At 68.8% G+C, this 49,009-nt stretch carries 43 protein-coding genes and 2 pseudogenes; 28 read left to right on the top strand and 17 right to left on the bottom strand.

Annotated elements, in window-relative coordinates; genetic code table 11:
* A partial coding sequence (locus tag JWQ81_RS13460) for a DUF222 domain-containing protein (RefSeq protein WP_297541231.1) occupies window positions 1–1,029 on the bottom strand: 1,029 nt, incomplete at its 3' end.
* 376 nt (window positions 1,030–1,405) lie between these two features.
* Between JWQ81_RS13460 and JWQ81_RS13455 the strand changes: the two genes are divergently transcribed.
* Window positions 1,406–2,161, top strand: coding sequence for an SDR family NAD(P)-dependent oxidoreductase (locus JWQ81_RS13455; RefSeq protein ID WP_297541229.1), 756 nt, complete (start codon window positions 1,406–1,408; stop codon window positions 2,159–2,161).
* Here JWQ81_RS13455 and JWQ81_RS13450 read toward each other — a convergent pair.
* Entirely contained in the window at window positions 2,158–3,357 is a 1,200-nt protein-coding gene (locus JWQ81_RS13450) for a CdaR family transcriptional regulator (RefSeq protein ID WP_297541227.1), read from the bottom strand. The genes JWQ81_RS13455 and JWQ81_RS13450 overlap by 4 nt on opposite strands.
* Before the next feature lie 146 nt (window positions 3,358–3,503).
* Between JWQ81_RS13450 and hpnC the strand changes: the two genes are divergently transcribed.
* The 7 genes and pseudogenes from hpnC (at window position 3,504) to hpnH (ending at window position 12,044) form a co-directional block, all read left to right on the top strand.
* On the top strand, window positions 3,504–4,379 hold the full coding sequence (hpnC, locus tag JWQ81_RS13445) for a squalene synthase HpnC (RefSeq protein WP_297541225.1): 876 nt from the start codon (window positions 3,504–3,506) through the stop codon (window positions 4,377–4,379).
* A pseudogene (gene hpnD, locus JWQ81_RS13440) lies at window positions 4,376–5,209 on the top strand (presqualene diphosphate synthase HpnD); the annotation flags it as partial. The gene hpnC and the pseudogene hpnD, both read left to right, overlap by 4 nt.
* Window positions 5,095–6,588, top strand: a pseudogene (gene hpnE / locus JWQ81_RS13435) (hydroxysqualene dehydroxylase HpnE); the annotation flags it as partial. The pseudogenes hpnD and hpnE, both read left to right, overlap by 115 nt.
* 110 nt (window positions 6,589–6,698) lie before the next feature.
* Entirely contained in the window at window positions 6,699–7,658 is a 960-nt protein-coding gene (locus tag JWQ81_RS13430; RefSeq protein WP_297541235.1) for a polyprenyl synthetase family protein, read from the top strand.
* Window positions 7,658–9,568, top strand: coding sequence for a squalene--hopene cyclase (gene shc / locus JWQ81_RS13425; RefSeq protein ID WP_297541223.1), 1,911 nt, complete (start codon window positions 7,658–7,660; stop codon window positions 9,566–9,568). Before JWQ81_RS13430 ends, shc begins: the two co-directional genes overlap by 1 nt.
* Window positions 9,565–11,037, top strand: a complete 1,473-nt coding sequence (gene ispH / locus JWQ81_RS13420; protein WP_297541221.1) for a 4-hydroxy-3-methylbut-2-enyl diphosphate reductase — start codon at window positions 9,565–9,567, stop codon at window positions 11,035–11,037. The genes shc and ispH overlap by 4 nt, the downstream gene beginning before the upstream one ends.
* Before the next feature lie 2 nt (window positions 11,038–11,039).
* Window positions 11,040–12,044: an adenosyl-hopene transferase HpnH gene (hpnH, locus tag JWQ81_RS13415; RefSeq protein WP_297541219.1), complete on the top strand. Its 1,005-nt coding sequence runs from the start codon at window positions 11,040–11,042 to the stop codon at window positions 12,042–12,044.
* A gap of 370 nt (window positions 12,045–12,414) precedes the next feature.
* On the opposite strand, the gene JWQ81_RS13410 is transcribed toward hpnH, so the two are convergent.
* The gene (locus JWQ81_RS13410; protein ID WP_297541217.1) at window positions 12,415–13,653 is read right to left on the bottom strand and encodes a cytochrome P450; all 1,239 of its coding nucleotides are present in this window, start codon (window positions 13,651–13,653) and stop codon (window positions 12,415–12,417) included.
* Window positions 13,650–14,288, bottom strand: coding sequence for a TetR/AcrR family transcriptional regulator (locus tag JWQ81_RS13405; protein WP_297541216.1), 639 nt, complete (start codon window positions 14,286–14,288; stop codon window positions 13,650–13,652). The genes JWQ81_RS13410 and JWQ81_RS13405 overlap by 4 nt, the downstream gene beginning before the upstream one ends.
* A gap of 79 nt (window positions 14,289–14,367) precedes the next feature.
* Here JWQ81_RS13405 and JWQ81_RS13400 point away from each other — a divergent pair, with 79 nt between their 5' ends.
* Window positions 14,368–15,120 carry a DinB family protein gene (locus tag JWQ81_RS13400; protein ID WP_297541215.1) on the top strand — a complete coding sequence of 251 codons (753 nt, stop codon included), beginning with the start codon at window positions 14,368–14,370 and terminating at the stop codon, window positions 15,118–15,120.
* 3 nt (window positions 15,121–15,123) lie between these two features.
* Here JWQ81_RS13400 and JWQ81_RS13395 read toward each other — a convergent pair whose 3' ends face one another.
* Window positions 15,124–15,303, bottom strand: a complete 180-nt coding sequence (locus JWQ81_RS13395) for a hypothetical protein (RefSeq protein WP_297541213.1) — start codon at window positions 15,301–15,303, stop codon at window positions 15,124–15,126.
* A 202-nt stretch (window positions 15,304–15,505) separates the two neighbouring features.
* Between JWQ81_RS13395 and JWQ81_RS13390 the strand changes: the two genes are divergently transcribed.
* The 3 genes from JWQ81_RS13390 (at window position 15,506) to JWQ81_RS13380 (ending at window position 17,356) form a co-directional block, all read left to right on the top strand.
* Window positions 15,506–16,168, top strand: coding sequence for a hypothetical protein (locus tag JWQ81_RS13390; RefSeq protein WP_297541211.1), 663 nt, complete (start codon window positions 15,506–15,508; stop codon window positions 16,166–16,168).
* A 102-nt stretch (window positions 16,169–16,270) separates the two neighbouring features.
* Window positions 16,271–17,086: a class I SAM-dependent methyltransferase gene (locus JWQ81_RS13385; protein ID WP_297541209.1), complete on the top strand. Its 816-nt coding sequence runs from the start codon at window positions 16,271–16,273 to the stop codon at window positions 17,084–17,086.
* A 93-nt stretch (window positions 17,087–17,179) separates the two neighbouring features.
* On the top strand, window positions 17,180–17,356 hold the full coding sequence (locus JWQ81_RS13380) for a hypothetical protein (RefSeq protein WP_297541207.1): 177 nt from the start codon (window positions 17,180–17,182) through the stop codon (window positions 17,354–17,356).
* A 185-nt stretch (window positions 17,357–17,541) separates the two neighbouring features.
* Here JWQ81_RS13380 and JWQ81_RS13375 read toward each other — a convergent pair whose 3' ends face one another.
* Window positions 17,542–17,910, bottom strand: coding sequence for a hypothetical protein (locus JWQ81_RS13375; RefSeq protein ID WP_297541238.1), 369 nt, complete (start codon window positions 17,908–17,910; stop codon window positions 17,542–17,544).
* Between JWQ81_RS13375 and JWQ81_RS13370 the strand changes: the two genes are divergently transcribed.
* A complete protein-coding gene (locus JWQ81_RS13370) occupies window positions 17,803–18,129 on the top strand; it encodes a Scr1 family TA system antitoxin-like transcriptional regulator (protein WP_297541233.1) in 327 nt (108 codons plus the stop codon). The genes JWQ81_RS13375 and JWQ81_RS13370 overlap by 108 nt on opposite strands.
* Window positions 18,130–18,132: 3 nt before the next feature.
* Window positions 18,133–18,342, top strand: coding sequence for a DUF397 domain-containing protein (locus JWQ81_RS13365; protein ID WP_297541205.1), 210 nt, complete (start codon window positions 18,133–18,135; stop codon window positions 18,340–18,342).
* A gap of 31 nt (window positions 18,343–18,373) precedes the next feature.
* Here JWQ81_RS13365 and JWQ81_RS13360 read toward each other — a convergent pair whose 3' ends face one another.
* Window positions 18,374–21,109 (bottom strand): BTAD domain-containing putative transcriptional regulator, encoded by a 2,736-nt coding sequence (locus tag JWQ81_RS13360; protein WP_297541204.1) that lies wholly within the window; start codon window positions 21,107–21,109, stop codon window positions 18,374–18,376.
* A gap of 84 nt (window positions 21,110–21,193) precedes the next feature.
* Between JWQ81_RS13360 and JWQ81_RS13355 the strand changes: the two genes are divergently transcribed.
* Window positions 21,194–21,808 carry a response regulator transcription factor gene (locus tag JWQ81_RS13355; protein WP_297541202.1) on the top strand — a complete coding sequence of 205 codons (615 nt, stop codon included), beginning with the start codon at window positions 21,194–21,196 and terminating at the stop codon, window positions 21,806–21,808.
* Between the two features lie 13 nt (window positions 21,809–21,821).
* Here the strand turns inward: JWQ81_RS13355 and JWQ81_RS13350 are convergent, their stop codons facing one another.
* Window positions 21,822–22,493 (bottom strand): alpha/beta hydrolase, encoded by a 672-nt coding sequence (locus JWQ81_RS13350; RefSeq protein WP_297541199.1) that lies wholly within the window; start codon window positions 22,491–22,493, stop codon window positions 21,822–21,824.
* A 110-nt stretch (window positions 22,494–22,603) separates the two neighbouring features.
* On the opposite strand from JWQ81_RS13350, the gene JWQ81_RS13345 reads away from it, so the two are divergent.
* Window positions 22,604–23,203: a TetR family transcriptional regulator gene (locus tag JWQ81_RS13345; protein ID WP_297541198.1), complete on the top strand. Its 600-nt coding sequence runs from the start codon at window positions 22,604–22,606 to the stop codon at window positions 23,201–23,203.
* A 24-nt stretch (window positions 23,204–23,227) separates the two neighbouring features.
* Here the strand turns inward: JWQ81_RS13345 and JWQ81_RS13340 are convergent, their stop codons facing one another.
* The 3 genes from JWQ81_RS13340 to JWQ81_RS13330 are packed head-to-tail and all read right to left on the bottom strand — an operon-like array spanning window position 23,228 to window position 26,865.
* Window positions 23,228–24,478, bottom strand: a complete 1,251-nt coding sequence (locus JWQ81_RS13340; RefSeq protein ID WP_297541196.1) for an MFS transporter — start codon at window positions 24,476–24,478, stop codon at window positions 23,228–23,230.
* Window positions 24,479–24,496: 18 nt separating this feature from the next.
* Window positions 24,497–25,306 (bottom strand): class II aldolase/adducin family protein, encoded by an 810-nt coding sequence (locus JWQ81_RS13335; protein ID WP_297541193.1) that lies wholly within the window; start codon window positions 25,304–25,306, stop codon window positions 24,497–24,499.
* Between the two features lie 23 nt (window positions 25,307–25,329).
* Entirely contained in the window at window positions 25,330–26,865 is a 1,536-nt protein-coding gene (locus tag JWQ81_RS13330) for an aldehyde dehydrogenase family protein (RefSeq protein WP_297541191.1), read from the bottom strand.
* A 138-nt stretch (window positions 26,866–27,003) separates the two neighbouring features.
* Between JWQ81_RS13330 and JWQ81_RS13325 the strand changes: the two genes are divergently transcribed.
* Genes JWQ81_RS13325 through JWQ81_RS13310 form a run of 4 tightly spaced genes read left to right on the top strand, consistent with a single transcriptional unit; the run spans window position 27,004 to window position 31,053 of the window.
* A complete protein-coding gene (locus JWQ81_RS13325; RefSeq protein WP_297541189.1) occupies window positions 27,004–27,960 on the top strand; it encodes an SMP-30/gluconolactonase/LRE family protein in 957 nt (318 codons plus the stop codon).
* Window positions 27,957–29,006, top strand: coding sequence for an SMP-30/gluconolactonase/LRE family protein (locus JWQ81_RS13320; RefSeq protein ID WP_297541187.1), 1,050 nt, complete (start codon window positions 27,957–27,959; stop codon window positions 29,004–29,006). The genes JWQ81_RS13325 and JWQ81_RS13320 overlap by 4 nt, the downstream gene beginning before the upstream one ends.
* A complete protein-coding gene (locus tag JWQ81_RS13315; protein WP_297541185.1) occupies window positions 29,003–29,827 on the top strand; it encodes an SDR family NAD(P)-dependent oxidoreductase in 825 nt (274 codons plus the stop codon). The genes JWQ81_RS13320 and JWQ81_RS13315 overlap by 4 nt, the downstream gene beginning before the upstream one ends.
* A complete protein-coding gene (locus tag JWQ81_RS13310; RefSeq protein ID WP_297541182.1) occupies window positions 29,824–31,053 on the top strand; it encodes an amino acid deaminase/aldolase in 1,230 nt (409 codons plus the stop codon). Before JWQ81_RS13315 ends, JWQ81_RS13310 begins: the two co-directional genes overlap by 4 nt.
* Window positions 31,054–31,060: 7 nt before the next feature.
* On the opposite strand, the gene JWQ81_RS13305 is transcribed toward JWQ81_RS13310, so the two are convergent.
* Window positions 31,061–31,399 carry a YciI family protein gene (locus tag JWQ81_RS13305; RefSeq protein ID WP_297541180.1) on the bottom strand — a complete coding sequence of 113 codons (339 nt, stop codon included), beginning with the start codon at window positions 31,397–31,399 and terminating at the stop codon, window positions 31,061–31,063.
* A 99-nt stretch (window positions 31,400–31,498) separates the two neighbouring features.
* On the opposite strand from JWQ81_RS13305, the gene JWQ81_RS13300 reads away from it, so the two are divergent.
* Together JWQ81_RS13300 and JWQ81_RS13295 are read left to right on the top strand one after the other, a co-directional pair.
* Window positions 31,499–32,167: a DUF899 family protein gene (locus JWQ81_RS13300; protein WP_297541178.1), complete on the top strand. Its 669-nt coding sequence runs from the start codon at window positions 31,499–31,501 to the stop codon at window positions 32,165–32,167.
* Between the two features lie 22 nt (window positions 32,168–32,189).
* Window positions 32,190–32,783 carry an amino acid transporter gene (locus JWQ81_RS13295; protein ID WP_297541176.1) on the top strand — a complete coding sequence of 198 codons (594 nt, stop codon included), beginning with the start codon at window positions 32,190–32,192 and terminating at the stop codon, window positions 32,781–32,783.
* A 46-nt stretch (window positions 32,784–32,829) separates the two neighbouring features.
* On the opposite strand, the gene JWQ81_RS13290 is transcribed toward JWQ81_RS13295, so the two are convergent.
* A complete protein-coding gene (locus JWQ81_RS13290) occupies window positions 32,830–33,162 on the bottom strand; it encodes a hypothetical protein (RefSeq protein WP_297541174.1) in 333 nt (110 codons plus the stop codon).
* 236 nt (window positions 33,163–33,398) lie between these two features.
* Here JWQ81_RS13290 and JWQ81_RS13285 point away from each other — a divergent pair, with 236 nt between their 5' ends.
* The 3 genes from JWQ81_RS13285 (at window position 33,399) to JWQ81_RS13275 (ending at window position 39,338) form a co-directional block, all read left to right on the top strand.
* Window positions 33,399–36,842 carry a TM0106 family RecB-like putative nuclease gene (locus JWQ81_RS13285; RefSeq protein ID WP_297541172.1) on the top strand — a complete coding sequence of 1,148 codons (3,444 nt, stop codon included), beginning with the start codon at window positions 33,399–33,401 and terminating at the stop codon, window positions 36,840–36,842.
* Between the two features lie 336 nt (window positions 36,843–37,178).
* A complete protein-coding gene (locus JWQ81_RS13280; RefSeq protein WP_297541169.1) occupies window positions 37,179–38,426 on the top strand; it encodes an HNH endonuclease signature motif containing protein in 1,248 nt (415 codons plus the stop codon).
* A 570-nt stretch (window positions 38,427–38,996) separates the two neighbouring features.
* Window positions 38,997–39,338 carry a hypothetical protein gene (locus JWQ81_RS13275; RefSeq protein WP_297541167.1) on the top strand — a complete coding sequence of 114 codons (342 nt, stop codon included), beginning with the start codon at window positions 38,997–38,999 and terminating at the stop codon, window positions 39,336–39,338.
* A 36-nt stretch (window positions 39,339–39,374) separates the two neighbouring features.
* Here JWQ81_RS13275 and JWQ81_RS13270 read toward each other — a convergent pair whose 3' ends face one another.
* The gene (locus JWQ81_RS13270) at window positions 39,375–39,554 is read right to left on the bottom strand and encodes a hypothetical protein (protein WP_297541165.1); all 180 of its coding nucleotides are present in this window, start codon (window positions 39,552–39,554) and stop codon (window positions 39,375–39,377) included.
* A 428-nt stretch (window positions 39,555–39,982) separates the two neighbouring features.
* Here JWQ81_RS13270 and JWQ81_RS13265 point away from each other — a divergent pair, with 428 nt between their 5' ends.
* On the top strand, window positions 39,983–40,198 hold the full coding sequence (locus JWQ81_RS13265; protein ID WP_297541163.1) for a hypothetical protein: 216 nt from the start codon (window positions 39,983–39,985) through the stop codon (window positions 40,196–40,198).
* A 43-nt stretch (window positions 40,199–40,241) separates the two neighbouring features.
* On the opposite strand, the gene JWQ81_RS13260 is transcribed toward JWQ81_RS13265, so the two are convergent.
* The 3 genes from JWQ81_RS13260 to JWQ81_RS13250 form a co-directional block, all read right to left on the bottom strand.
* Complete coding sequence (locus JWQ81_RS13260; RefSeq protein WP_297541161.1) at window positions 40,242–41,033, bottom strand: FHA domain-containing protein; 792 nt, start codon at window positions 41,031–41,033, stop codon at window positions 40,242–40,244.
* Between the two features lie 69 nt (window positions 41,034–41,102).
* On the bottom strand, window positions 41,103–42,407 hold the full coding sequence (locus JWQ81_RS13255) for a serine/threonine-protein kinase (protein WP_297541159.1): 1,305 nt from the start codon (window positions 42,405–42,407) through the stop codon (window positions 41,103–41,105).
* The gene (locus tag JWQ81_RS13250; RefSeq protein ID WP_297541157.1) at window positions 42,394–44,529 is read right to left on the bottom strand and encodes a serine/threonine-protein kinase; all 2,136 of its coding nucleotides are present in this window, start codon (window positions 44,527–44,529) and stop codon (window positions 42,394–42,396) included. The genes JWQ81_RS13255 and JWQ81_RS13250 overlap by 14 nt, the downstream gene beginning before the upstream one ends.
* Window positions 44,530–44,805: 276 nt before the next feature.
* Here JWQ81_RS13250 and JWQ81_RS13245 point away from each other — a divergent pair, with 276 nt between their 5' ends.
* On the top strand, window positions 44,806–47,142 hold the full coding sequence (locus JWQ81_RS13245; RefSeq protein WP_297541155.1) for a chitobiase/beta-hexosaminidase C-terminal domain-containing protein: 2,337 nt from the start codon (window positions 44,806–44,808) through the stop codon (window positions 47,140–47,142).
* 68 nt (window positions 47,143–47,210) lie between these two features.
* On the top strand, window positions 47,211–48,050 hold the full coding sequence (locus JWQ81_RS13240; RefSeq protein WP_297541154.1) for an SDR family oxidoreductase: 840 nt from the start codon (window positions 47,211–47,213) through the stop codon (window positions 48,048–48,050).
* The last annotated feature ends 959 nt before the right edge of the window (window positions 48,051–49,009 follow it).

Below are 49,009 nucleotides of genomic sequence, written 5' to 3'. Positions count from 1 at the left end.
GTTGCAACCGGGAAAGGCGCATCCGCGGTCTCTCATGACGAGTCTTCGCCGTTGCCCTGTGGTGATGATTCTCTTGGACCGCCCCAGATCCATCTGCTCGCTCTCGGTCCCGAGAACAGCGGGGATCACCTTGCAGTCACACGCCAACATCCGCGCTTCGGCGGCGGTGATCACGCCGCCATAGTCGAGCATCGCCGTTCCGATGCCGGACTTCAGTGTTTCGTAGTCCACGGTGACCGCCACATGCACCCGGTCACCACCGTGGGTCGGGATCTCGTCGACGGTCATGGCGAGACGGACCAGGTCGACGAGAGCGTCGGCGTGGCGTTCCCATTGGCTGCGGGTGTCGCGGCCTTCCTCTTTCGTCGAGTGCGGCTTCGCCAACGGATCCAACGCGGCCCGCAACTGGGCGTAGGCCACGTTGTCCAGCTTGCCTTTGAGTGTCGCGGAGCTGTCGCGGTGTTCCTGGAACGCCAACTCCCGCTCCGGTCTCTCCGGCGGATCCTTCGGCTCCGGCCCATCCGGATCCACCGTGTCCAGGATCCGGTCGCCGGCTTTCTTCACCTCGACCGGGGACGCAGCCCGGGCCACACCGATGAGGATTTTCTCCGCGGCCACCCGATCCTCCTCCGACACCGTCGCAGGCATCGCCGTCATCGTCTTCACGATCACGTCCACATGCGCGGGGGTGAGGACACCGGCCAGTGCGGCGAGCCCGGTCAGGGGTGCGACACCGGGGATCTCTGTCCCGTCGATGGTGTACAAGGAGTTGGTGCCGCGGGCACGGACCACGATCTGACGCGCCGCGGGCTCGGCCATCCCCGTCGTATGCATCAGCCACTGCACCGCCGAGTTGTACTGATGAGTCGCCTTGATACCGTCGGTCTCGGTCTTGGTGACCACGAGACCCAGCAGCGCGGTGTACCGGTTCATTTCCCGGGTGATCACGCGGGCGTACTCGACCAGCGTCGCCGGATCGGCACGCCGGATATCGGCGGGATCGGGGAGGGTGGTCGTTACGCTGGGCACTCCTTTATTCTACTACGGATCGAACGTTTATTCGAAACACGGTCAGGTGATAGATGTTATCGCGGAACGTAGTCGTCGGTTATTCGGAAAGCCTGCCATAGCAACAAAATGCGCCCGCTCGCCTCCTGCAACTGCTTGCCGCTTCACTCACTGATGCACCACGATGACAAGGCCGGTTGCTTAACGTGAGTGGCGAAGTGCGAACGGTGTTATCCGTGCGGTCACTGCAAGAAAAGTCCCTTTCACCGCACCCCACTCGCGAAACGGAACAGGCCTCAAGATCCGCTCCACGAACTCCAACCCGCCCCGGTCCTTGCTGCGGTAAACCGGAGCCTTGTCGCCTAAGGTTCCCAGCACACCATGTGAGGGAGTCCGAATGGTCGAGAGGCTTACCGCGCTGGTCACCGGGGCCTCCTCGGGGATCGGCGCGGACACCGCGCGCCGGCTCGCGGCTGCCGGGGCGCACGTCGTCCTGCACGGCCGTGACCAGGATCGGCTCAAGGCGTTGGCCACCGAGACGGGCGGAACGGTCCTGGTCGGCGAGCTCGCTGAGCCGGGTGCGGCGCGGGCGCTCGCCGAGCGGGCGCTGGAGGTGTCGGGGCAGGTCGACGTCCTGGTCAACAACGCCGGGCTCGGCTGGGCCGGGCCGCTGCCCGAAATGCCCGCGGCCGATCTCACGCGGCTGGTCGCGGTCAACCTCGTGGCCCCGCTCGAGCTGACTCGTGCGCTGGTGCCGGACATGCTGGCCAGGGGCAGCGGCCGGGTGGTCTTCGTGACCTCGATCGCCGGACGCACCGGCGTCGCGGGCGAGGCCGTGTACGCCGCCACCAAGGCCGGGGTCGACGCGTTCGCCGACAGCCTCCGCTTCGAACTGCACGGCACCGGGGTCGGGATAGCCGTGGTGGTGCCGGGCGTGGTCCAGACGGCGTTCTTCGAGCGGCGCGGACGTCCGTACGGCCGGAGCAGCCCTCGTCCCGTGCCCGCGGACCGGGTCGCCGCCGCCGTGGTCCGGGCGGTCACCGCCGACGGCGACTTCTACGTCCCGCGCTGGCTGCGCGTCCCGGTCGCCCTGCGCGGCGTTGCACCCGGCCTCTATCGCGCCTTGGCTACCCGCTTCGGCGCCGCCGGCTAGTCGACCTCGGGTTGCTGGCCGGCGGGACCCCAGTTGAGGGCGAGCATGAGGGTCGCGCGCGTGGACGGGTCGTCGAGCGACGGGCCGAACAGGGTGTGCAGCTGCCCCATCCGGTACCGGACGGTCTGTGGGTGGATGTGCAGCTCCTCGGCGATGGCCTTGCGGTCGCCCAGGTGCCGCAGCCAGGACGTCAACGTCGTCGACAGCCGCTCGCGGGAGGACTCGCTCAGCTCGTCGAGCGGAGCCAGGCTTCGCCGCCGCAACGCGTCGAGCAGCCTGTCGTCGCGGTGGACGATGATCGCGTCGAGGTGTTCGTCGGCGAACACCGGGTCGTCGGACAGCAGGTGGTCGCGGCGGAGTCGCGCGGTGACCTCGGCGATGCGCAGGCTGGCGGGCAGCCTGCCGACGGGGACCGACGCGCCGACCACGGCGCCGGCGCCGCGCAGCGCCCGCGCGAGCCAGGCCCGACGGCCCGGTCCCGACGGATCGGGAACGACGGTGACGAGGACGCCTGGCCGCCGCAGCCGCAGGCATGTGTCGTCCAGCCGGGCGAGCAGCGCGCGCCCGAGCTCGTTGTCCTGGTCGACGAGGACGACCGCGGCGGACCGGGGGATGGTCCACCGCGCGAGGACGGCCGCCGCGCGCACCGTGGCCATGTCCGCGCGGTCGGACAGCAGCAGCTCGGTGAGCTCGTCGCGCAGCCGCTCCTGGGTGCGGACGGCGTCGGCCTGTTCGAGCAGGTAGCCACGCAGGGACGCTTCGGAGAGCTGGTCGACGATGGCGAAGACGGTGGACGCGAGCGAGGCAAACGCCTCCGCCTGGACGTCGAGGCCGAGCGCGGTCTCCGAGACGTGCCGCCAGGCGACCCGAGCGCCCATCCTGTAGGCCGAGAGCAGGCTGGTGACGTCGCGGCCCTGCCGGTACTGGACACGCCCGATCTCCTCGAACACGACCTGTTCGACGCCGGGCTCGAGGTCGGGGAACCGTTCTTCGGGTTGTTCGGCGAGGCTGATCAGGCGGTGCACGAAACCTTGGCTGGCGGTGACGACTTCGTCGAATTCTTCGGCGAGGAAGGCGGCGTAGTCGGGATGCTGCTCGCCGAGCAGGTCCCGGACCTCTCCGAGGATGGCCGGTAGGCGGTTGACCACGATGGGTTCGAGATCGCCCAGTCGAGTGATCTCATGGTCTGGTCTCATGTCCGGGTTCGTCCTTCCGTAGCGTTCCTACGGCATGTCCAGCCCCTATCGTTGCGCGCCTTTGTCTGTTCGTGACAAGTCGAACTGCCGAAAATCTTCCTCCAGGTTGCAGAAACCGCCCATCCGGGCGGACCAGACTGACTCCGGTGAGATCCACTTCGTCTGAAAAGGACGCTCCGGACCACCAGGCTTTGCTCGAAAAACAACGTGCGGAGAACTTTCCCGTCGCCCTGCGGGTGCTGCCGAAGCGCCTGCGCAACGATCTTGTCGCCGTCTACGACGTCGCGAGGGTCATCGACGACCTCGGCGACGAAGTGCCGGGGGACCGCGTCGCCCAGCTCGAGGCGTTTTCCGTCGATCTGAAGATCGCGTGGGAAGGCGGCGCTCCCACACACCCGGCAGTACAACGGCTGGTCCCGACCGTGCGGGGCGGCCGGCTGGACCGCGAACCGTTCCAGCGGCTCGTCGACGCCAACCTGCAGGATCAGCACGTCACCCGCTACGCCACCTACGCCGACTTGCGTGCGTACTGCACGTTGTCGGCGGACCCGGTCGGCCGGATCGTGCTCGCGCTTGTCGACGTCCGCGACCCGGTCGCCGACCAGCTGTCGGACCGCGTCTGCACCGCCCTGCAACTGATCGAGCACTGGCAGGACATCGCCGAGGACCGCCGGGCGGGGCGCATCTACCTGCCGCAGGAGGACCTCGCCGAGTTCGGCGTCGCCGAGAGCGACCTTGACGAACCCACCGCGTCCCCGGCCTTACGCAACCTGATGCGGTTCGAGATCGATCGTGCCGCCGATCTGCTCGACTCCGGCGCGCCGCTGGTCCGGCTGCTGCACGGCTGGGGCCGGCTGGCGGTGTCCGGCTTCGTCGCGGGAGGCCGCGCCACCGTCGACGCCCTGCGCCGCACCGGGGGAGACGTGCTGACCGCCACCGCCCACCCACGGGGCTCCGAGGTCTTGCGCCACCTGGGGAAACTGCAATTCGGCAAGCTGAAGACGGGAGACCGGCAGCAGTGAGTGACACCATTCAAGACGCCTACGCGCAGTGTGAATCGATCACCAGGGAACAGGCCCGCAACTTCTACTACGGCATCCGGCTGCTGCCCACGGGCAAACGGAACGCACTGTGTGCGGTGTACGCGCTCGCCAGGATCGTCGACGACATCGGCGACGGCGAGCTGGACGCCGAAGCGAAGCTCGCCGGGCTGGCGGAGGTCCGCCGGTCGCTGTCCGACCTGGACCGGAGCGCCGACCCGGTCTACGTCGCGGTCGCCGACGCGGCGCGGCGGTTCCCGATCCCGCTCGGCGCGTTCGACGAGCTGCTCGACGGCGTCGAGATGGATGTGACCGGGCGCCAGTACGTCCGCTTCGACGACTTGGTCGAGTACTGCCGGTGCGTGGCCGGTTCGGTCGGCAGGCTGTGTCTCGGCGTCTTCGGCACCCGCCCGCCCGACCCCCGCGCCGCCACCTACGCCGACGAGCTCGGCATCGCCCTGCAGCAGACCAACATCCTGCGCGACATCCGGGAGGACCTGCTCAACGGGCGGACCTACCTGCCCAAGGGGGACCTCGAACGGTTCGGCGTCGAACTCGTCGTGGACGAAACCGGCAGGCTGGCCGACCCGGACGGCAGGCTGACCGCGCTGATCCACGACAGTGCCGCGCGGGCGAGGCAGTGGTACTCGCAGGGGGATCGGCTCGTCCCGTTTCTCGACCGGCGCAGCGCGGCGTCGTGCACGGCGATGTCCGGGATCTACCGGCGGCTGCTCGACCGCATCGACGACGACCCGAGCCAGGTGTTCGACAAGCGGCTCTCGCTGACCGGCTGGCAGAAGGCGGCTGTGGCGGCTCGTTCACTGGCCGGGCTGTCGCGATGACCCGCCGGGTAGCGGTGGTGGGAGGCGGGCTGGCCGGCATCACCGCGGCACTCGCCTGCGCTGATGCGGGCTGCGAGGTCACCCTCTTCGAGGCCCGCCCGCACCTGGGCGGGCTCACTTATTCCTTTGCCCGCGGCGATCTTCGGGTCGACAACGGCCAGCACGTGTTCCTCCGCTGCTGCACGTCGTATCTGGCGCTGCTGGACCGGCTCGGGGTCGCGGACAAGGTGGCCCTGCAGCAGCGGTTGTCGATCCCGATCCGCACACCCGGGTCCGAGGCGCCGGTCTGGCTGCGTCGCGGTGACCTGCCCGCGCCGCTGCATCTCGCCGGTTCGCTGCTGCGGTACGGCCCGCTGCGGCCGGGAGAACGGGCCAAGTTCGCGCTCGCCGCGCTCGCGTTGAAGCGCGTCGACCCGGCGGCCGATGCCACCGACCGGCAGTCGTTCGGCGACTGGCTGCGCCGGCACGGGCAGAGCGCCGGCGCGATCGAGGCGCTGTGGGACCTGGTCGGCGTCGCGACGTTGAACGCCACGGCCGACGAGGCGTCGCTGAGCCTGGCGGCGACGGTGTTCCAGGAGGGCCTGCTCACCGACCCGGCCGCCGCCGACATCGGCTGGTCGATGGTCCCGCTGCGCGAGCTGCACGGCGACCCGGCGCTCGCCTGCCTCGAGCGGGCCGGGGCCGACGTCCGCACCGGCGCGAAGGTCCGGGCGATCGAGCGGCGCGACGACGGTTGGCGGGTCGGGCTCGACGGCCACGACGCCGATTTCGATCAGGTCATCGTGGCCGTGCCACCGGTGGCGGCCGAGCACCTGCTGCCCGAGGGGGCGGTCACCGTGCCGCCGGGGTGGTCCGGCGGGCTCGGCAGTTCGCCGATCGTCAACGTCCATCTCGTCCTCGACCGACGGGTGCTCGATCAGCCGTTTGTGGCCGGCGTGCGGACTCCGGTGCAGTGGGTCTTCGACCGCACCCAGCAGTCCGGTCTCGCCGCGGGGCAGTACCTCGCGATGTCCCTGTCCGCGGCGGACGACCTGATCGACCTGCCGACCGCCGAGCTGCGCGAGCTGATGCTGCCCGAACTGTTCGCGCTCCTGCCCGAGGCCGCCGACGCCGAGGTCCTCGACTTCTTCGTCACCCGCGAGCGCCACGCGACTTTCCGGCCGAGCCCGGGCACGGCCTCGTTGCGCCCGCAGGCGACCACCTATGCCCGCGGGCTGTTCCTCGCCGGCGCGTGGACCGCCACGGGTTGGCCCGCCACCATGGAGGGCGCCGCGCGCAGCGGTACCGCGGCCGCCACCGCCCTCCTCGACGAGCACACCACCGAGGTTCGGGAGGGAGTAGGGGCATGACGGTCACCATTCCTGCGGCAACGAAGTCCGCGGTAGGGGATACCCAGGAAGCGACCCAGGAAACAACCCTGGAGGCACTGCGAAAGAGCCGGGATGCGGTGCTGCCGGTGATGCGGGAAGCGGTCGGGCGGCTCGACGACACCAGCCGCGCGATCACCTCGTATCACCTGGGGTGGACGGACATCGACGGCGCGCCGACAACGGGCCAGGGCGGGAAGGCCATCCGGCCGGCCTTGGCGACGCTCTCGGCGCAGGCCGCCGGCGCGTCCGCGGAGGTCGGTCTCCCCGGCGCGGTCGCCGTCGAACTCGTGCACAACTTCTCACTCGTCCACGACGATCTGATGGACGGCGACACCGAGCGGCGTCACCGGCCGACGGTGTGGGCGGTGTGGGGCGCGCCGAGCGCGATCCTGACCGGTGACGCCATGCTCGCGCTGGCCCAGGAGGTCCTGCTGGAACGCGGCACGGCCGAAGCGATCGGTGCGGCCCGGCTTCTGGCCGAGACCACCCGGCGGCTCATCCACGGCCAGGTGCTCGACGTCGAATTCGAGCAGCGTGACGACGTCACCCTGCCGGAATGCGTGACGATGGCGGCTGGGAAGACCGGCGCGCTGCTGTCCGCGAGTGCGGCGATCGGGGCGGTACTGGCCGGGGCGCCCGCGGCGGTGGTCGACGCGCTTTCGGCGTTCGGCGAAGAGCTGGGGCTGGCCTTCCAGCTCGTCGACGACGTGCTGGGGATCTGGGGCGACCCGGCGGTCACCGGCAAGTCGGTGTTCTCGGACCTGCGTTCGCACAAGAAGTCCCTGCCGGTGACGTTCGCGACCACGCACGGCGGAGCCGCCGGTCGGGAGCTCGCGGCTTGGCTGGCGGGAGAGGAAGCCTCCGACGAACCGGAGCTGGCCAGGATCGCCGGCCTCGTCGAAACCGCAGGCGGCCGCGAGTGGGCCACCGCGGAGGCGGAGCGCCGGATGGCGTCGGCATTGCGGGCACTCGCCGAGGTGTCGATGCCCGAAGGCCCGCGCTCGGACCTGGGCGCCCTCGCCCGATTCATCGTGACCCGGGAGGCTTGATGACCCAGACCGTTCCCGACACCGGACAGCAAGCCGGCTCCGCGCGCTCGGCCGAGGAAACACTGCGGCTCGCCGTCGAATACCTGCGCGGCCAACAGGACGCGCAGGGCTGGTGGAAGGGCGAACTGGCCACCAACGTGACGATGGACGCCGAAGACCTGCTGCTGCGGCAGTTCCTCGGCATTCTGCGGCCAGACCAGAGCGAGGAAGCCGCCCGGTGGATCCGTTCGCAACAACGCGAGGACGGCACCTGGGCGACTTTCCCGGGCGGCCCCGCGGACCTGTCGACGACCGTCGAGGCGTGGGTCGCCCTGCGGCTGGCCGGTGATCCGGTCGACGCGCCGTGGCTGGCCCTTGCCGCGCAATTCGTGCGGGACAACGGCGGGCTCGAAGGCACGCGGGTGTTCACCCGGATCTGGCTGGCGCTGTTCGGCCTCTGGCCGTGGGACGACCTGCCGACCCTGCCGCCGGAGCTGATTCTCCTGCCGTCCTGGTTTCCGCTGAACGTCTACGACTTCGCGTGCTGGGCGAGGCAGACGATCGTGCCGCTGACCATCGTCGGGACCCTGCGCCCGGTCCGGCCGCTGCCCTTCGGGGTCGACGAACTGCGTACGGGCGCCCGTCCCGGCGCGTTCGCCAAGCCGTGGACCTGGCCAGGGTTCTTCCAGCACCTCGACGTCGTCCTGCGCACGTACTCGCGGCTGCCCGTCAAACCACTGCGGAAGATGGCGATGCGCCGAGCCGCCGAGTGGATCCTGGCGCGCCAGGAGGCGGATGGTTCATGGGGCGGGATCCAGCCGCCGTGGGTGTATTCCGTGCTGGCGCTGCACCTGCTCGGGTATCCACTGGACCACCCCGCGCTGAAAGCGGGACTTGACGGGCTCGAAGGGTTCATCATCCGCGAGGAGACTCCCGACGGCTGGGTCCGGCGCCTGGAGGCCTGCCAGTCACCGGTCTGGGACACCGGCCTCGCCTTGACCGCGCTGCTGGACGCCGGGGTGCCGGGCAGCGACGATGCCGTGGTGCGCTCGGCGGAATGGCTGCTGGGCGAGGAAATCCGGGTCACCGGCGACTGGGCCGTCCGGCGCCCTTCGCTGGAGCCGGGTGGGTTCGCCTTCGAATTCGCCAACGAGGGCTATCCCGACACCGACGACACCGCGGAAGTCGTGCTCGCGCTCAGGCGGTTGGGCCATCCGAACCACCGGCGGCTGCGTAACGCGATCGACCGCAGTGTGGCCTGGTTGGAGGGGATGCAGTCGAGTGACGGCGGTTGGGGCGCGTTCGACGCGGACAACACCCGGACGCTGGCCACGAAGCTGCCGTTCTGCGACTTCGGCGCGGTGATCGACCCGCCGTCGGCCGACGTCACCGCGCACGTCGTCGAAATGCTTGCCGCTGAAGGACTTGCCGATTCCGAGTCGTGCCAGCGGGGTGTCGACTGGCTCCTCGACGCGCAGGAGCCCGACGGTTCGTGGTTCGGGCGCTGGGGCGTCAACTACGTATACGGCGTCGGTGCGGTCGTCCCGGCGCTGGTCGCGGCCGGGATCCCGGCCGGCGCGGCGAGCATCCGGCGGGCGACGACATGGTTGTGCGAGCACCAGAACACCGACGGCGGCTGGGGCGAGGACCTGCGGTCCTACGACGATCCCGCCTGGGCAGGCCGGGGCGACTCGACGCCGTCGCAGACCGCGTGGGCGCTCCTCGCGCTGCTCGCCGCGGGCGAACGGCAGTTGGAGGCGACCGAGCGCGGGGTGCGGTGGCTGTGCGACCGGCAGCGTCCGGATGGCGGCTGGGACGAGGCGAAGCACACCGGCACCGGGTTCCCCGGCGACTTCTACCTGTCCTATCACCTCTACCGCATCGTGTTCCCGGTGTCCGCACTCGGCCGGTACGTCCGGAGCGGCTCATGACCCGAGCGGTGGTGTGCACGCCGATGCGTGTCGAGCAGGCGGCGCTTCGCTCGGCACGCATGGACGTGGTGCGCACCGGTATCGGGCCCCGGCGCTCGGCCGCCGCGGCCGCCAGGCTGCCCGACGGGCCGATGGTGATCGCGGGCGTGGGCGGTGGGCTGGCGCCCGAGGTGCGGCCGGGGGACGTCGTCGTCGCCGACGAGGTCCGCGGTCCGGGCACCAGCGTCGCGGTGCCGTCGGCGCCGTTGCTGGCCGGTGCGCTGCGCAGGCTCGGCCTGACCGTCCACATGGGACCTATCGTGTCCGCGGACCACGTCGTCAGCGGTCGTGAACGGCTCGAACTGGCTCGAAGCGGCGCGCTCGCCGTGGACATGGAATCGAGTCAGCTGGCCAAGTCGGGTACTCCGCTCGCGGTCATCCGGGCCATTGTGGACACCGCGGACCATCCGCTGCTCCGGCCGGGCACCCTCGGCCGCGGGGTGGCCTCACTGCGCGCGTTGCGGGCCACGGTCCCGGTGCTGGAACAGTGGACGGCGGCGACCGGGCCGCGCGAGGTCCTGCTCGCGAGCCCGCGCTCGTTCTGCGCCGGGGTCGGGCGGGCGATCGACATCGTCGAGCGGGCGCTGCGGCGGTACGGCGCGCCGGTGTACGTCCGGCGGCAGATCGTCCACAACACCCACGTCGTGCGTGACCTGCAGGAGCGCGGCGCCGTGTTCGTCGAGGAGGTCGACGAGGTTCCGGAAGGCAGCACGCTCGTCTTCGCCGCACACGGGATCGCGCCTTCGGTCCGGCGTGCCGCGGAAGACCGGCAGCTCTCGGTCATCGACGCCACCTGCCCGCTGGTGACCAAGGTGCATAACGAGGTCCGGCGGTATTCGGGCCGCGGCGACACGGTGTTCCTGATCGGGCACGCCGACCACGAAGAGGTCGAAGGCACTGTGGGGGAGTCGCCCGACCACGTCGTCGTGGTCGAGGACGCCGCGGCCGCGCGCAAGGTGCTCCCGCGGGACGCCGAGCGCGTCGCGTACACCATGCAGACGACGTTGGCGGCGGACGAGGCCGAGGAGATCGCGGCCATCCTCCGCGAGCGGTTCCCCGCGCTGACCGCGCCGCGCAAAGACGACATCTGTTACGCGACAACGAACCGGCAACGAGCCATGCGGGCTGTCGCGAGCGCGGTGGACCTGATGCTCGTGGTCGGCTCGCCGAATTCGTCCAACTCGCGGCGGCTCGCCGAGGTCGCCGAACGCGAAGGCGTGCGGGCGCACCTGGTCGACGACCGCGGCGAAGTCGACCTCGACTGGCTTGCCGGCACGGCTCGTGTCGGTATCACCGCCGGTGCTTCGGCGCCCCCGCATCTCGTCGAGGAGGTCGTCCGCTGCCTTGGCGGGCTCGGTCCGCTCACCATCACCGAAAGCCGGCTGATGGAAGAAAACGTCACGTTCACGCTACCTCGGGAGGTGCTCTGACCTTGGCAATGCCACTTCGCCAGTCCATGCGACTCGGCGGTTACCTGATGAAGCAAAAGGTTCTGCGCAAGGAGAAGTTCCCGCTGCTGGTCGAGCTCGAACCGCTGTTCGCCTGCAACCTCAAATGCGGCGGCTGCGGCAAGATCGAGCAGCCGGCGGCTCTGCTGAAGCAGCGGATGCCGGTCGAACAGGCCGTCGGCGCGATCGAGGAGAGCGGCGCGCCGATGGTGTCCATCGCCGGCGGTGAGCCGCTGATGCATCCGAAGATCGACGAGATCGTGCGGCAGCTGCTGGATCGGCGGAAGATCGTTTTCCTGTGCACCAACGCGTTGCTGCTGCCCAAGCACATGCACAAGTTCAAGCCGCACCGGAACTTCGCGTGGATGGTGCACATCGACGGGCTCCGCGAACGCCACGACGCGTCGGTGCGCAAGGTCGGCGGGTTCGACGCCGCGGTCGCCGCGATCAAACAGGCGCAGGCCGCCGGGTTCAAGGTCATGACGAACACGACGTTCTTCACCAGCGACACCCCGCAGGACATCATCGACGTCCTGGACTTCCTCAACGACGATCTCGGCGTCGACAACATGCAGATCTCGCCGGCGTACGCCTACGAGAAGGCACCGGACCAGGAACACTGGCTCGGTGTCCAGCAGACCCGCGAGCTGTTCACCAAGGCGTTCGGCGGCGGACGGCGGAAGCGCTGGCGCCTCAACCATTCGCCGGTGTTCCTGGACTTCCTCGAAGGCAAGCGCGACCTCGACTGCACCGCGTGGGGCATCCCGTCGTACTCGCTGCTGGGCTGGCAGCGTCCGTGCTACCTGCTCGACGACGGCTACGCGAAGACGTACAAGGAGCTGATCGAGGAGACCGACTGGGACGCCTTCGGCCGAGGCAAGGACCCCCGCTGCGCGAACTGCATGGCGCACTGCGGGTACGAACCCACCGCCGTCATCGCGACCTTGGGCTCGCTGAAGGAGACCATCCGGGCCGCCGTGGGTGGCTGAGTCCAGGGACCCCTCGGGGCCACACTGATGGCGTTGAACGCCACAAGGGTGGCCCCGAGGGTTGTCGGGTGGTTGGTCGGTTGAGGTGGCGGGTTCGGTTTTACGCGACTGATGCGACTGATGTGGCAGGTGTGACGCTGTGACGTGTCGTGAAGGCCACCTTCACGGCGTAAGGCGTACTCAACTAGGCCTTGACGTCGTCGCCCTGCCGAAAGTGCCGTCAGGAGCCTCAACAGTCACATCGCCATCACCAGCACCACTTGCACGACGCGACTGGCCCTCAACCCCGCTACCAGCACCCACTCGCCCCGGTCCTTGCTCCTCTGGACAGAACCGACTACCCCGACCCCGAGGGGTCCTGGGGCGGGCCTCAGCGCAGGGTGACCGGCAGGGTCGCCAGCCCGCGGAGGACGACGTTGTCCTTCCACGTGGGCTCGCCGGAGAGGCGGAGGCCGGGAGCGCGCTGGGTCAGGGCGCCCAGCGCGATCCGGCCTTCCAGCCGCGCGAGGGGGGCGCCGAGGCAGAAGTGCACGCCCTGGCCGAACGCGAGGTGGCGGGAGGGTTCGCGGCCGACGTCGAGGGCATCCGGATCGGTGTGCTCTTCGGCGTCACGGTTCGCGGCGCCGATCAGCAGCAGAGCGAAGGAACCGCGCGGGATTGCCTGGCCGCCGACTTCGGCGTCTTCGAGCGCGTAGCGGAACGTGAGTTGGACAGGGGAGTCATAGCGCAACAGTTCTTCGACGGCGCGGTCGATCAACTCGGGCTCGTCGCGCAGACGGGCGAGCTGGTCCGGGTGGTGGAGTAGCGCGAGCGTGCCGTTGCCGATGAGGTTGACCGTGGTCTCGTGGCCGGCGATCAGCAGCAGGATCAGGGTGGCGAGCAGCTCGTTCTCGGTGAGCACGTCGCCCTGGTCGTGAACCGCGACCAACGCGGACAGCAGGTCGTCACCCGGGTTCGCCCGCCGCAGCGCGACCAGCTCGCGGAAGTAGTCGGCGAACTCCTCCCTGGCGCGCATGGCGCTCTCGCGTACTTCGGCCGGCAGCAGGAAGTCGGGGTCCAGCGCACGGGCCAGCTGGTGGGACCAGCCTTCGAACCGTTCACGGTCGGCCAGCGGGACGTCGAGCAGCTCGCTGATCACGACCACCGGCAGCGGGGACGCGAAGTCCCTGATCAGGTCGACCGGACCGGCCACGGCGAGCGCGGCGTCGAGCAGCTCGGCGGTGATCTGCTCGATCCGCGGGGTCAGCTGGGTGATCATCCGAGGGGTGAATGCCTTCGACACGAGTTTGCGCAGCCGCGAGTGGTCGGGCGGGTTCAGCCCGAGGAACGACCGGACCGGGTTGCCGTTTTCGTCGACCAGCGTGTATTCCTTGGCATCGACCGGCTTGGCGCGCAGTGGGCCCGCTTCGTCGCCTTCGGCGTGGCCGAAGCGCAGGTCCCGGAGGACGGCCGTGCAGTCCTTGTGCTTGGTCAGCACGAAAAGCCGGTCGACCGGCTCGGAAATCGGCGCGGTGAGCTGCCAGCCGCGATAGTCGGGGTAGGGGTCCGCGCGGTGCTTCGGGTCGAAAAGTGCTTGCAGGGTCGGCGCGGACGCCATGGTTTCGGTCATCGACATTCCCCTTGCTCTGCGTTTTTGACGCCGGTGAACAGCCACCCCAGTGCCTGCCCGAACAGCTCGTCCGGCACACTCGCCGGGTCGATCCGCCGCTGCTGGACCAGGCCCTGGAACAGGGCGTGGACCACGACGGCCACATTTGTCGCGGGGACCGCGGCGGGATTCCCGTGGCGGTCCATTTCCTTGCCCACCAGGTGTTCCAGCGCTTCGGTCGGCTCACGCATCCGAGCCGCGAAGGTGTCCAGGACCGCAGGGTTGCGCACCGCGTAGAGCCAGAACTCGGCCCGCAGCGGCGCGAAGTCGATGTCCTTGTCCGCGACGTCGACCAGCAGCCGGCCGAGCGCGGCCATCGGGTCCTGCAGGCCGTCTTCCCCACCCTCGATGATCTGGGTCGCTTGGGCGACGCGGCTGGTGGCCCGCGTGGACAGCACCTCCATGAAGAGCTGTTCCTTGTTGGCGAAGTTCGAGTACAGCGCCCCGATGGAGAACCCGGCTGCTTCGGCGATCTCGTCGACCGAAGCGCCGGCGAACCCCTTGTCGGCGAACGTGCTCGCGGCCGCTTCGAGCAGCAGCTCCCGGGTCTGTGCCTTGGCTTCGGCACGGGTGAGCCGCTTCCTGCTGTCATTCACATAGTCGACGCTACTCAGATAGTGATCGCTATGCAAGGACGGCCCATGCGGCAGGCGGTCGATCGGGGAGAATGGTGCGATGGCAGCCGAGTACGAGAAAACCGACGCGTTTCGCGGGGCGAGCTTCACCGAAGTCGACCTCGCCGGTGCGACCTTCCGGGACTGCGGCTTCCGGAAGGTGAAGATCGTCGACTCGTTGCTCACCGACGTCGTGGTGGACGGAGTTGTCGGCAACTTCGTCGTCAACGACGTCGATGTCACCGCGTTCGTGGACGACGAGCTCGATCGTCGGCACCCGGAACGGGTGCAGCTGCGGGCGATGCGCACGGCCGATGACTACCGCGCGATGTGGGACACCGTCGAACGGATCTGGGCGGACACGGTCGCCCGCGCCGAGCGGCTGCCGGAAGCGGCTCGCCATGAACGGGTCGACGGCGAATGGTCCTTCACCGAGACACTGCGCCATCTCGTCTTCGCCACCGATGCGTGGGCGAGTCGCACGGTCCTCGACCAGCCGATGCCGTATCACCGGCTCGGCCTGCCCCAACCCTCCTACCTGCCCGCGGACGCGGCGGCGCTCGGCGTGGACCTCGACGCGCGTCCGTCATTCGCTGAAGTGGCGGAGGCGAGCGCCGACCGCATGGCCCTGATGCGCGGCCTCGTCGACGGGCTGACCGACGTCGAGTTCGAGAGGGTCTGCACGCGTACGCCCGCGCCCGGGTATCCGGAGGAGCCGCGCACGGTCGGCCGTTGCCTGCGCGTGGTGATCAACGAGCAAGTCGCGCACCACCGGTACGCCGTACGTGACCTCGCTGTGCTCGAAGCGCGCTAGCCGTTACTCGTCGTCGGCGAAGAGGTGATGCAGGAAGCGTTGGGGGTTGTCCAGGAACCCGCGGGTCAGCGTGACCGGGTCGGCTTCGTCGTAGCCGACCTGTTCGATCTCGCCGTCGGCGTCCATCTGCAGGATCCGTGCACCGGGTACCGCGAGCAGGATCGGCGAGTGCGTCGCCACCACGAACTGGCAGCGCCTAGACCAAGGTGGACTTGCCGGTTCCGTTGTCTCCGAACAGGAACGTCACCTGCGGGTCGTGGACCGAGGAGTGATCACTCACCCAACCTGGCACGGCGCGGTTTCGGGTGCATCCGGGACATCCCCGATATCTCCCGGCTCATGCCGACCGTGACTTTGTCGACCGGATAGGCGAAAATGTCCGTTAATGGGGGAGGGGAAAGCCGCTGCCGGCTTCGGCGAGGCGACACTCAGCGCGATCCGGCGAACAGTCGTGCCCAGGCGGTTGTGGCTGATCGTGATCACCGTGCTGGCAGGGGTGTTGGGCGCCATCGGGGGAACAGTGGGCGCGCAGCCGGACGTCCGGACCTTGGGCACGGTCGTGGAACCGGCGCAGAGCCTGATGTCGGTCGTGGTGCCGCTCCTGGGTATCTTGCTCATCCGCGACCTGCGGGGGCGGCCGGCCCGGCTCGCGCCGACTTTGGTGGCGGCGATACTGGTGGCCGCCGTCATCGGTGCCCTCGGGGTCGTCGTCTGTGTCGGTGTGCTCGCTGCCGCTCCGCTGGGGATGGCCCAGAACGCTTGGCAGAACGTTGGAATGATCGCCGTGGGCAGTGTGTTGGTGCAGTTGGTTGCCCAGTTGGTCGGTACCGGACTGGGATTGCTGCTGAGGTCGGCCGCCGTCGCGTTTGTCGCGAGTATCGCGCTGCCCCTTGGTTTGTACTTCCTGCTGGGGAATGTGGACGGGCTCCATCCCGCGCAGGCCTGGCTCGCGCCGTTCGCCTCGGTCCGGAACCTGCTCTCCGGGCACATGAGCGCGGTGGCGTGGGCCCAATGGCTCGTCATCCTGCTTATTGGGGCGTGGGCTTGAATACTGCCGGCGCGGCGCGGTTGAAGCGGTCGACACTGAGCCGGTGATCTGCTTTCGGCGAACATCCCACCCGAGCGTCCTGACCGTCCTAGGGTGGCGATCATGACGACAGCGGACCAAGAAGCGTTCCTGTGCGAATTCCATGCCCAGTGCCCGGCGGTGACGTCCAGTGCGATGGGCGATGGCCGGGCGCCGGACGGCCGGTCGACCTACGAAATCCTGCGGGACCGGGTCGAGGGCCACGCCAGGGTGCTTGATCTCGGCTGCGGCGACGGCTTCCTGCTCGACCTGCTGGCCGTCGCCGGGCACGACGTCGCCGGGATCGACCTCTCGGCCGCCGATCTGGCGCTTGCTCGTCAGCGACCGTCTCTCGCCGGGGTGAAACTGCTGGAGGGACGCGCCCAAGACCTGCCGTTCCCCGACGGTGACTTCGACGCGTGCGTGTCGCACATGGCGTTCATGCTGATGTCCGACATCGACAGCGTCGCCGCGGAACTGGCCCGGGTCCTGCGGCCCGGCGGGCGGCTGGCGCTGGTGCTCGGCGGCGGGGCGGGCGGAGGCGAGGGTTACGAACTGTTCCGGCAACTGGTCGGCCCGGTGCTTGACGACACCCCGGCCGAGCGGCAGATCCCGCCGCTGGGGGACCGGCGCACCCGGCACCGCGAGGGTGTCGACGAGATTCTCGCCCCGGCCGGGTTCTCTCCGGTCGAGTGGACCACCGAGCCGATCGATCTGGGCGGCACCGCGGAGCACGTCTGGTCGATCGTCTCGGTGACCTACAACCTCATACCGCTCGACCCGGCGGTCGTGAAGTCTCTCGAGGACGAATTCCTGGCTCTGGTGGCCGGGCTGGCCGATGCCGATGGCCGGGTCCCGTGCGTGATGAACCTCCACGTGGCCACCACGACTCGCGGCTGACCCCGGCCCGGCAGGTGCGATCGAACATGTGTTCTACTACCTGTGTGCCCCCGGCGGGGAAGGCCGGGGGCGCCCAAAACGTAGGAGGCGGGCATGGGTTGGTTGCTGCGTGAGCGCACGACTGGTCGGGAGTGGCGGTACGCGGACCCGGACAAGGCCTGGGACGCGGGCGGCTACGACACCACTCGCTTCGAGGTCCACGTGATGGCCGAGCCCATCACCGGCGCCCCGGACGGCTACCCCGACACCCGTCGCCCCGCCGCCCCGTAACCCCAGCGTGTTTGCTGTCTGTGTACGTGAGTTTGCCGCCTATGCGCGCGAGTTTGCCGTCTGTGTACGTGTGACAGCGCTGAGCCCCCAGGCTTCGTGAACGCCCTGGGGGCTCAGGCTCTCCGCGCTCGGCGAAGTTGGTACCCGGTCGGCACGTCCGGGGGAGTCGACGCGCCGGCCTGGGGTCAGTGGCCGTGCTCGATTTGCTCGTTCGCTCGGTGGATGTCCTCGACGAGCCCGCCTGGCTCGCGCCACGGCTCCCGGCCCACTTCGCGCGTCCGGCGGCTGGCTGCCTGGCAACCGCGGCAACACAGGAGCTGCCCGTAGGTGCGGGGGATCTCGAGCGTCAACTCGATGCGCGGATGACGCACCGGATACATCGCGTCGCTGCACCTGGGGACCAGCCATTCGATGGCGGGATCGGCGAGGTCGGCCTTGAGGTAGTCGTGGATCTGCCCTGTCTCGACCCACCAGCGGCGCGTGTAGTCGTTGTCGAGGCGGGGAAGCTGCCCAACGTAACTCTGCAGGTACTTCCGTTCTCCAAGGGGCAACATGCTGCATTGGGGTCGGGGTTCTCCCTGCTGGGCCTGGTTGTCGGCGGCGTTCGAAAATCTTGGGCCTACACGGAGGACCTGACGCGCGCCGACCTGCTGGACGGGGAGGCTCACGTCAGCGCCTACCGTCTGGCCTTCGTCACGTTGACGGAAACGGCGTTGCCGCAGCGCGAGAGCATGAAGCTCCTGGAAAAGGCAATTGGTGATCTGGAGAGGTAAGACATGGACGCGGAGTTCAACAGCGCGCAGTGGCGGAAGTCTTCGCGGTCGTCCGGTGGCTCGAACAACTGCGTGGAGGTCGCCGTGGCGTCGGCGAATGTCGGTGTCCGGGACACCAAGGATCGGCTCGCCGGCAAGCAGCAGAAGTCCCCGGCGATTCGTGAACACCGGGGACTTCTGCTGTGCCCTCGTGAGTACCTAGTCCGGTTCTAACCTGCGGGAATGTTCACGAGTCTGGGCGCACTCAGAGCAGGTCGTCGGCGAGGGCGTGGAGGGGGAGCCGTTCCGCGGCATCCTCGATGGCGGTGGCGCGCTCGCCGAGGGCGGCTTGTGCGTCGGCGCGGGCTTGTTCTCGGTCGCGCTTCCGGTTCGTACCGAAGGACGGAGTGCCGAGACGTCGTCGCTCGCGCCGGGTAACGGTGAGCATCCGCAGCGCCTGTTCCGGGTTGCCGTCCGCGACTTCGACGCTCGCGAGGCCTTCGATCACTTCGACCAGGCCGAGGTCGAGGTCGAGGTCTCGATACAGCGCCAGCGCTTCGAGTAGCTGCGCTCGCGCGCCGGGCAGGTCACCGGACAGCCTTGCCACGATCGCGAGATTGTTCAGCGTGACGGCCACACCTCCGCGTTCGTTGACCGCCTCGAATCCTTGGCGCGCTTCGACCAACACGGCGATTGCTTCGTCTCGCCTGCCGAGCTCGTCCAACGCCGAGCCGAGCGGGTTGAGCGCGCCCACCGCCAGCAGGGACGAGCCCGCCGCGTCGGCCGCCGTCCGGCATGCCGCAGCCCGCTCGACCACTTCGGCGAAGTTCCGTTCCTTGAGCGCGATGTGGCACAACCCCGTCAGCGCACCTACAACACCTGGCAGGTCTCCGAGCGCTCGATGCGCGTCCAGCGACTGCTCGATGCGCAGGCGGGCAGTCGCACGGTCGTTGACGGCCAGCGCGAGCACCGAATCCGCCTGGAACGCCGACGCGCGCAGCGCGGCCGGTATCTCGACGGCCGCGGTCACTGCGTCCTCCAGCGCCCGGTTCAGCCAGGCGTGTGTGACCCCGGCAAGCCCGTTCGGCCACCAGTACCACCACAGCGTCGCCACGATCCGGATGGCGAGGACCACTTCGCCGGAGTCCAGGCACCACGTGACGGCGGCGCGCAGCTCGGCCAGTTCGGTGGCAAGCCGGTTCTTCGAGTGGAAACCGGAGCTGATCGGCGACGCCGTTTCCGCCAGTTCGACGCACCAGAGCGCGTGCCGCCGCCGCATGCCGGTCTGCTCCCCGGCTTCAGCCAGCCGGTCCCCGGCGTACTCGGAGACCAGCTCCAGCATGCGGTATCTCGTGCCGTCCGGATGGGGTTCCGCGCTCAGCAGGGACTGGTCGGCCAGCCTGTCGAGCACTTCCGACGGGATCTCGAGCATCTGCTCGGCGGTGTCGGCGAGACAGCTGTCGGCGAACACGGCGAGCTTGCGCAGCGCGGTTTGTTCGGTCGTGGACAGCAGGTGGTAGCTCCAGTCGATGGTGGCCCGCAGCGTGCGATGGCGTTCGGACGTCGTGCGGGCGCGGTGGTCAGCGAGGTCGAGCCGCCGGTCCAGCCGGTCGGCGACGACGTCCAGGGACCACGTCCGCAGCTGCGCGGCGGCGAGTTCGATCGCCAGCGGCAGGCCGTCCAGCTTCCGGCACAACCGGCTCGCGACCGCGAAGTCGTCGCCTTCGAGAGCGAAACCGGACCTCGCGGAGCGTCCTCGTTCGTCCAGCAGCCGCAGCGCGTCCGGCTCACCGAGCCCGGTCAGCGCCCAGACCTGCTCGCCGGGCACCCCGAGCGGCTCCCTGCTGGTGGCGAGGATCCGCAGTCCGGTGCACCGGCTCAGCAAGTCGGCGGCGAGTTTCGCGCAGTTTTCGACGACGTGTTCGCAGTTGTCGAGGACGATCAGGGCTCGCGACCGCCGCAGGTGGCCGGCGAGCGTGTCCAGCACCGGTTCGTCGTCCGCGGGGCGCACGGAGAACGCGGCGGCGACGCGGAGGTCGATCTCGCCGCCGGTGGGTTCCGCGGCCAACTCGACGACGTGGACGCCGTCGGGATACTCGGGAACGGCGTCGCGGGCGAGTTCCAGCGTGAGCCGGGTCTTGCCGACCCCGCCCTGCCCGGTCACGGTGAGCAGCCTGGTCGTCGGCAGCAGCGCGGCGAGTTCGTCCAGTTCGCGGCGGCGGCCGATGAACCGGCTCGGTGGGAGCGGGATCGTCGACGGCGGGTCGAGCGTCGGATCGCGGCGGTCGATGGCGCGGGCGAGCGCGACGGTGTCGGCGCCGGGCTCCATCCCGAGCTCGGTCGCGCACTTCCGGCGTAGCTCCTCGTAGCTGCGCTGAGCCTCGGCGATGCGGCCGCACCGGTACAGCGCGAGCATGTGCAGCCTGACGAACCGTTCCCGCAGCGGATGTTCGACGACGTGGCCGGCCAGTTCGGCGACCAGCCGCTGATGCCGCCCGAGCGCGAGTTCGGCGTCGAGGCGGTCTTCCAACGCAGACAGCCGCAGTTCGGTGAGCGCCTGTCTGACCGCTTCGACGTCGGAACCCGCCCGCACACCCGAGTACGGTTCGCCGCGCCACAAAGCCAAAGCAGCGGCCAGCCCGGCCGCGGCTTTGGCCGGCTGCGTGGTCAAGTGCTGTCGTGCTTCGGCGATCAGCCGTGCGAACCGGGCCGCGTCGACGTCGTCGTCCGCGACGTCGAGCCGGTAGCCGGACGCGGCGGTGACCAGCCGGGAGCCGAGCGACTTACGCAGCGCGGAGATCTGCACCTGCAGCGCTGTCGTCACGGTCGGCGGCGGGTCCGTGCCCCAGACCTGGGCGATCAGCCGTTCGGTCGACACCGTGTGCCCGCCGTGGACCAGCAACACGCTCAGCACCGACCGCTGCCGATGCCCGCCGAGCGGCACCGCGGCACCCGACGTCGAGAGCGCCTCGAGCGGGCCCAGCACGCGGAAGGTTTCCACGCCGCTCCTGCCATTAGTGAACTGTTAGTAGATCAGTCCAACCTGCCGTAGTCGTGTCGAGGGGCGCAAGCAGGGGAGGGCGACGTGGCGGTGTCAGTTGTGCTGTCGTACGCACACCGGGACGAAAGACTGGCCGGGGTCGACGGGGTCACCGTGCTCGCGGAGGTGCCCGCCGCGCGGGATGTCGCCGGTGAAGTGCGGCGGTGCCGTCCCGACGTGCTCGTGATCGACCCCCGGTCGGACGGGCTGCCGGCGATCCGCGAGGTCGTGCGCTCGTCACCCGGCACGGCGGTGCTGGTGTTCAGCGAGTACGGCCACGACGAGGTGCTGTTCGGCGCGCTGCGGGCGGGCGTGCGGGGATACCTGCTCAAGCCGGCGTCGCCGGTGGACCTGGTCCGCGCGATCCGCAGTGTCGCGGCCGGTTCAGCGGTGTTCGGCGGCGACATCGCGCGCCGGATCACCGAGGTCCTGGTGGCGCCGGGCGCGCGTCCCGGCCCGTTCCCGCAGCTGACCGTGCGGCAGCAGGAGATCCTGACGATGCTGGCGACCGGACTGCCGGTGGCGGCGATCGCCGTGCGCCTGCACCTGACCCCGAAGACGGTCCGCAACCACTCGTCGTCGATCTTCACGAAACTCGGCGTCAGTGACCGCGAGTCCGCCACGACCCTGGCCAGGGAAGCGGGGCTGGTGGGGCGCTGACGGCACGCGCGCGTCACACCAGGTAGGACTCCAGGCGGTCGGCGACTTCGAGCGGACGGCTGAGGGTGACGCTGTGGCTGCCGTCGATCTCGTCGGGGACGATGCCCAAGCGCTCCCGCACCACGCGTCGCATGAACTCGGCCGGGAAGAACCGGTCGTCGCGGCACAGCAGGAACTTCGTCGGCACAGCCGGCCAGGTCTCGAGCGGCCAGGGCTTGCCGAACGGGGTCCCGGACTGGCCGAGGCTTCTCGACATCGCCTCGGCCGCGAGCGTGGGTTCGACGTCGTGGAGGAACAGGGCGATGTCGTCGTCCGGATCGCGGCCGTCGCGTGCGTCCTGTTCACTCCTGGCCTGCGCGTGCCCGGTGTTGGTTGCCCAGTCACTGGGTGCCTCTCCAGGTGCCGGGATCATCGCGGTCACCAGCACCAGCAGATCGACCGGCACCCGGTCGCACACCAGGGGAGCGGTGAACCCGCCTAACGAATGGGCGACCACGACAAGGTCGCGACGGTCGCCGACGGCGTCGACCACCGCGTCGGCGTACTCGGGGAACCCGGCCGCGTCGTCCTCGCACGGCAGGTCCACCGCGACGACGTCGTGACCGCGGGCGGTCAGCTCGGCGGTCACCAGGTGCCAGTACCACGAGTCGGCGGCGGCACCGGGGATCAAGACGAAAGTGGGCACGGGAACTGTCCTCCAGGATGTCCTATGTGGACGTGGTCGGCCGGTACGGACAAGGCTAGTCCGAAGAGATAGGCTGAGGGCAGGGAATTCCAGTCCGGAACGGAGAAAAAATGCCTCGCATGGCGCTGAACGACCGGCGGGACGAGCTGGTCGAGGCGGCCATCCGGGTCATGGCTCGCGACGGGGTCGTGAAGGCGACGACCAGGGCCATAGTGGCCGAAGCCGGGATGACGCTCGGGGTGTTCCACTACTGCTTCGATTCGCGCGAGGAACTGCTCAAGCGGGTCACGGCGACCATCACCGAGCGCACCATCGCGGACGCCCGCCGGGTGTTCACGCGCGAGGGCGACCTGCCCGACATGATCCGGGCGAGCCTGCGCGCGTTCTGGGGCGGGGTGGAGGCCAATCCCGGGGAGAACCTGGTCGGCTACGAGCTGACGCAGTACGCCTTGCGCAACCCCGGGCTGGAGGACGTCGCGCGGTTGCAGTACGTGCAGTACCTCGAAGCCAACGCCGAGTTCCTGGAGCTGATGGCGAAAGACGCCGGGATCGAGTGGACCATCCCGCTTCCGACCCTGGCCAGGTATGTCAACGCGGTACTGGACGGCGTGACCATCAGCTGGCTCGCGGACCGCGAGAGCGAAGACAGCCTCGCGGTGCTGGACCTGCTGGGCGACTACCTCACCGAGCATTCCCGGCCGGTCGGCTGAAAAACCTCCTCTGGCGCAGCGGTTTCACCGTACGGATCGCACGCGGTAGATCAGCACGGCGCCGAGTCCGGTGGTGACCGCGGTGGCGAGGAACAGTGTCTGGTAGCCGCCGAGCGAGGTGATCACCACGCTGGCGAGCAGCGGGGCAAGTCCTTGCGGCACCACGGATCCCACGTTCATGATGCCGAGGTCCTTCGCCCGCGAGCGCGCGTCGGGCAGCACGTGGGTCACCAGCGCCTGGTCGACAGACATGTAGACGCCATAGCCCGCACCGAGTAGCGCGGCGCCGACCATGGCCATGCCGAAGGTGGGGAAGAAAGCGAGCAGTATCCCCGAAACGGCCTGGAAGACGGACGCCGCCGCGACGAAGATCCGCCGCCGCGCCAACCGGTCGGACAGCCACCCGCCGCAGATCGTGGTGACGACCATCCCGACCAGGTAGATCACCGTGAGGATCAGCAGGTCGCGGTCCGGGTCGGCGACCTTGACCTCGTCGGTGAGGAAGTAGAGCAGATAACAGGTACCGAACCCGTTGCCGAGGTTGACCAGGATCCGGCTGGCCAGCGCCCAGGCGAAGTCCGGGTTCGCCCGCGGGCTGATCCAGATCCCGGCCAGTATCGACCTGAGGGTGACCGGCGGCCCGTGGGTGAACGCGTTGTCGCGGTAACGAAGGACAAACGGGATCGAGCAGACCAGGACTACGACCGCGAGCAGCGCGTAGACGACCGGGTCGGACAGGGTCACCGCGCTTACGACGGCGACGCCGACGACCACTCCGAGGGCCTGCGGGGCATAGATGGCCCCGGAGATCATCCCGCGTTGCCGGTCGGGCACCTGGTCCGCGACGGCCGCGGTCAGCCCGGCGGTCGCGGCGCTGACGCCGACCACCACGAGCAGCCAGGCCAGGCACACCCCGGTCGGTGTCGTCTGCAGCCCGGTGACGGCCAGGCCGGACGCGCTGAGCGCGAGCCCGCCGGCCGTCCACAAGCGACGGCGGCCGAACCGGGTCCGCGTGCGGTCGCACAGCGCGCCGCACACCGGCAGGGTGATCAGCGCGACGAGCGCGGACACTCCATTGAGGACGCCGAAGTCGGTGACCTTGTGGACCGGGTCGAGCCGGTCGAGCGTGGTGGGCAGCAGGAGCTGGATCGGCAGCAGCTGCGCCATCCAGAACCCGAACCACACCAGGGTGAACCGGCTCGTCCACCCTCGGGAAACCGGTTCGGTGGGTTCGACGATGACGTATTCGGCTGACAGGGTTTCCGACGCGTCCACGAGGTCGCCCGCGCCCGGTCAGTCGAAGAGATCGGGTTGGTCGCGGGTGATCTGGTCCCACAGCGGCCGGAACTGGAACCATCCCGGGATGGGGCCGGTGATCTGGGCGCGCACGGCCCGCGCGGTCTCCCCGTCGATCAGTTTTGGCGTGCCCGCCGCCATTGCGAGCAGCTGGGCCTGGCAGGACCGTTCCATGGTGAGGAAGTACCAGGCGGCTTCCGCCACCGAGCGCCCGACCGTGAGCAGGCCGTGGTTCTGCAGGATGACGGCCTGGTGCTCGCCGAGCGCGACCCCGATCCGGCGGCCTTCCTCGAAGTCGTTGACCACGCCGAGGTAGTCGGAGTACAGGCCGTGGTTCTCGAAGAAGGCGCACGAGTCCTGGGTGATCGGATCGAGCTTGATGCCGAGGGTGGAGAACGCCTTGCCGTTGAGGGAATGCGTGTGCGCGGCGGCGATCACGTCGGGGCGGGCCTGGTGGACCTGCGAGTGGATGACGAAGGCGGCGCGGTTGACCGGACGGCGGCCTTCGACGATGGCGCCTTCGTGGTCGACGAGGATCAGGTCGGACACCTTGATCTGGCCGAAGGCCATGCCGAACGGGTTGACCCAGAAGCACTCCGGGTTCCCCGGGTCGCGGGCGGTGATGTGCCCGGCGACGCCTTCGGCGAAGCCGAACTTGGCGAACACGCGGAACGCGGCGGCGAGCTCCTGTTTGCGGACGGTCCGTTCGTCCTCGACGCTGAGGCCGGTCTGGGGCAGCGGCAGGGTGACGCCTTCTGGTGTCGGCCCGACGGTGGCTCGCTGTGCTTCGGTGGGTGTGGCGGTCATGGCAGATCCTCCAATGTGGACGTTCAGGGGCGGCGGCGTGCGCGTCCGTAAAGGAACGAGACGAGCCGCAGGATGGCGTCGTAGGACTTGGGGCTGAACGGCATCATGTGCAGGTCGCGGCGCATCGGGTGCGCGTTGACCGAAATGGACTGCAGCCTGGTGTACTTCCGGATGCCCTCGGCGCCGTGGCGGACGCCTAGCCCGGAGTTCTTCCACCCGCCCATCGGCAGTCCCAGCGCGAAATAGTTCGACTGCGTGTCGTTGACGGTCACCGCGCCGGCTTCGAGCCGTGCCGCGATCTTGGCGCCTCGGCGGCTGTCCCGCGTGACGATCGAGGCCTGCAGACCGTATTCACTGTCGTTGATGAGCCGGATGGCCTCTTCGGCGTCGCGGACCTTCATGATCGGCAGCGTCGGCCCGAAAGTCTCCTCGCGCATGCACTTCATCGTGTGGTCGACGTCGACGAGCACGGTCGGTTCGTAGAACCGGCCCGGGCCGGCGCCGCGGTTGCCGCCGGCGAGTACCCGGGCGCCGCGGTCGATCGCGTCGCGGACGTGGTCGTCGATGGTGTCGAGCTGCGGCGGGAATGTCATCGCGCCGACGTCGACACTGCCAAGCCCCCGCGGAGCGCCGGACCGGATCTCGTCGATCCGAAGGCCTACCGCGGCGACGAAACGGTCGTAGATCGGGGCTTCGACGTACACGCGCTCGACGGACGTGCAGGTCTGGCCGCCGTTGAACAGCGCGCCGTGCACGGCCACGTTCACCGCGCGCTCGAGGGGCGCGTCGGCCAGTACGAGCAGTGCGTCCTTGCCACCGAGCTCGAGGGAGCTGGGGATCAGCCGTTCCGCGGCGCGGGCGGCGACCCGGCGGCCGGTGCGCGTGGAGCCGGTGAACATCACGAAGTCGACTTCGTCGATGAGCGCTTCGCCGGTCTCGCCGGCACCGGGGACGACCTGGAAGACATTGTCGGGATAGCCGCAGTCACGGGCCATTTCCAGCATCAGCAACGCCGTGAGCGGGGTCTGTTCGGACGGCTTCAGCACGACGGTGTTGCCCGCGGCGAGCGCGGGGATGGCGTCGCCGAAGGAGTTGGTCAGCGGGTTGTTCCAGGGGCCGATGACCCCGACCACGCCGATCGGCGCGCGGCGGGTGCGCATCGCGCGGCCGAGGACGAACGGCGAGACCGAGCGGATCCGCTTGCCGGCGAGGTAGCCGGCCGCGCGCCTCGACCAGAACGAGAACGCGTTCACGCAGTACACGAGCTCGATGACGGCTTCTTCGCGGGCTTTGCCGTTCTCGGCGACGATCGAGTCGAGCACCCGCGCCCGGTTGTCCAGCAGCCACTGCTGGCTCGCGCGGAACAGGGCGCGTCGACGTCGGAAGCCCAGCGCCTGCCACCGGGGCTGGGCCTTGCGTGCGGCGGCGACAGTGGCTTTGACCTGCGGTGGGCTGGTCGAGGCGACCTCGGTGATCGGGGCGCCGGTGGCCGGGTTGTCGACCGCGACGGCGCCGGGTCGCGCGCCGGTGACAGGTGCGTTGCTGATCCGGACGGCCATGGGAACTCCCTGCTGCGGGCGGACGGGATGTCGTCCAGCATGAGTTGGTCACGTGTACAAGTCAAGTGTCAAAACTATTGACTTAACGGTCTCCGGGTTGTCATCCTCGGTTCATCCCACCGATCCGAGGAGATCCCGATGACCACGCGAACCGGCACCGTCCTGGACGGCTTCGGCGTGCCTGAATCACTGCGCTGGCACGAGAACGCGCTGTGGTTCTGCGATCTCGCCCACGGCACCGTGCATCGCTGGGCCGGGGAGGGCGAAGCGGAGACCGTGGTCTCCGTACCGGGCCGCGCGGGCGGGCTCGGCTGGCTTCCCGACGGCCGGATGCTCGTGGTGTCGATGGACGACCGGTGCGTCTACCGGCAGGAACCCGACGGCTCGCTTGTCGAACACGCGGATCTGCGGTCGATCGCCGGCGGCCCGGTCAACGACATGCTCGTCGACGACCTCGGTCGCGCCTACGTCGGCAACTTCGGTTTCGACTACCACGCGTTCGTCCGCCGGCACCCGAATTCCCTGCTCTACGCGCCACCAGGACCCACCGGCGCGCCGCTGGCCTGCTTCGATCCGGACGGCGCGCTGCTCGGCCTCACCGAACCGCTGCTGTTCCCGAACGGCGCGGTCCTCATCGGCGACACCTTTGTCGTCGCCGAGACCCTGGGCCTGCGGCTGACCGCGTTCACGGTCGGCGCCGACGGGCTGCTGGCGGATCCGACTCCGTGGGCGCCGCTGATCGGGCCGCGGATGTGGCAGGCGCTCACCAACCCGGGCCTGCTCGGGAAGGTGACGCGCACGGCGTCGACCGTGCTCGACCGGCCCGCGATCGCCGAGCGGTCGAGCACGCCCATCGCGCCCGACGGCATCGCCCTCGGCGCGGACGGCACGATCTGGGTCGCCAATGCCCTCCGCGGGGAATGCGTCCGGGTCGCCCGCGGCGGCGAGGTCCTCGACCGCGTTCCGACGACCCAGCACACCCTGAGCTGCCTCGCCGTCGGCGACAAGCTTTACGCGGCGACAGTGCCCGACGACGACCCCGTGCGGGCCGCGGGGATCAACGGCGGCCGGATCGAGGTGTACCCGCTCCCATGACCACTGTGACGCCTGTGACCGCTGTGACCAGCACTGTCCTCAATGGTATCGGCATCCCGCAAGCCTTGCGGTGGCATGAAGACGCGCTGTGGTTCTCCGATATCGCGGCCGGCACCGTGCACCGCTGGGACGGGTCCGGAGCGGCGGCGAAGGTCGCCGACGTGCCCGGCGCCGGGGGACTGGGCTGGCTGCCGGACGGCCGGTTGCTCGTCGTCTCGGCGCGGGACCAGTGCGTCTACCGCCAGGAACCGGACGGTTCGCTGAGCGTCCATACCGACCTGTCCGCGGTCGCCGGCGGCGCGCTCAACGACATGATCACCGACGAGCAGGGCCGGGCGTACGTCGGGAACTACGGTTTCGACTACGAGGAACGAACTCGCGACCATCCGCACGCGCAGCTCTTCCGCCCGCCCGGCCCGGCACCGACCCCGATCGCCTGTCTGGCGGCGGATGGCAGTCTCGCCGGGCTCAGTGATCCGGTCGTGTTTCCCAACGGCTGCACGTTTCTCGACGGGGGAAGGACGCTGCTCGTCGCGGAGACGCTGGCGTTCCGGCTGACCGCGTTCACCGTGTCCCCCGAAGGGCTGCTCGTCGACCGGCGGACGTGGGCGTCGCTCATCCCGCCGTGGCTGTGGCGGGCGTTGACCGCACCCGGTCTCAAAGGGACAGTCGTGCGCCGGATTGCCGCGCTGCTGGAGCATCCCCGCGTCACCGCCCTGTCCCGGAAGCCGGCACTGATCGCGCCGGACGACCTCGCCGCGTCACCGGACGGCACGGTGTGGGTGGCCAACTCCCTGGGCGGTGAGTGCCTGCGCATGGGGCCCGGCGCGGAAGTGCTGGAACGGGTCGTGACGAGCCAGCACACACTGGGCTGCGTTCTCGGGGGTGCCGACGGGCACACGCTGTTCGTCGCGACCGTGTCCACTTTGGACCCAGAACTGTCAGCCACCGTGCGCGGCGGCCGGATCGAAACCTTCCGCTTGCCGGAAATTCCCACCACGGAAAGAGGAACAGCCATGCGCACATCTTCGGAGCGGTCGTCTTGACCGGGCAAGCCGTGTTCGTCACCGGGGCCGCCAGCGGGATCGGCGCGGCCGTCGCGAGGATCGCCGCGCGGCGCGGCTACCGGGTGATGATCGCGGACGTCAACGGTCCCGCCGCGGCCGAACTCGCGGCCGAACTCGCGGCTGAATTCAAGAATGACGTCGAGTCGGTGGTACTCGACGTCCGCGACGCCGACAGCTGGGACGCCGCCTTGGCGTCCACAGTGGAGCGTTTCGGCTCGCTGGACGTCCTGGTCAACAACGCCGGGATCATCCACACCGGGAACGCCCGTGACCTCTCGCTCGCCCAACACCGCGACATCGTCGAGGTCAACCTGCTCGGCACGATCACCGGGGTGCTCACCGCGTTGCCGCTGATGTCGGCGCAGGGCCGGGGACACATCGTCAACGTCTGCAGCATGACGTCGTTCCTGCCACTGACGGGCTACTCGACGTACGGCGCCACCAAACACGGGATGCGCGCGTTCCACCACAGCGTGGCGATCGAAGAGCGCGACGGGCCGGTGACCTTCAGCATCATCCACCCGCCGTCGACGCGCACGCCGATGCTCGCGCAGGAGATGGCCGACCCCAGTTCGGTGATCGCGTTCGCCGAGAAGTCCCATTCACCCGAGGAGATCGCGGAACAGGTCGTCGACGCGATCGCCAAGAAGCCGGTCGAGGTGGTCTTTCCCCGCTGGGCAGGCCGATTCCAGCGGGTGGCGGGGGTGTTCCCGGTACTCATGCACTGGGCGATTCCGCGTGTCGTGCGTAAGGGGCACAAGCGCCGCGCCGAACTCGCATACGAGGGAGGAGCGCGATGACGGCTTTGGACGTGCAACCCGCGGTGATCACCCAGGCCGGCGCGTTGCGGTACGAAGCGCTGCAAGAGGCGACAGCGCGGCTGGAACCGCCGTTCGCGGTGGTCGACCTCGACGCGTTCGACGTCAACGCGGGTGACCTCATGCGGCGCGCCGGTGCGAAACCGATCCGGTTGGCGAGCAAGTCGGTGCGCTCGCGGGTGCTGATCGACCGGGCGCTCGGACGAGCGAGCTTCCAGGGGATTCTGGCGTTCACCTTGGCGGAGGCGCTCTGGCTCGCCGAGGATCACGACGACGTCGTCATCGGGTATCCGACGGCCGACGCGACGTCGTTGCGCCTGCTCGCCGCCGACGAGCGGCTGGCTTCCCGGGTGACCCTGATGATCGACTCGACCGAGCACCTCGACTTCGTCGAAGCGTCACTGGACACCGGGCATCCGCCGATCCGCGTGTGCATCGATCTCGACGCCGCTCTCGAACTGGCCGGCGGCAAAGTGCATCTCGGCCCACGCCGATCGCCGGTCCGCTCGCCCGCGCAGGCCGTCAGACTGGCGCGGGCGGTGCTGTCGCGCAAGGGGTTCACGCTCGTCGGGCTCATGGCTTACGAGGGTCAGATCGCGGGACTCGGCGACAACTATCCCGGTATGCCCATGAAACGCGCTGCCCTTCGGGCCATGCAACGGGCTTCGACGGACGAACTCGCCGAGCGCCGCGGAGCGGTGGTCGAAGCAGTCCGGGCCTTGGCGCCACTCGAGTTCGTCAACGGCGGCGGAACGGGCAGCCTGGAGTCGACCGCCGCCGAGGAAGCCGTTACCGAACTGACCGCCGGTTCGGGTCTCTACGCGCCCGGGCTTTTCGACTACTACCGCGGGTTTCGGCACTATCCGGCCGCGTTCTTCGTCCTGTCGGTGGTACGGCGCCCGGCGCCGGAGATCGTGACCGTCCTGGGCGGCGGCTGGGTCGCGTCCGGACCGCCCGGGCGGGACAGGCTGCCGAAGATCGCCTGGCCGACCGGCCTGAGCATGTCGGCGACCGAAGCCGCGGGGGAGGTGCAGACCCCGGTCAGCGGCGCGGCCGCCGCGCGGCTGGGCATCGGCGACCGGGTCTGGTTCCGTCACGCCAAGGCGGGCGAGCTGTGCGAACGCGTCGACGAACTGCACCTGGTGCGGGGCACGCAGGTGATCGGCACCGTCCCGACCTACCGCGGGGAGGGCAAGTACTTCCTGTAGCGGCTCCCTACTCGAACTCGCGGATCTCGATGGGGGAGTACGGGGCTTCGGGGAGCCGGGCGGCGATCTCGGTGGCGCGATCGAGGTCGGCGCAGTCGACCAGGTAGTAGCCCGCCATCACTTCCTTGGCTTCGGTGAACGGCCCGTCAGTGGACACGATCTGACCGTCGAGAACCCGCACTGTTCGGGCGTTGTCCCTGCTCAGCGGCTTGGTGTCGAGGAACTCGCCGGAGGCGATGAGGTCCTTGATGAGCTCGCCGTGCGCTTGGTGCAACGCGTCCGGGCCGGCGTCGTCGAGCGCGTCCCGGCCGGTCGCGTTGCGGTAGATCATGAGCAGGTACTTCACGAGGAAACTCCTGGGGTTGTCATGTCGAGATCCGCCGGGCTGCTTCGACCTCAGGGTACGAGGCGCCCGAGCGGGGTGCCGGGACATCGGGAGGACGACATGACGTTGTCGAGGATCGGCACGCGGGAAGAATGGCTGGCCGCGCGCATCGACCTGCTGGCCAGGGAGAAGGCAGCCACCCGGCTGCTCGACGGGATCAGCGCGGCGCGTCGCGAGCTGCCGAGGGTCGAGATCGACAAGAAGTACGTGTTCGAGGGCGTGCACGGGCAGGTCGGCCTGCTGGACCTGTTCGAGGGTCGGGAGCAGTTGATCATCCAGCACGTCATGTGGGTCTTCGACGGCGGCCGTATCTGCCCGATGTGCGCCGGGTCGATCGCCGACCGGGGCGGCGTGGGGACGCTGAACGACAGCGGGATCACGTTGGCCATGGTCGCCAGGGGGCCGTGGCCCGAGCTCGAGGCGTACAGCCGGGAGCATGGCTTGGCCGGCCCGTGGTACTCGTCGCACGGCAGCGAGTTCAACTTCGACTTCCACGTCAGCATGGACGACTCGGTGACCCCGGCCGAGTACAACTACCGGGGTCGTGACGCGAGCGAGAAGGCGGGTAAAGCCGACTTCCTCGAAGGTGAGCAGCCCGGTAACAGCGTCTTCATCCGTGATGGGGACAGGGTTTTCCACACCTACTCGACGTTCGCTCGCGGCGTCGAGCTGCTCGACCCGGTCTTCGGGTTCCTCGATGTGACCCCGCTGGGCAGGCCTGTGCGGTAACGATCGTGGCACCCTGGTGGGCGTGTGGACCTGGGAACCGGAGAGTCTCGACGACGTCGTCGCGAGGTTCTCCGGGCTTCGGGTCCCCTGGTGGATCGCGGGCGGATATGCGATCGAGCTCGCCGTCGGGCGGTCGTTCCGCGAGCACGCGGACATCGACGTCCTGCTGCTGCGCCGCGATCAGGCTGCCGTGCAGCAGGTGCTCGCCGGCTGGGAGTGGTGGGCCGCCGACCCGCCCGGCGTCCTCTGCCCCTGGGCGCACGGCGAGACACTGCCACCGCCGGTACACGACATCTGGTGCAGGCCGTCTTCAGTCGAGCCGTGGCGGATCCAGGTCATGCTCGACGAATCCGACGGCGAAGACTGGGTGTCGCGGCGGAATCCTCGCGTGCGCGAGCCGATTGCGTCGCTGGGGCACGTCAGCGCTGACGGTGTGCCGTACCTCGCGCCGGAAGTGCAGTTGTTCTACAAAGCCAAAGAACCCCGCCCCAAGGACGAGGCCGAGTTCGCCGCGGCACTGCGCGTCCTCCTCCCGGAACAGCGGCATTGGTTGAGCGTCGCACTTGCGGATACCCACGGCGATCATCCCTGGCGCCGCCGGCTCGAAGACGACTGACAGAACCGGACAAGATCCGACGACGCGGGGGTCCTGACCGCGCGTTCTACTGGTACGAGGGCCGGCTGCAGCTGATCGGCTCGGTGAACGCGCCCTGCCGGGCCAGCTCGTCCATCATGTCGTCGTAGTCGATGCCGAGGTGCTGGCAGTGGACGATGTTGAGGGCCAGCGCTGTCCGCCGGTCGGCGATGCGGGGCGTGCGCCCCGAGCTCAGGCAGTACGAGCACAGGGTGCGGCAGTGCACCGCCGAGTTGGTCTCGACCATCGCGGCGCGCAGGCCCGCGTCCGTCCGGCCGCAGCCTTCGCACAGCGGCGCCACCGGGCACCGGGAGGTGTCGTCGAGGTCGATCGCGATCCGGGTTGCTGTTTCACACTGCATCGCTGTTCGTCCCATCGTGTCGGGGTTCTGGTTCAGACACGCATGAACGACCAGTACCGGTTCAGCGCGGCGCGGACTTTCTCGCCGACCTCTCCACAAGAGCCTCTACGGCCCCTGTGGATACCCAACCAGGTGTGGTGTGCATCTCGCCAGCTGAAATGTGTCGACCAGACGGGTGGCGTGTCGCGGCGGGGCTGAGGAGGTTCCGGCCGCGGACCGTGTCAGACTGCCCAGCGATGCACACCCCCAGCGACCTCGCCGACCTGCTCGAATGCGATCACCGCAGCATCCTCAACCAGGCGTTGTCCGCCGGGTTGCCGGGAGCGCCGCGCCCGGGCAGCGGCGCCGACCAGCTCGCGGTCAAGCACGGACGCGCCCACGAGCAGGCCACGTTGGCCAAGTTCCGGCACGAACGCCACGCGGTGGTCGAAATCGACTACCAGGACCGGGCGGCCGCGGTGAAGGCGACCGCCGAGGCGCTGCGAGCGGGTGCGCCGGTGATCTACCAAGCGGTTTTCCTCGACGAGGACTTCACCGGCCGCGCAGACTTCCTGCTCAGGGACGACGAAGGCCGCTACGAGGTCTACGACACCAAGCTGGCCAGGCACGCGAGGCCGTCGGCGGTGCTGCAGCTGACCGCGTACGCCGACGCACTGCGGCGCGCCGGCTGGCCGTCGGGGCCCGAAATGCACCTCCTGCTGGGCGACGGCACCACCCGGACGCTGCGGGTCGACGACTTTCTGCCGTTGCTGGAGCGGTTGCGGTCCAGGCTCCGGGCACGGCCGGTCGAGCTGCCCGAGCGGCTGTGGGCCGACCAGCGCCCGGCCTGCGCGAGCTGCGGTTACGCCCAGCACTGCGCGTCCGGCCGGGAAACCGACCGCGACCTGTCGCTCGTCGCGGGGATGCGCACGGATCAGCGCCGCAAACTGGCCGAGGCCGGGCTTGCCACCATCGACGCGCTGGCCACCGCCGAGCCGGAGGACCGGCCGCGGGACCTGTCCGCCACCACGTTCACGGCGTTGCGCGCACAGGCCGCCATCCAGGTCAAACAGGACACCACCGGCGAGGTCGGGTACGAGATCATCGACCCCGGCGTGCTCGCGGCGCTTCCGCCGTTCAGCCCCGGCGACGTCTTCTTCGACATGGAAGGCGACCCGTATGCGCTGGGCGGGAGCGGGCTCGAGTACCTGTTCGGCGCGGTCACCAAGGACGAAGCCGAGGAGTTCACGCCGTTCTGGGCGCACTCGCGGGCGCAGGAGAAGCGCGCGTTCGAGGAGTTCGTCGATTTCGCCGCGGCTCGGCTCGCTGCTCACCCCGGCGCGCATGTCTACCACTACGCGCCCTACGAGGTCACCGCGCTCAAGCGGCTCGCCGCGCTGCACGGTACGCGCGAAGAGGCCGTGGACGACCTGCTTCGCGGCGGCGCGCTGGTCGACCTCTACGCCGTGGTGCGCAAGGCACTGCTGGTATCGCAGCGGTCGTACTCCATCAAGTACCTCGAGCCGCTGTACATGCCGAGCGCGCGTGACGGAGACGTCAAGAACGCCGTGTCGAGCATCGAGGCGTACGAGGAGTACTTGACGCTGTCCCAACTCAGCGAGGTCGAGCGTGCGGACGAGGTCCTGCGCGGGATCAGCGACTACAACGAGTACGACTGCGTGTCCACGCTCCGGCTTTTCGAATTCCTCCACCAGATCCGCGAGAAGGCCGGGATCGAACCACTCGCGCCGGAAGAACGGTCCGACGCCGATGCGCTGATCGAGGACACCTCCGACCAGCTCGCCGCCGAGCGCCGAGCGGAACGTGCTGCCGCCATGGCCGCGTTGGTGGACCCGCTGCTCGAAGGACTGCCCGACGACCCGGCCGACGCCACCGCCGACCAACGCGCCCGCGCGCTGTTGGCCGCCGCGGTCGGCTACCACCGCCGCGAGACGAACCCGGCCTGGTGGGAGTTCTTCCGGCAGGTAGCCGCGCCACTCGGTGACCTCGAAGTCGACACGACGTGCGCGGTCCCGGTGTCGGTCCGCGCGGGGGAGTGGGTGGCGCCCGCGGGGCGGGTCAAGAAGGCCAAGCGGACGCTGACCATCGCCTGCGACCCGGACCGGCCGCATCCGTTCACCCTCGGGGACCAGGTGCGGCTGCGTTATCGGACGTCCGCCCGCGACGCCAAGGTCCTCGACGCGTCCGCCGAAGTGCTGACCCTGGAGGAAAGCGCCGCGGTGGACGAGACGACCGGTGAGCGCCCGGCCGCGGTCCTGCCCGGCAGCCCGGTCCGGCCTTCGCCCAAGGACGAGGCCGTCGCGGACCTCGCCCGGCTGGTCGTCGAAGGGTTGCCGGCATTGCCCGCGCATCCCGGTGTCGACTTGCTGCGCGGTACTCCGCCGCGGTTGCGCGGAGGCCGAGCGCTGCCCGAGCCCGGTGACGACCTGGTGCGCACGGTGATCGAGACCGTCGACGCGCTGGACGACTCGACGCTGGCCGTGCAGGGGCCGCCGGGGGCGGGCAAGACGTACCTGGCAGGCCAGTTGATCGCGCACCTGGTCCGCGCGGGCAAGACCGTGGCCGTGACGTCGACCAGTCACAAGGCGGTGGAGAACGTCATGGCGGCGGCGAAGGCCACCGCGCCGGAGCTGGCGGCGGCGAAGCGGCCGAAGAAAGCTGCCGACCCGTCGCTGCCGTGGGAGCAGCCCAAGGACAACCCGGGACTGGTACGCTGGCGGGCCGAGCACGACACCGGCCACCTCGTCGGCGGCACCGCGTGGACCTTCGCCAACACCGCGCTGCGGGCGGAGCCGTTCGACGTCCTGGTCATCGACGAGGCCGGGCAGTTCGCGCTCGCCGACGCGCTCGCGGTGTCGATGTGCGCGAAGAACCTGGTACTGCTGGGCGATCCGCAGCAGCTGCCGCAGGTCGTGCAGGGCACGCATCCGGCGGGCGCGGAGGCGTCGGCGCTGGGTCACCTGATCGGCGACGCCGACGTCATCTCGCCCGACCTCGGCTACTTCCTCGACCAGTCAAGGCGGATGCACCCCGCGGTGTGCGAACCGGTCTCGCAGCTGTCGTACGCCGGATTGCTGCACGCGCACCCGTCGGCCGCCGGACGAGGTGTGGCGGGCGTACCCGCCGGGCTGTACCTGGCCGAGGTCGATCACCACGGCAACACCACCCGTTCGGTCGAGGAAGCCGCTTCGGTCGCGGAAATCGTCGCGTCCCTGCACGGTCGCATGTGGGCGGACGGCGATGAGGTCCGCCCGCTCGCCGACGAGGACATCCTCGTGGTGGCGCCGTATAACCTGCAGGCGCGCGTGGTGACCAGGGAACTCCAGCGAGCCGGCTTCCCCGGCGTCCGCGTCGGCACGGTGGACCGCTTCCAGGGTCAGGAAGCACCGGTCGTGATCGCGACCATGACGTCGTCGTCCGCGGTGGACCTGCCACGTGGGCTGGACTTCCTGTTGTCCCGCAACCGGTTGAACGTCGCCTTGTCCCGCGCGCAAGCGGTCGCGGTACTCGTCTGCTCGCCGCGGCTGGTAGAGGCCGACATCCGGACGGTGGACCAGATGCGGCTGGTGTCGGGCATGATCGGCCTGATGAACGCGGCCTCGTCCTGGTCGGGTTCGGTAGGTACAGGTACAGGTACAGGTACAGGTACAGGTACAGGTGCGGGTGCTGGCTTGCGTTAGGTGGTAGGTCCGGTTTACTGCAGCAAGGACCGGGGCCGGGCGGGGTTATTGCCGGATTCGAGGGCCCGTTGCTTTGTGCTGGTGGTGTTTTTCGAGTGGCTCAAAGGGACTTTTCTTGCGGTCAACGCACGGATAACGCCTCCCCACTCACGTTAAGCAACCGGCCTTGTCATTGTGGTGCATCAGTGAGTGACGCGGCAAGCAGTTGCAGGAGACGAGCGGGCGTATTTCGTTGCTATGGCGGTCTTTCCAAATATTCGACGACTACGCCCGGCGATAATGTGTATCACCTGACCGTGTTCCGAATAAACGTTCGAATCGAGGTAGAATAGAGAAGTGCCCAGCGTAACGATCACCCTCCCCGATCCCGCCGATATCCGGCGTGCTGATCCGGCGACACTGGTCGAGTACGCGCGGGCGATCACCCGGGAGATGAACCGGTACACCGCGCTGCTGGGTCTGGTGGTCACCAAGACCGAGACTGATGGCATCAAGGTGACTCATCAGTACACCTCTGCGGTGCAGTGGCTGATGCATACGACGGGGTTGTCCGAGCCTGCGGCGCGTCAGATCGTGGTCCGTGCCCGCGGCACCAACTCCTTGTACGCCATCGACGGGACAGAGATCCCCGGTGTCGCACCCCTGACCGGTTTCGCCGCATTGGCCGGTGCTCTCACTCCCGCGCATGTGGACGTGATCGTGAAGACGATGACGGCGATGCCTTGCACGGTGTCGGAGGAGGATCGGGTGGCGGCGGAGAAAATCCTGGTCAACCTCGCCGTGAACACGTCCCCGGTCGAGGTGAAGAAAGCCGGCGACCGGATCCTCGACACGTTGGATCCGGATGGGCCGGAGCCGAAGGATCCGCCGGAGAGACCGCAGCGGGAGTTGTCGTTCCAGGAACACCGCGACGGCTCCGCGACACTCAAAGGCAAGCTCGACAACCTGGCCTACGCCCAGTTGCGGGCCGCGTTGGATCCGTTGGCGAAGCCGCACTCGGCGAAAGAGGAAGGCCGCGACACCCGCAGCCAATGGGAACGCCAGGCCGACGCGTTGGTCGATCTGGTCCGGCTCGCGATGACCGTGGACGAGATCCCGACCCATGGTGGTGACCGTGTCCATGTGGCGGTCACCGTGGACTACGAAACACTCAAGTCCGGCATCGGAACGGCGATGCTCGACTACGGTGGCGTCATCACGGCAGCGGAAGCGCGGATGTTGGCGTGTGACTGCAAGGTGATTCCCGCTGTTCTCGGGACTGAGAGTGAGCAGATGGATCTGGGGCGGTCCAAGAGAATTATCACCACCGGACAACGGCGACGACTCGTCATGCGGGACCGCGGATGCGCGTTTCCCGGTTGTAAAAGCCACGCCAAACACTGCGACGGGCACCATATCGTGTATTGGATCCTCGGCGGGCCAACCGACCTGGACAACTTGACCCTCCTGTGTGAACGGCACCACCGATTAATTCATTGTGGTGGTTGGGAAGTGCGGATGGGCGGTGACGGGAGACCGGACTTCATCCCGCCTGCCCATCTTGATCCGCTTCGAAGACCCAGGCGCAACACCATGCACCTGTAACAGAACAACCCACCCAGGGCTCGTGAGTGCCGCGACCGGATCATCCGGCCGCGACACTCACGAGCCCTGACTGCATTCCCCGGCTTTCGCAACTCGCCGTCGACTTGCTAACGCCCGCAGCGGTACTGAATCGGGGGACCCCTGGTACGAATGGCAGCGGACGCAGCCAGCCCCAGCAGCCTCAGTGCCCACATCGGCACCGGTGGTACTACCGCGTCACGGATGCGGCACTCGGATCCGTACTGCGTGCCCGTCGTGGCCCGGTCCTTGCTTCAGTAAACGCAAGCGCTCGACACCACAGCCCTAACCGCGCTCCCTCTTACCGCAACTCGACGGCGAGTTGCGGTAGTTGATGTCCGCAACGATCGCAACTCGCCGTCGAGTTGCGAAGGTCTGCTGAGCTACGGACGTTGGCCTCGTACCGTCCCGGGCGCCTATGACGCTCGCCGGTCTGCCGCAACGGGAAGAAGACAGGATCCGAACAGGTTCCTGACAGTCGGTGGCTAGCTTGGGTCGGGTAAGGATCGTCCACAGGGGACTCGACCGCTTTCGGCCATCGGAGGAAAACCCATGCAGCTCAAAAGTTTAGTTGTTTCCGGTACGGTCGCAGCGGCGATTGTCGGTTCGCTGGCGTTGGCGACGTCGGTGGCCGACGCGGCACCGGCGCCGAGTCGTTCCGCCCAGGTCGTCTCCGCAGCTGCTCCGGCGCGCCACGGTGTCCGTGCGAAGGTGACGCGTCCGGCCCCGGCTCAGCTTCGTGCGCTGCCTGCCCCTGCCCCGGCGCAGGCCAACCCGACCCGCGTTCTGCCTGCGCCCGCACAGTTGCGTGCGGTTCCTTCGCAGGCGAGCCCGGCACGTCTTCGTGCGGTCGCCCAGGCCGAGGCTGCGCAGGTCGTTCGGGCGCATCGCTAAGCGCTGATGCTCAGCCAGCGGGTGCGTTCGTCGTGGTCAGCCGCGGCGGGCGCGCCCGCTGTCCGCCGTATCCAGTCGCGCGGGATCCGCGCCGGTCAACAGGTAGACCAGCTCGTCGGCGTCGATCAGGCCGGCGTCGGCAGCCCGGATCCAGGCCACCGCGGCGCGGCGGTCGAACTCCGTCGCGAGCTGCTTGGTTTCCGTCGTTTGCGGCATAACTGTCTCCACGGCTGCTCCCAATGCAGGTGAACGGACCCGCCACCGGGGGTCTGGGGTGGTCATGACGATTAAATGCCCGCCGGACCCGCAAAGTAAACCCTGTAGAGCTGTCTGTGACGGTGGGGTTGGCGTGATACAGGCGTTACACGAGCAGCCTTGACCAGGCTGATGTTGGTTGCGGACGGAGCCCGGGACCCGTCCCGAGCTCCGTCCGCGACACTGCGTCGACGTGGCCGAGTTCTTTCTGTTTCCGTGGCGCCCACGAACGATCTCGAAGTACGCGACGCAGATCCGGTCGGGGGACCAGCCGCGGTCCGGTCCGGCTGGCGGGCAAGGTACCTACCCCGTGGTCCTCAACCTGCCGCCCGAAGCGCCCAAGCCGTGGACGGCGGACGACGCGAAGGTGATTCTGTCGAAGTGCCCAAATGCGGGTCGAGGATGGCCGGATCGATCCGACCGGGCAGAGGGAAGTCCAGCTCTCCGCCGAAAGGATCGCCGAGGAACACGGCTACCAGCCTGGCGGCGGCCAGACGTTATACACCGCGGCGCGGGTCAGTGTGATCACCGGCTTCGCGATCCTCGTGGTGTTCGGCGCTTTGCTCGTACTCGGCTTCCTCTGGCGCCGCGTCCGCCGCGCTTGACTCCGAGCCGCTCGGCGGTCGGTGCTCGCCGGTGAACTCGCGGTCACGGCTCGAGCAGCTCCAGGTCTGCCTTGCCGATCGTGGTGGAGACCAGTAGTTCGATGATCAGGTTGTGGTTGAGGGTGTTGCCCACCGGCTGCGGGACTTCGTCCTCCACCAGCCCGGGAACCTTGGGGCTGAGCCGTTTGCGCACGTTCGTCACGTTGTGGGCGGCCCGGCGCCAGGTCCATCGCGCGGTCGGCTGCAGATCGCTCAGTTCGGTCGCCACCTGGGCCCAGGTCAGGGGTTGCGGCTGCGGATCGTGCCGCAGGTAGCGCTGGCTGAGGCAGACGAGCACCAGCCTTTCGACTTCGCTCAGCGGCCACACGCTGCCGTCGCGCGTCTCGGCCTCGTGCCCGTCCATCCGCGTCGGCGGCATGGTCGGCGCGGCGATCCTCACTTCGAGGAGGTACTCGTGTTTCGGGGCGACGATGAACACCGGCGTGTAGCCCACCGGCAGCTCGGCTCGGTCCCCGCTGAGAACCAGTCGCGAGCCGGGGAACCTGATCGGCAACCGGCCGAGGTTGTTCAGCACCCAGCGTTCGTGTTCCCGCGTGATCGACCCCTGCTGCCTGCTGACGTGCGGATCGTCCGGGCCGACGCAGACGTGCACGTCCGGTTCGTTGCGCCCGAACAGCACCGGGAACTCCACGTCCGGCGAGACGCTCATGCCGCCGTTCGCGCCCAGGACGAACAACGTGTTCGGCTGGGTCGGTGGCAGGCCCCTGGTGAGACTGCCGACCTCCTTCGGCAGGAGGTTGACCTTGCTCGACGATCCGGGCATCGACAGCGTCACGGTCCGTCCCCTTTCCCCGCGCCCACGTCCGAGCATGCTAACCAGTGGGCTCCGGGAGGGGTCCCCGGATCAGTTGGTTCCATTGTCATCGCCCTGCGATGGGTCGCCGGCGCTGCTGGTTTGCCCGGTGGCGGTCTCGAACCCGTCGATCAGTATCCGCCAGTTCACTTCGCCCGGTGGGAAGTGGTACTGGATCCGCCAACTCGCGAGCTGCGGCGAGGGCGCCACGGCGACGGCTTGGCGCCAGGGTAGCGGCACATTGTGCAGCGTCGTGGCTTTGCCGTTCACCGTGTAGGTCACGTCCGTCAGCGTTACCGTGCCGAAGAGGTAGAACTCCAGCGCGCGGGACTTCGGTGCGGCGCTGACAGAGGTCGCCACGGGGACCGGAACGGGCGCGGGGCTCGACGTGGGCGGCGCGGACGGGGGACTCCCGCTGGTCAGTACCAGCACACCGGCGCCCCCACCAGCCACGACGACGGCGCCCATCCCGATCAGCAGTGCCCGCCGGTTCAGCCGGCGAGGCAGTGGGGCCGAGGATCTCGCGACCGGCGGGTTCTCCGCTTCGCCTACCTGCCGGTCGATCTCGGCTGCAATGACCGGCGGCAGCCAGCCCGTGTCGGATACGGCGTCCGGAGCCACCGAAGTCAGGTATCCGATCAGCTCGGGCGCGGTCGGCCGTTCGGTCGGGTCGGGCCGCAGGCATCGCGCGAGCATCGCTTGCAAGGCGGGGTCGGCGACCCAGGATTCACCGCCCTGCTGGGCACCGGTGCACGCGTACACCAGCGTCGAACCGAACGCGTACACGTCGCTCGCCGGGCCGGCCCCGGTGCCGGTCACCTGTTCCGGGGCCATGAACCCCCGCGAACCGGCCGGGGTGACCGGTCCGGTGCGCACCTCGTCGGCGATCCCGAAGTCGATCACCCGCGGCCCGTCGGCGGTGAGGAGCACGTTCGCCGGTTTCAGGTCCAGGTGGGCGATCCCGGCGCGGTGGATCGACGCGAGCGCTTCGGCGAGCCCGACGGCCAGCGGCCACACCGAAGACATCGGCAGCGCACCGAAGTTCCGTATCGCGTCGCGCAGTGAGACCGACGGCAGGAACTCGGTCGCCAGCCAGGGCATCGCCGCTTCGGGATCCGCGTCGAGGACCGCCGGGCTGTACAACCCGCCGACCGTCCTGGCGGCCCACACTTCGCGCCGGAAGCGGTCCCGGAACGCCGGCTCCCGCGCGAATTCGGTGTGCATCACCTTGACCGCCACCGCGCGACCGCCCACCGACTGTCCCAAGTAGACGATCGCCATCCCGCCGGCGCCGACGCGCGCCAGAATCCGGTAACGCCCGACGGAACGGGGGTCGCCGGGTTCAAGACCCCGCACGCATGCCTCCCTTCGGCGGGGCCAATGCTTCCACATAGCCGTCCTTGGTGCCGACGAACACCAGTCCGGCGACGGACACGGGGCCGTTCGCCGTTAACGTCGAGTCCGCGCCGTAGGTCCACCGCGTCCGGCCGTCGGCCGCGGACAAGGCGTACACGTTCCGGTCGGTGCAGCCGACGTACACCGTGTCACCGGACAGGCCGAGCGAGTTCGACTGCCCGTACGACGCGCCTTCGTTGTTTCCCAGTCTGTGTGACCAGACCGTCTCCCCGGTGGCGATCTTCACCGCGAAGACCGTGCCGCCATCGCCGACGATGTACACCCGGTCGGCGTCGACCAGCATGGTGGCAGTCCAGCTGCCCACCGGGCTCGTCCAGGCGCGTGTCCCGCTGTCCGCGTGGACCGCGTGCAGGTCGCCGGAGTTGTCGGTGAGGAAGAACAGCCCGCTGCCGAACCGCGGTTGCACGTACCCGATGTCGATCGCGTACGTCCATTTCGTCCGGCCGTTCGCGTCGTCCAGTGCGACCAGCGAGGTGTCAGCCGCCGCGATGATCCCCGGAGCCGCGGTGAGTGACCGCTTCGCGTCTGCGGTCGCGGTCCAGCGGGTCTTCCCGTCGCCCGAGCCCAGCGCCCTGATCTTGTCTTCGTCGCCGAAGCAGATCACCGATCCGTTGTCCGCCAACCAGACCGGGGCTTCGGGAAAGAGCACGCGGTACATCCAGCGGGTGGCGCCGGAGGCGGGGTCGACGGCGGTCAGCAGCGGGTTCGAGTTCCCGGCGACGTACACGACGCCGTTGCTCACGGTGCCGAGGAGCGTGGTCGGGAGCGTCCACCGGATCGCGCCGGTGCTCGGGTCCAGCCCGCGGACGTCGCTCGTGTCCCTGGCCAGCACCAGCCCGCCCGCGCTGAACAGGTTCGGGTAGTCGTCGCCGACTTTGACCTTCCACTGCTGGACGGCCAGCGGGGGTGCGGGCGGCGCGGCGGGCGGGCTGGACGGCGTAGTCCGCGGTGGCGGCGTGTTCTCGGCCTGCGGTTCCGAGGTCCGGCTCAGTGCCCACGCGGTCACCCCACCAGCCGCCGCCAAGGTGGCGGCGCCGGCGATGATCAGGTTCCGCCGGCTGAGCCCGCGCTGTCCGGCTGGCGTGACTGGTGGCTCGAGTGTCTCCCCGCCCATCACCGCCGACGTCAGCGCCGAGTGCCGGGTGGACTCCGTCCCAGTATCGAGTACGGACCCGGGCAGCCGGCGGGCTGCGGCCGTCCGGAGGTCGATCGCCTCCGCGAGCGGGGGCGGCAGCCATCGGGTGCCCTGTACCGAGGTCCCGTCCCCGCTCAGCCTGTCCAGCAGTTCGGTCGCGGTCGGCCGTTGGCCCGGTTCCCGCCGCAGGCAGTCGGTGAGCAGGTCGCGGAGGTCGCGATCGGCCACCGCGTCGAGATCGGGCCGCGCCTGCTCGACCTGGCGCAGCGTGTCGACCGTGGCTCCGCCGTCGAACGGCTCCTTACCGGTCGCCGCGAACACCAACACCGAACCGAAGGAGAAGACGTCGCCGGCAGGCCCCGCCACATCACCGCGAGCCTGTTCGGGCGACATGAAGCCCGGCGTGCCGATGACGGCACCAACCCGGGTGATGGCGGTGGCGTCCTCCGGCCGGGCGATCCCGAAATCGACTACCCGCGGCCCGGCTCCGGTCAGCATGATGTTCGCCGGTTTCAGGTCGCGATGGGCCAGCCCGGTCCGGTGGATGTCGGCGAGTGCCTCGGCGAGCCCGGCGGCGAGCACCCGGACCGCGGACGCCGGCAGGCCGCCGAACGTGCCGACCGCCTGCAGCAGTGTCAGGCCGGGGAGGTACGCGGTGACCAACCACGGCGACGAGGCCTCGGGATCGGCATCGAGTACCGGTGCGGTGAACGCTCCCGTCACCGTCCGGGCGGCGGACACCTCGCGCCGGAACCGCGCGCGGTACTCGGCGTCCCCGGCGAACCGTTCCCGGACGACCTTGACCGCGACCGTCCGGCCACCGGGGGAGCGGCCGAGGTAGACGACCCCCATCCCGCCCGCGCCGAGGCGGGCCAGTAGTCGGTAGCCGCCCATCCGGCCCGGATCACCTGGTTGCAGCGGCTCCACGGCCCTCCCCCTTGATCACGGAGGAGTGTACCAATTCGGCGATTCCAGTGTCGTAACCTGCGGTTTCCGGTACCGGTTCCGCGAAAATGCGGCTCCGGCCGCTCTGAATCGAGGTGACCTTGCCGAATGGTGTCCATTTTCGGACTGGTCGGACAGGATTTGTTTCCGGCGCGTAACCCTTCCGCGCCCCGGTTCGGCCGTCTATGGTCTAGTCCAGTGGGGGTGCTGAGTGTTCGTTCGTTCACCGATTCCAGGCCCGGAGGTGTCGCCACAGTGATGTGGAGCCCCGAAAAACCCAGTTCTCGTCGACCACGATGGCGCTCTGGTCTGCTCGCGTTCGCCGCGTCGGTCGTCCTGCTCGCCGTCGCCGGCCTCGGTGGTACAGCTACCGCGGCCGCTCCCGACTTCAACCAGAGCGTCACGCAACTGAATGCGACGCAGGCCAAGATCTCGTTCACGCCGACCACGCCGGCGGTCTATGTCGATGTCCATTACCTGGTCAACAGCGCGAACCAGCAGAACGTCCGGATGACCAACAGCTCCGGCACCTGGGTGCAGACCGTCAGCTCGTTGACCACGGGGTCAGCGCTGGAATACTGGTTCACCTACGAGAAGAGCGGGCCCCAGTACGACTCGCCGCACTACACCTACACCCAGGGCGGTGGCACTACCCCGTCCGTCGCCGCGCCGACTTTCGCCCCACCGGGCGGAACGTACTCGAGCACGCAATCGGTGACGCTTTCCGACTCGACGGCGGGTTCGAGCATCCGCTACACCGTCGACGGTTCGACCCCCACGGCGTCGTCGACCCTTTACACGGGCCCGATTTCGGTCTCCTCGACCAGGACGGTCAACGCGATCGCCCTGAAGTCCGGTTCGACGAATTCGACGGTGGCGAGCGCGAGCTACACGATCGGCACCGCGCCGGCGGCCTGCCCGTCGCAGTCCGACACCCCGAACCTCGGCCCCAACGTGCACGTCTTCGACCCGAGCATGTCCTCGGCGACGATCCAGTCGCAGCTCGACGCCGACTTCAACGCGCAGAAGGACACCCAGACCGCGCAGTTCTCGGAGCGTCGGGTCGCCCAGCTGTTCAAGCCCGGTACGTACAACGTCGAGGACAACGTCGGTTTCTACACCTCGGTCGCCGGTCTGGGCCAGAATCCGGACGACGTGACCATCAACGGCCACGTCACCGTCGACGCGTTCAACGCCTCCGACGCCGGCAACGCGACGCAGAACTTCTGGCGCTCGGCGGAGAACATGGCCGTCAACGCCACCGGCGGGGACCGCTGGGCAGTCGCCCAGGCCGCCCCGTTCCGCCGCATGGACATCCGCGGCGACCTGCAGCTCTACCCGGCCAGCTTCGGCTTCGCCAGTGGCGGTTACATCGCCGACACGAAGGTCTCCGGCCAGACCGCGTCGATCTCGCAGCAGCAGTGGTACACCAGGGATTCCAGCCTGGCCAGCTGGGCGGGCGGCGTCTGGAACATGGTGTTCTCGGGTACCAGCGGCGCTCCGGCGACCACGTTCCCGAACCCGCCGGAAACCACGCTGGCCACCACGCCCGTCTCCCGTGACGTGCCGTACCTCTACATCGACAACACGGGCAAGTACCGGGTGTTCGAGCCTTCGTTGCGCACCAACGCTTCGGGCCCGAGCTGGGCGAACGGCAGCACCCCTGGCACCTCGGCGCCGATGAGCCAGTTCTACGTGGTCAAGGCCGGCGACACCGCGTCGACCATCAACTCCGCGCTGGCCTCGGGCTGCAACCTGTTCTTCACCCCGGGCGTCTACCACCTCAACCAGACGCTCAACGTCACCAAAGCGAACACGGTGATCCTCGGCATCGGCTACCCGACTCTGGTGCCGGACAACGGGGTCAACGCGGTGCAGGTCGCCGACGTCGACGGGGTCCGGCTCAAGGGCCTGCTCTTCGACGCCGGCACGACCAACTCGGCCGCGCTGCTCACGGTCGGCGAGTCGGGATCGTCGGCGAGCCACGCCGCCAACCCGACGACCATCCAGGACGTGTTCTTCCGCATCGGCGGGGAAAACGCGGGCAAGGCGACGGCGAGTCTGATCGTCAACAGCAATGACGCGATCATCGACCACATCTGGGCTTGGCGGGCCGACCACGGCAACGCGGGTTCGGTCGGCTGGACGACGAACACCGCAGACAACGGCGTGATCGTCAACGGCAACAACGTCGAGGCGACCGGGTTGTTCGTGGAGCACTACCAGAAGTATGAGGTCACCTGGAACGGGCAAAACGGCAAAACGATCTTCTTCCAGAACGAAATGCCGTACGACGTGCCGAACCAGGCTTCGTGGATGAGTCCGGCCGGCGTGAACGGTTACGCCGCGTACAAGGTCGGGGCGAACGTCACTTCACATGAGGCGTGGGGGTTGGGCAGTTACAACTTCTTCAACGTCAATCCGGCGGTGAACGCCTATCACGCGTTCGAAGTGCCGAATGCCGCCAGCGTGAAGTTCCACAGTCTGCTCACGGTGTCGCTGAACTACCAGGGCACGATCACCCATGTCATCAACGACACGGGTGCGGTCACACCGACGGGCACTACGCCCAGCAACGTGGTCAGCTACCCGTGAGCTGACCTGATCGGCTCGGTCACCTGCCGCTGACCATACATGAACTTATTTCATGTATGGTCAGCGGCATGAACGTGCTGATCACCGGCTGTTCGAGCGGGTTCGGGCTGCTGACGGCCGTCACACTGGCCGGGCAGGGGCACCGGGTGTTCGCGACCATGCGCGACCCCGCCAAGCGCGCCGCCCTCGACGCCGCGGCGGAGCGTGCCGGGGTCGGTGTCGAGGTCCTGCGGCTCGACGTCCGCGATCCGGGTTCGATCGCCGACGCCGTCGGGCAAATGCGGGAAGCCGCCGGGGGAATCGACGTCGTGGTGCACAACGCCGGCGTCGCCCACGCGGGATTCTTCGAAGACCAGCCGGACGAGACGGTCCGGGAGGTCTACGAGACCAACTTCTTCGGCGTGCTGGCGTTGACCCGCGAGGTCCTGCCCGGCATGCGTGAGCGACGCTCGGGCCGGATCGTCGTAGTGTCCAGCAACAGCGCGTTCATGCCGGAGCCGACGTTGTCCGCCTACGCGTCGTCGAAGTGCGCTGTCGAAGGCTGGGCGCAGTCGCTGGCCGTGGAGGTGCACTCCTGGGGGATCGACGTGGTGCTGATCGAACCGGGGACCTACCGCACCGAGATCTGGACCTCGGCGATCGTCGCCCGCCCGCCGGACAGTGTGTACCGCGCGTTCGCCGAGGTCGTGGAAGCGAAGGTGCGGGCCAGAGTCGCGCAGAGCGCACGCGATCCCCAGGAGGTCGCGGACCGGATCGCGAAGGTGGTCGGTGCCCGGCGGCCGCACCTGCGCCACCCCGTCGGCCGCAACTCCTGGACCGCGTGGGCGATGGGCCGCTTCCTGCCGTTCCCGGTCCGGCGCCGGTTGCTCGCCAAAGTCACCGGCCTGGACACCGTCCCGCTGCCCTAGTGTTGCCTGTCCTAGGGCGTGTTTCGGAAGTCAGGGCAGCCAGATGCCTCTCTTTCGTCGTGCTCGCCGCATGCTGGTGTGCCCGGTCTGCTGGGGACCGTAGGCCGGTGGAACATCCCGCCAGGGGTGTCCCGGCCCGGATCTGCCAACGGATCGGCGTCGATGAGCCGGCGCTTGGTCAACTTCGGTGGACGACCAGGCTTACGCCCGACGGGCAACAGGGGCTACCGCGGCCCATGGCGCGTCGGTCAGGTTCGATCGAATGGACACGAGGTCTCCGGCGGACATCCATTGCCATGGTTCAGAATCGATCTACCGAGACCTCACCTATTCGGTCAACGACACGCCGGGACTGGCGTCAAGTTCATCTGGGAAGGTGCCGACGAGGGTGGTCGGGTCAGCGGACACGGCTGGGCGTCACTTGTCGATAACGAGACGATCGAGGGACATCTGTTTTTCCACCTGGGCGGCGACTCGAGTTTCGAGGCAAAGCTCTTTGGTAGCGACGAAGAACTGGACGGGCAGTGAGCACATACCAGTACTGCCAATTCCTCGCGATCGACCGGCCGCTGGCAGATCTTTGCCGTTCCAGAGAGAGGAGTCCGTCCAGGCAGCGCCGGATTCTCAACTGGCCGCCCGCACGGCCCTTTGCGCGGCAACGTTGCAGGCCCGGCGTCCGACCAATCTGACCGGGAGGAATTTCATCCTGGCCAGTAGCTCGGCGGTGCCAGTGAACTCTTCCGCGTAACCTTTGGTGACGTTGAGTAGTGTGATGTGGCGATGACGGATGACTCGCCGAATTCGTTGATATGCAAGAGAAAAACGCAGAACCTCGGTATGAAGATGGTCCTTCCGAGATCAACTTCATAGAGGTTCTGCGCCTGATGAGTATTGCATACGAGGCGGTCCTGGACGTGTCTGAGGACAGTGCCCGCTTCCTGTCCGCGCTGCTGCATGCC

This window comes from Amycolatopsis sp., assembly GCF_025464955.1.
Lineage (GTDB): Bacteria > Actinomycetota > Actinomycetes > Mycobacteriales > Pseudonocardiaceae > Amycolatopsis.
Note: the sequence above shows the minus strand (reverse complement) of the source record. Positions and strands in the feature narration are given on the sequence as shown.

Bases quoted from the DNA above. Each gene is read 5' to 3' on its own strand.
- shc (WP_297541223.1), top strand. From the start codon at position 7,658: ATGACCCAGACCGTTCCCGACACCGGACAGCAAGCCGGCTCCGCGCGC.
- JWQ81_RS13330 (WP_297541191.1), bottom strand. From the start codon at position 26,865: ATGGCCGTCCGGATCAGCAACGCACCTGTCACCGGCGCGCGACCCGGC.
- JWQ81_RS13320 (WP_297541187.1), top strand. From the start codon at position 27,957: ATGACCACTGTGACGCCTGTGACCGCTGTGACCAGCACTGTCCTCAAT.
- JWQ81_RS13240 (WP_297541154.1), top strand. From the start codon at position 47,211: ATGAACGTGCTGATCACCGGCTGTTCGAGCGGGTTCGGGCTGCTGACG.
- JWQ81_RS13385 (WP_297541209.1), top strand. From the start codon at position 16,271: ATGACGACAGCGGACCAAGAAGCGTTCCTGTGCGAATTCCATGCCCAG.
- JWQ81_RS13450 (WP_297541227.1), bottom strand. From the start codon at position 3,357: ATGAGACCAGACCATGAGATCACTCGACTGGGCGATCTCGAACCCATC.
- JWQ81_RS13290 (WP_297541174.1), bottom strand. From the start codon at position 33,162: ATGCAGTGTGAAACAGCAACCCGGATCGCGATCGACCTCGACGACACC.
- JWQ81_RS13265 (WP_297541163.1), top strand. From the start codon at position 39,983: ATGCGGGTCGAGGATGGCCGGATCGATCCGACCGGGCAGAGGGAAGTC.
- JWQ81_RS13345 (WP_297541198.1), top strand. From the start codon at position 22,604: ATGCCTCGCATGGCGCTGAACGACCGGCGGGACGAGCTGGTCGAGGCG.
- JWQ81_RS13285 (WP_297541172.1), top strand. From the start codon at position 33,399: ATGCACACCCCCAGCGACCTCGCCGACCTGCTCGAATGCGATCACCGC.
- JWQ81_RS13375 (WP_297541238.1), bottom strand. From the start codon at position 17,910: ATGTTGCCCCTTGGAGAACGGAAGTACCTGCAGAGTTACGTTGGGCAG.
- JWQ81_RS13325 (WP_297541189.1), top strand. From the start codon at position 27,004: ATGACCACGCGAACCGGCACCGTCCTGGACGGCTTCGGCGTGCCTGAA.
- JWQ81_RS13365 (WP_297541205.1), top strand. From the start codon at position 18,133: ATGGACGCGGAGTTCAACAGCGCGCAGTGGCGGAAGTCTTCGCGGTCG.
- JWQ81_RS13335 (WP_297541193.1), bottom strand. From the start codon at position 25,306: ATGACCGCCACACCCACCGAAGCACAGCGAGCCACCGTCGGGCCGACA.
- ispH (WP_297541221.1), top strand. From the start codon at position 9,565: ATGACCCGAGCGGTGGTGTGCACGCCGATGCGTGTCGAGCAGGCGGCG.
- JWQ81_RS13380 (WP_297541207.1), top strand. From the start codon at position 17,180: ATGGGTTGGTTGCTGCGTGAGCGCACGACTGGTCGGGAGTGGCGGTAC.
- JWQ81_RS13400 (WP_297541215.1), top strand. From the start codon at position 14,368: ATGGCAGCCGAGTACGAGAAAACCGACGCGTTTCGCGGGGCGAGCTTC.
- JWQ81_RS13300 (WP_297541178.1), top strand. From the start codon at position 31,499: ATGACGTTGTCGAGGATCGGCACGCGGGAAGAATGGCTGGCCGCGCGC.
- JWQ81_RS13410 (WP_297541217.1), bottom strand. From the start codon at position 13,653: ATGACCGAAACCATGGCGTCCGCGCCGACCCTGCAAGCACTTTTCGAC.
- JWQ81_RS13390 (WP_297541211.1), top strand. From the start codon at position 15,506: ATGGGGGAGGGGAAAGCCGCTGCCGGCTTCGGCGAGGCGACACTCAGC.
- JWQ81_RS13455 (WP_297541229.1), top strand. From the start codon at position 1,406: ATGGTCGAGAGGCTTACCGCGCTGGTCACCGGGGCCTCCTCGGGGATC.
- JWQ81_RS13275 (WP_297541167.1), top strand. From the start codon at position 38,997: ATGCAGCTCAAAAGTTTAGTTGTTTCCGGTACGGTCGCAGCGGCGATT.
- JWQ81_RS13430 (WP_297541235.1), top strand. From the start codon at position 6,699: ATGCGGGAAGCGGTCGGGCGGCTCGACGACACCAGCCGCGCGATCACC.
- JWQ81_RS13310 (WP_297541182.1), top strand. From the start codon at position 29,824: ATGACGGCTTTGGACGTGCAACCCGCGGTGATCACCCAGGCCGGCGCG.
- JWQ81_RS13245 (WP_297541155.1), top strand. From the start codon at position 44,806: ATGTGGAGCCCCGAAAAACCCAGTTCTCGTCGACCACGATGGCGCTCT.
- JWQ81_RS13270 (WP_297541165.1), bottom strand. From the start codon at position 39,554: ATGCCGCAAACGACGGAAACCAAGCAGCTCGCGACGGAGTTCGACCGC.